A 57671-nucleotide genomic window follows, 5' to 3' on the forward strand; every position below is an offset into this window, starting at 1 on the left:
AAGAGTATTTCCGACAGATCGCGGGAAACCGTCGATGGCGGGGTGGGTCCGGTTGCGGGAGTGTCCGCGGCATGGATGCCGCGGCCAAGCCCCCATGGACGGGTTTACGGCGTCTCCCGCAACCGGACCCACCCCGCCATCCCTCAGGAAACCAGCTGTTGCTGTTGCTGTTGCTGTTGCTTCGGCCATAGCTGTTGCTTCGGCGGGTGCAGGACGCAGCCCTGCCAAACCCCTACCCCCTGGCCATTGCCTGCCACCACTGCGACAGCAGCTCCGGCCTGCGCAAGCGCTCGCGCCACCAACGCAGTGCGGCGCCGTCCTCGCCGGTGCGCCAGGCCAGCCAGAAGGTCTCTTCCGGCTTGTGCTCCTCCACCTCGCGGATCACCAGCTGGCCACGCGCCACCGCAGCGCGCGCGCACGGCTCGGGCAGGAAGCCGAAGCCCACGCCTTCGCACTGCAGCTTCAGCTTGCTGGCCATGTCCGGCACCGTCAGCATCTCCTGCCCCATCAACAGGCCGACCGTGCGCGGCAGAAGCCTGCGCGCGGAATCGGAGACCGCGATCGCGCAGTGTTCGACCAGCTGCTCGCGACCGAGCACGCCTGGCACTGCCGCCAACGGATGACCGGGCGCGACCGCGAACACGAACGCCACCGTACCCAGCGGCTCGACGACGTAGCCACCGCCGCTGGGGCCCTCGCCCGGCGCGCCGACCAGCAGGTCGGCACGGCGGTCCAGCAGGGCCTCCCAGGTGCCGGACAGGGCCTCGCCGATCAATCGCAGCCGGGTCGGTGCCTCGGCCTCTCGAAACGCGGCGATGTCCGGGCCGAGCAGCCAGGTCGGAAACACCGAGTCCACCGCCAGCGTCAGCTCGGTCTCCCAGCCCGACGCCACCCGGCGCACCCGCAGTTCCAGCTCGCGGGCTGCACGCAGCAGGTGCCGACCCTCGTCCAGCAGCGCGCGGCCAGCTGCGGTCAGCTCGGCGCGCGGGCCAACCCGGTCGAACAGCTGCACGCCCAGGTCCTCCTCCAGCTTGGCCACGGTGTAGGAGATGGTCGAGGGCACCTTGTGCAGCGCCTTGCCAGCGCCCGCAAACGAGCCGCGGCGGTCGATGGCATCCAGGATCTGCAGGGCATCGAGGCTGAGCTTGAGCATTCGAATTTTTCGATGATGGCTGTCAAAACTATCCGTTTTTAAAACCCCGGGCGCAAGCAGATACTTCTCTCCAACGGGGAAACACAGCGGCTACCGGTCCACCCCGCCCCATCGAAACCATCGAACAAGGAGATTCCATCATGCTGCAGATCCGCAAGAGCGCTACCCGTGGCCTGGCCGAGCATGGCTGGCTGTCCTCGCGCCATACCTTCTCCTTCGCCAACTACTACGACCCCCGCTACGTCAGCTTCGGCCCGCTGCGGGTGATCAACGAAGACAAGGTGATCGGCGGCCAGGGCTTCGGCACCCACGGCCACAGCAACATGGAAATCATCTCCTACGTGCTGGGCGGTGCGCTGGAACACAAGGACTCGATGGGCACCGGTTCGGTGCTGCGCTATGGCGACGTGCAGCGCATGAGCGCCGGCAGCGGCGTCACCCACAGCGAATTCAACCACTCGGCCGACGAGACCGTGCACTTCCTGCAGATCTGGATCTTCCCGGACACCGAGAACATCACGCCGTCCTACGAGGAGACCCACTTCGCGCCGGAGACCAAGCGCGGCCAGCTGCGCCTGATCGCCTCGCCGGACGGTGCCGACGGTTCGCTGCGCATCCACCAGGATGCCCGCATCTTCGCCACCATCCTCGATGGTGGCCAGAAGCTGCACCACGCGCTTGGCAACGGTCGTGGCGCCTATGTGCAGGTGGCGCGTGGCCAGCTGCAGGTCAACGGCATCACCCTGGAAGCCGGTGATGCGCTGCAGGTCAGTGACGAAGCCCAGCTGACCCTGGAGAACGGCAACGACGCCGAAGTGCTGGTGTTCGACCTGCCGCTGTAAACACGCCCTGTCCTGAAGACGTGGCCCGGTGATGCGGAAAGGCATCGCCGGGCCCGCTGCGCATGGGCCGCAATCGTATTCGGCCTTCGGTGACCCGAATGCCCCTTGCCCGACACGACCGGAAACGCTTTCATGGCAGCGTTTATCCGGACCCGCCCTCGCATGACGCCTTCATCCCCGCGTGCCCAGCAGCACGCCACCCGTGCCGCCTTCTTCATTCCTGGATTCGCCACCGCCGCGTGGGCGCCGATGGTGCCCTATGCCAAGGCCAAGGCCGGGCTGACCGATGCCAGCCTTGGTGCCGTGCTGCTGTGCCTCGGGCTCGGCTCGCTGCTGGCGATGCCGTTGGCGGGTGCGCTGACCGGGCGGCTGGGCTGCCGCCGGGTGATGGTGATCACCTGCGCGATGATGCTGTGCGCCCTGCCCTTGCTGGTGCTGGCGCCCTCGCCGGTGGCGCTGGGCGCGGCGCTGTTCGTGTTCGGCGCCGGCGTCGGTGCACTGGATTGTGCGATGAACATGCAGGCGGTCGCGGTAGAGCGCGACGCCGGGCGCGCAATGATGTCCGGCTTCCACGCCTTCTACAGCATCGGTGGCTTCGTCGGCGCCGGCTGCATGACCGGCCTGCTGATTCTGGGCACGCCGCTGTGGCTGGCCGCGCTGGCCTCAGTGGCAGCACTGCTGCTGGTTGCGGTTCTGTCGGCGCCGCATTGGCGCCCACAACGGATCCTGCATGAAGGACCGTTGCTGGCACTGCCGCACGGCGTGGTGCTGTTCATCGGCGTGCTGGCGTTCGTGGTGTTCCTCGCCGAGGGCTCGATGCTGGACTGGAGCGCGGTGTTCCTGGCCGAAGTGCGGCAGGTGCCGCGTGACCAGGCCGGCGCCGGCTTCGCGTTGTTCACCCTGGCGATGACCGCGATGCGCCTGTTCGGCGACGGCATCGTCGAGCGCCTCGGCCGCACCCGCACCCTGGTCTTCGGCGGCATCACCTCCGCAGCAGGCTTCACCCTGGCCACGCTGGTGCCCTCGTTCCCGGTGGCGCTGGCGGGCTATGTGCTGGTCGGGCTGGGCTGCGCCAACATCGTGCCGGCACTGTTCTCGATGGCCGGCCAGCAGCGGGTGATGCCGGAGAGCATCGCCATCACTGCAGTGACCACACTGGGTTACGCCGGCATCCTCGCCGGCCCGGCGGCGATCGGCGCAGTGGCGCATGCCACCAGCCTCGGCTTTGCCTTCCTGTGCGTAGCCGTACTGCTGCTGGGCGTAGCTGCCTCCGCCCGCTCACTGGCCCGACGCGTGGCCTGACAAAAAAGGGGACGGAGGGGATTAAGTCGCATCTGCCACGGGTGTGCTGCAAACGACTTAATCCCCTCCGTCCCCTTTTTCAGCCGTGTGCCAGCCATTCGGCCTGGGCCGGCAGCTGCGGCGCCGGGCATGCGCTCTGCGGGTGGTGCTCGTCGCGCGCCATCCAGTCGTCAACCACTCCGGCCAGCAGATCCAGCCGCAGCGGCAGGGTGATATGGTCTTCGCCGCGCATCTCGATGTAGTGCGCGCGCGGGTTGGCCTGGGCCAGTTCGCGGCCCTGGCTGACGGGTATGTGCTGATCGCCCTGCCCGTGCAGCAGCAGCACGCAGGCGCGGGTATCGGCCAGCGCACGCGCGACGTCGACGCGGTCCAGATCGACGTCGATGCGACGGCTGGCGTCGGCGATCACCTGGTTGATGTCCTGGCCGCCGTAGCGCCAGCGCGCGTACGACGCCATCGCCTGCGCCTTCAGGCCTTCCGGCTGCAGCCCCATCAGGTGCGGGATCATCGTGCGGATCGCTACACCGGCATTGGCGAACGATTCCATCGCCACCACGCCTTCCACCTGGTCGCCGAGCTTGTCGGCGGTGAATACCGCTGTGGCGGCGCCATAGGACACGCCGAACAGGTACAGCGGGCCGGTCACTTCACCACGTGCGCGCAGCTCGCCGATTACATCCACCACATCGTCGGATTCATAGGTGCCATAGCCCGACGGCCCAGTACCGGACTGTCCATGGTTGCGCAGGTCGAGCGTGACCACGCGGTAGCCGGATTCGGCCAGCTGCAACGACCACGGCAGCATCGAATCACCATTCATCATCCAGCCGTGCAGCAGCACCACGGTGCCGCGCGGTGCCTGCGCGCGGAACGGTCGCGGTACTGCCAGGCTCAAGCCGGTATCCAGCGGCAGGCCGTTCTCGTGGCGCTGCGGCAGGTAGTGATAACGCGCGCCGTAATCGCCAGGATCGAACACACGCCAGAAGATCGGCACGCCATCGCGGCCCGGCGCGAAGCCGTGGCGATTGGGCAGTTCGGCAATGGCCGCGGCAATGCGCGGACGATCGAGCAGGGTCGATACGCCACCCGGCGCGATCAGCCGATCGGCGAGCGAGGTGGACGAGGCATTGATCGAGGACGAGCATGCAGCCAGCCACAGGCCGGCGCACGCCAGCAACAACAGCAGCAGGCGCTTCATGGGCAATCGGGGAACAGGTGCGACAGCGTGGCAGGTTAGCGACGCGCGCGTGGGCCATCTATCGCGCGTGGATGACGGCTTGATGACAACGCAGGAACGATTCAGGTTGTCACAATGGCGCGATTGACCTCGGCATTGATCCGGATCAATGAATACGCCGGCACGATTGCCCACAGTGCCGCCATGCGCACCTCGTTCAAGCTCGCCATTGCCCTGGTCGCCACGCTGGCCGCCGCCTACGGCGTCGCCCGCACCACGCCCTACTGGTTCGCACCGCGACAGACCGCGCAGGTCGACATCCACGATCCGGCGCTGATCACGCAGGGACAGTACCTGTCGCGCGCGGCCGACTGCGCGGCCTGCCACACCGCGCCCGGCGGCAAGCCGTTCGCCGGTGGCCTTGGCATGCAGACGCCGATGGGCACGATCTACTCGACCAACATCACGCCCGATCCGGACACCGGCATTGGCGCCTACGACTACGCCGACTTCGAGCGCGCGGTGCGCCGTGGCATCCGCCACGATGGCCAGCCGTTGTATCCGGCCATGCCGTACGCCTCGTATGTAATCGCCAGCGATGCCGAGGTCAAGGCGTTGTACGCCTACTTCATGGGCTCGGTGCAACCGGTGAAACAGGACAACGCCGACAGCACCATCCCGTGGCCGGCCAACATGCGCTGGCCATTGGCCTGGTGGCAGCTGCTGTTCGCGCGCCCACGCAGCTTCAGCCCGGATCCGAAACTGGATGCCGGCCAGCAGCGCGGCGCTGAACTGGTGGAAGGCCTGGCCCATTGCGGTGCCTGCCATACGCCACGCGGCCTGGCGTTCCAGGAGAAGGCCATGGCCGATGATGGGGGCCGGCAGTTCCTTTCCGGCTCGGTGCTGGAAGGCTGGTATGCGAAGAACCTGCGCAATGAATCGACCGGCCTGGCCAGCTGGAGCGAGGGCGAGATCGTGGACTTCCTGCGCACCGGCCGCACCGATCGATCGGCGGCCTTCGGCGGCATGGCCGACGTGGTCGAGCACAGCACGCAGTACCTGTCCGACGCTGACCTGCTGGCGATGGCCCGCTACCTGAAGCAGCTGCCCGCCCGCGAAGGACGCAGCGCACAGTGGTCGCCCGGCAGCGACACGACCACCGCCGCACTGCGCAGCGGCGACTACCGTGTTGCCGGTTCGCTGGCCTATGCGGAGCACTGCCAGGCCTGCCACCGTGCCGACGGGCGCGGCATGCCCCGCGTCTATCCGGCCCTGGCCGGCAACTCGATCGTGTTCGCCGATGACCCCAGTTCGCTGGTGCAGGTGACCTTGATCGGCGGCCGCACGCCGCATACCCCGCATGACCGCATGGCCTTCACCATGCCGGGCTTCGAGCAGCTGCCGAACGCGCAGCTGGCACAGATCCTGACCTTCATCCGCAGCAGCTGGGGCAACCAGGCCAGCGCAGTGAGCGAGGTCGACGTGGCGCGCATGCGCCGGGTGGTGCGCGACAAGCCGGTGCACTACGTTCCGCAGGAGGCCGCACGATGAAGCGTTCGCGCACGCGTTCCCGCCTGCTGATCGGCAGTGCGATCAGCCTCGTGGTGCTGGCCGGTGCCGGTACCCTCGCCTATCGTCATCTGTACCCGGATCTGGATGCCGCCGTGGCCAGCACGATCGATATTCTCGATGCGCAGGGCAAGGTGGTCGGCCACTACCGTGCACCCAGCGCCGAAGAAATCGCCGGGCTCGGCAATGCCGAGTCGGTGATGCTCGGCCGCCGCCTCCTCAACGAGACCGCACGGCTGCTGCCGGACAACGTCGGCAACGATCTGAACTGCAACTCGTGCCACATGGCCGAAGGCAAGCGGCCGTTCGGCAATCACTACTTCAACACCGGCGGCGGCGCCTATCCGCGCTACATGCCGCGTCCGGGCAAGGTGATCGGGCTGACCGAGCGCATCAACGGCTGCCTGCAGCGTTCAATGAACGGCAAGCCGCTGCCGAAGGACTCGCCGCAGATGCGTGCGATGCTCGACTACATGGCGTGGCTGAGCAGCCCTGTGCCAGTGGGTGCAAGGGTGGCTGCCCCCAGTGAGGGGCCCATCGACAGCACGCTGGTCCCGGACCCGATCCGTGGCCAGGCGCTGTACGCCGTGCAGTGCGCTGCCTGCCATGGCGACAATGGCGAAGGCCGGCGCGACGCCAGCGGTGACATCGCTTTCCCGCCGCTGTGGGGCGACCACAGCTTCAACATCGGCGCCGGCATGGCGCGCCTGTACAAGGCCGCCGGTTTCGTCAAACACAACATGCCGCCGGCAGTGACCCGTGAACCGCCACTGGGCCAGCAGGTGATGCCCGACCAGGATGCGGTGGACATCGCCAGCTACTTCATCAACCAGCCACGCCCGGACTTCGCCAACAAGGCCAAGGACTGGCCGCGCGACCCGAAACCCAAGGACGCGCGGTACTGAGCAGAAGCCATTGGAACCGGCCGTCACACAACACGGTTCCTGCTTCGCCGCGTCATGCCGATGTCATGGGCGCTGCCGACACTCCGGGGCTTCCCTCCCCTGAAGGTCCGGTTTCAATGCGAACGTTTGCGCGTTTTCCCCGTGTCTCGCTGCTTGCCGTGCTGATCGCCCCCGCCCTGGACGCCCTCGCAGAAGCACCGCAGGGCGATACGGGCGAAGCGCACAGCAGCGATGCCCGTACCCTGGACCAGGTACAGGTGATCGGCCAGGCCACCAGCTACGCCAAGACGTCGGTGCGCGCAGAAACACTGAACCGGCAGACGGTGATGAGCAGCGTCAACGATGCGCTGAACGAAGTGCCGGGCGTGGTGGTCAGCGAGGCCGACGCTACCGGTTCGTCGGTGTGGGGCACGCAGATCAGCATGCGTGGCTTCGTCACCAACCGCGATACGCAGCAGATCGGCACCACCATCGACGGCCTGCCCAACGGCGGCTCCGGCTACGGCGGCGGCTCGCTGGCCAACCGCTACATCGACACCCTGGACCTGGAAACGGTGGAAGTCAGCCAGGGCACCGCTGATATCTCCTCGCGCTCGAACGAGGCCCTCGGCGGCACCCTGAACTTCCTCACCAGCGATCCGCTGCAGGACAGCCGTCTGCGCTTCGTGGTCGGCGCCGGTGACAACGAGGCGCGCAAGTACTACGTGCGCTACGACACCGGCCTGCTCGGCGGCCACACCCGTGCCTGGGTCAGCGCCTCGTCGGCGCGCGTGCATGACTGGATCGATGGCAGCGGCAAGACCAGCAACGACCACATCGCCGGCAAGTTCATCACCGAACTGGACCGCTGGACGCTGACCGGCTACCTGTCCTACAACGATGCCGACGAGCCGGAATACACCAGCGTCTCACCGAAGGGCTTCGCCACCAATCCGGATCGTGACAACCTGGTGGGGACCCTCACCGGCATTCCCTACCTGGACCAGAACTACCGCTCCGGCTCGCGTGCACTGCGCGAGAACACCTTCGGCTACCTGCGTGCGGCCTTCGACGGCGGCAACGGGTTCAAGGCCTCGGTGGCCGCCTACGGGCACCGCATGGAAGGTCGTGGCGACTGGCTGCCACCCTACCTGGCGCAGGTCAGCGATGAGGGTGCGGGCCGCCCCGAATCGGAATATCTCGGTGGCAAAACCGTGTACGGCGGCAGCAACCGTGGCCAGATCTTCTTCGTCAATACCGATGGCAGCGCCGCGCAGCGCCTGACCAGCTGCACCCCGCGCCTGGGCTTCACCGCCGAGTACGATCCGAACTGCTACGCGGGCAACGTGCTGGGCGCGCAGTCCTACCGCCACACCCACTACGACAACGACCGCATGGGCGTGACCGCCGACGTCGAATGGCGGCAGACCTTCGGTGCGATCGACAACACCATCCGTGGCGGCCTCTGGGTGGAGAAGCTGGACCGTTCGGCACGCCGTGACTGGCACCGCCTGCTCAACGTCGGCCAGGACATCGCCTTCGACCACCAGCCGTACTGGGTGCAGTTCGAGGACAAGTACAAGGTCGACGAGCAGATGTACTACGTCGAGGACGTGGCCCGCTTCGGTCCGTTCAGCGCGCGCCTGGGCGTGAAGCAGTTCTTCGTCGACCAGTCGCGCCGCCGCGTGATCGGTGCCAGCGAGCACGTCAAATCCGATTCCAGGTCCGATCCACTGTTGTCCACCGGCGTCACCTGGGCACCGGGTGTGGAAGGCATGGAGCTGTTCGCCGGCTTCTCGCAGAACTTCGCCGCCATCCCCTCCGGCGTGCTTGGCGAGACCGACCCGCAGCGCTTCCGCAACGTCGAGCCCGAAACCGCCGACAACATTGAAGTGGGCATGCGCATCAGCCGCTGGCCGCTGACCGCCTCGGTCACGCTTTACAACATCAAGTTCGACAACCGCATCGTCTATCTGCCGGCAGGTTTCGTCAGTGGCATCGACTACCTGGGCGAGACCGATGGTGTCTACGAGAACTTCGGCGGCGTGGAAAGCAACGGCCTGGAAGCCGCGTTCGGCTATGGGTGGAACAACGGCTGGCGGATCAACGCGGCCTACACCTACAACCGCTCCAAGTACCTGGGCAGCGGCAATGCCGCGCGTGATGCCCAGCTGGGCATCGTCGACGGCGCCAAGGTGATCGGCCAGCCGGAGAACACCCTGGTGCTGTCGGCCGACTGGCAGGGCGCCAACTGGAACTTCGGCCTGTCCGGCCGTTACCTGGGCACGCGCTACCTTGATGCCGCCAACGTCAACACGCTGCCCTCGGCCACCGTGTTCAACGCCAACATCGGCTTCGACCTGCAGGGGCTGTCGCCGCGCCTGAAGGGCATGGGTGCCAACCTGGTGGTGAGCAATCTCACCGACAAGCGGTATCTTGCAGGGGTGGACGGCCGCGACAACGCCTTCATCGGCGCTCCGCGCACCGTCGGCATCTCCTTCCGCGTAGACCTGTGAGTGAGCCCGTGACCGATATCGGCCGACGCCGGTTGTTGCAGGCCGGCGTTGCCGCCGGCCTTTCTCCGCTGCTGCCCAGCATCGCCCGGGCCGCAGCGATCGCCCCTGCCGCGCAGACGCGCAGCCTCGAAGACCTGCAGCACATCGTGGTGTTCATGCAGGAGAACCGTTCGTTCGACCACTACTTCGGCACGCTGCCGGGGGTACGTGGCTTCGGTGATCGGTTCGTCGCCCCGGCCGCCGCGCTGCAAGCAGGTGGCCGCACCCGCAGCCTGTGGCTGCAACCCGATGCCAGTGGCACGCGGGCGATCGCACCGTTCCCGCTGGATACCGCCGCGCACTTCGGCTACATGCGGGTGGAAGGCACGCCGCACACCTGGCCAGACGCCCAGCGTGCCTGGGACCACGGGCGCATGGGGCACTGGCCGAAGGCCAAGCAGAACCACTCGATGGGCTACTTCCAGCGCAGCGACCTGCCGTTCCAGTTCGCGCTGGCCGATGCCTTCACGATCTGCGATGCGTACCACTGCGCCATGCAGGCCGGCACCAACCCGAACCGGGTGTTCCTGTGGACCGGCCACAACGATGCACAGGCCCGTGCCGGTGGCCCGGTAATCGCCAACTCGCATGACAACTTCCCCGAACACGGCGGGCATCCGGCGTCCTACCGCTGGACCAGCTATGTCGAGCGCCTGCAGAACGCCGGCGTGTCCTGGCAGATCTACCAGGACATGGCCGACAACTTCACCGACAACCCGCTGGCGGGTTTCGAGGCCTTCCGCCAGGCCCACCGCGCGGCGCCAGGGCATGACCCGCAGCTGCGCGCGCGCGGGGTCAGCACGCGGGGCCTGACGCAGCTGCGTCAGGACGTCATTGACGGGCGCCTGCCGCAGGTCAGCTTCATCATCGCCGACGCGGCAGGCAGCGAACATCCTGGCCCGTCCAGCCCGGCACAGGGCGCGGCCTATACCGCACGCGTGCTGGATGCGCTGACCGCCGATCCGGACGTGTGGAGCCGCACCGCCCTGCTGCTGATGTTCGACGAGAACGATGGCTTCTTCGACCACATGCCGCCCCCTGCCCCGCCTTCGCCGGTGGACGGTGGCTGGGCGGGTGTGTCCTCGGTCAACACCGAAGGCGAGTACCACCGGCACCCGGCACCGGGTGACGAAAAGTACGATCTCGCCGAACTGCGCGGGCGCCCGTACGGTCTGGGACCGCGCGTGCCCCTGTACGTGATCTCGCCGTGGAGTCGCGGCGGCTGGGTCGATTCGCAGGTGTACGACCACACCTCGGTCATACGGCTGATCGAGCGCCGCTTTGGCGTGCCCGCACCGGACATCTCGCCGTGGCGCCGCGCGGTCTGCGGCGACCTCAGCAATGCGTTCGACTTTGCCCAGCGCGATACCCGCCCGTTCGTCCGCGGCCTGCCCGACGTGAGTGCGGTTGCCGCACGCGCCGCTGCCTTGCCGGGACGCACCGTGCCCACGCTGCAAGAGGGGCTGAAACCAGCGAAACAGGAAAGCGGTGTACGCCCGGCGCGTGCCCTGCCCTACCGGCCGCAGGCATCGATCGCTGCGGTCGACGCTGCGGGCGTGGACCTGACGTTGTCCTGCGAAGGCGCAGCGGCTGTGCTGCATGTCTACGACCGGCTGCGGCTGGATGCGGTGCCACGCCGCTACACGCTGCTGCCGGGCATGCCGCTGCGCGAGCGCTGGCCGCTCGATGCCCAAGGCCGCTATGACCTGTGGCTGCTGGGCCCGAACGGCTTCCACCGCCACTTCCAGGGGGCGGCCACGGGTCCTGCCGTGCATGCTTCAATCGATCGCGTCGATGACCAACTGCGGCTCCGCCTGCGCAATCTGGGTGACAGTGCACAGCAGGTGCGCGTGCACGGCGGCGCCTATGCAGGACACATGCCCGAACAGACATTGGCGCTGCCCGCACATGCGCAGACTTCATTGGCGTGGGATGCTACGCCTACCGCCGGCTGGTATGACCTGCGCGTCAGCGCGGGTGGGAGTGTGCTGCGTTTGGCCGGCCGCGCCGAGGATGGGCGCCCCGGCACCAGTGACCCGGCGATGGGCACCGAGCCGCTGCGGTTCGAGCACGATTGAAGAATCCCTGTAGAGCCGAGCACATGCTCGGCTGCTTTCGCCCTGGTCGCATTGCCCCGAAAAAAGCAGCCGAGCGTGGGCTCGGCTCTACAGCGCAGACCGGTAGATTCAGGCCTCCTGCAGCCCCGGCCGGCCGTGCTCCACCGCGTAGCGCTTCCAGCTCTGCATGGTACCGTTCGGTCGCATCACCGTATCCAGCGTCTTCATGTCGCCGATCCACGCATCGCGGGTGACATCGCACAGCACGTAGCCACGCTTGTCGGTGGTCGCCTTCAGATAGGGGCTGTGGGCAAGCTGGTTCCTGGCATACGCGTCCACACCCTGGCCATCGGCGCCGGAGGTGATCGACGTGGCGAGGAACTCGCTGGAGACCACGCCCGAGTCACGGTGGTCCTGCACCAGATCGCTGGCATAGTGGCGATGCGCGTCGCCGCAGGCGGTCACCACGTTGCCGAAGCCCACCTTCTGGATGTGATCGAGCAGGCGCCGGCGGCTGTCCAGATAGCCCGACCACTGGTCGTCGGACGACTGCACTACCCCGTCCTTCTCGCGCATGTAGTTGCCCAGCGCCACCTGGTGGGCGATGGTATGCCAGCGCGGCGCCGCATCGGCCAGGCCGTCGAACAGCCAGCGTTCCTGCTTCGCCCCCACAATGCTGCGCTCCGGCGATTCCACCTCCTCGCGCAGCGCCATGTTCACCTGCTTGCTGCGGTACTGGCGGGTGTCGAGCAGGTGCAGGTCCATCAGCGTGCCATAGCGTGCGCGCCGGTACATCTGCATGCGGCCGTCGCGCGGGAACGCCGAACGGCGCAGCGGCATGTTCTCGTAGTAGGCCTGGAACGCCTGCGCGCGGCGCAGCAGGAACACTTCGCTGGGCGTATCGTCCTGGTCTTCGGCGCCGGCCCAGTTGTTGTCCACTTCGTGGTCATCGAAGGTGACGAACCACGGTGCCGACGCATGGGCGGCCTGCAGGTCGGCATCGCTCTTGTACTGGGCGTATCGGCGGCGGTAATCATCCAGCGTATAGATCTGCGGGCCGACGTGGTTGCGCAGGTTGGTGAACGGCTGTCCGTTCATCTTCCGCAGGCCCGGCTGGCTTTCGCCTTCGTAGATGTAGTCACCGTAGTGGAAGACGAAATCGAGTGGTTCCTCGGCGATGCGTCGCCACGCGGTGTAGTGGCCTTCTTCGTAATGCTGGCAACCGGCCACCACGAAGCGAACGCGATCCACCGCTGCCGTGGCTGCCGGCAGCGTGCGCGTGCAACCCACTGCGCTGGCGTGGCCGCCTACGGTGAAGCGGTACCAGTAGGGCCGTCCGGGCGCCAGCCCGTCCAGCTCCACGTGCACCGCGTGGCCGAGTTCGGGATGCGCCATTGCCGAACCCTGGCGTACCACTCTGCGCATGCCTTCGTCTGCTGCCAGCTGCCACTCGACCACCATCGGCCGGGCCGGCATGCCACCGCCGAACACCAGCGGCTCGGTCGCCAGCCGTGTCCACAGCACCATGCCATCGGCCGAGGGATCACCCGAGGCCACGCCCAGGGTGAAGGGCGTGCTGGCAAAGCGCGGCTTGGCCAGCAGGTTGCGCGGGTTCAGCGCGGTGGCATCGGCCTGCGCGGCCAGCGCGTGTGCCGTGCCCATCCAGGCGCCGGCAGCAGACAGGCCGGCCAGGGCCAGGAATCGCCTGCGATTGATCGTATCCACGGCGCTGCCCTCAGTTGTAGATGATGTGGAAGTAGAAGAAGCGGCCGTAGTCGTCGATCTCGGTACGGAAGCGCCCATTCGGGCCGGTGCTGTAGGTCGGCTGGGTGTTGAACAGGTTCTTGGCTTCATACTTCAGCGTCACGTGCCTGCCGACTTTGTGGCTGAAGGCCATGTTGAACGTCATGTACGGGTCGTAGTACGAATCCAGCCATTCGGTGTCACCGAAGTCGACCAGCATCCGGCTGCGGTAGGTTCCGGAAAGGCGCAGCTGCGCGCTCCTCCACGGCATGCGCCAGATCACCGAACCATTGAGCGACCAGTCCGGCTGATACAGCAGCCGGTCCAGGCGGCGCGCGGTGCCATCACTGATGCGGTAGTCGGTCTGGCCTTCCAGCCGCGTGGCGTTGAAGTACATGTCGAAACGCTGGCTGCCCCACTGCAGGTTGCGGTTGGCCACCGCGAACTCGACACCGCGCAGCGTGGACTCATCGGTGTTCATCGGCTGAGTCACCCGGTAGCGGGTGTCACCCACGTTCTCGAAGGTGGTCAGGGTGTAGATGTCGTCCTTGATCACCTTGTCGAACAACGCCACCGAGACCAGGCCGTTGTTGCCGTTGAAGTACAGGTCCCATGCAAGGTCGATGTTGGTGGAACGGCGCGGCTGCAGATCGGCATTGCCCTGCTTGATGGTGCAGAAGCCCCTGCCCTCCTCGTCATCGCCACAGCTGGTGCTGGTGGCCTGGGCGATGTTGCTCGGCGTCGGCCGGCCCAGCGTGCGGCTGGCGGAGAAGCGCAGGCGCTGGTCCTCGGTGAGCTTGAAGGTTGCGTTCAACGAGGGCAGCAGGTTGTTGTAGCCACCGCTCGTGTTGCGGAACGCAGAGGTATAGGTAGCGCCGCCATCATCGCTGAACGGACTGTAGGCATCGAAGCGGGTGTGGTCGTAGCGCAGGCCGCCGATCAGCAGCAGCCGGTCCCAGGCGTAGTGCGCGGATACATAGGCATTGGTGATGTCCTCCACGTACTTGTAGTCGCTGGTGAAGTTGGCATTCGGATACGCCGCATTGTTGCTGCCCAGTTTCGGCAGCAGTTCCTCGGTCCACTTGCGGTTGTCGATCAGCGGGAAGCCGGGCACGCTGCCCAGCAGTGTCGAACCCGGATACAGGTAGTCGTTGAGCGTGGCGCTGCTCTTGAAGTAGTCGAAGTCGATGTCCTGCCAGATCTTCAGGTGGCGGTACTCGGCGCCGGTGGCCAGGCCGAAGCCACGCGCATCGGCGTCGATGTTGTAGCTGAAATCGGCGCGCAGGTTGTCGATGCTCTCCTTGGCATCGCGCGGGGAGACGTAGGCCTGCGCCGGATTGAGCTTGAATGCGGAACTGGTCAGCAGGCTGGAATCGGAAACCGCCACCGCGTTGGGGAACCCGTGGCTGTCGTTCTCGTAGTCGACGAACAGATTGCTGGGGTAGGCGCGTACACCCCAGTAGACCTGGCTGTTGTGGAAGGTCTCTTCGGTGTGGCCACCGCGCAGGGTCAGGCGCGAACGGTCGCCGATGTCCCAGTTGAAGCTGGCGATGGCGCCACGGTTGCTGCGGTCCCAGCGGTCGTGGCGGTTCTTGATGTAGATGCTGTTGATCTGGGTGGTACCGCTGTCCTCGGTCTGGTTGCGGACCGGAAACTTGGCGTTGCCGTACAGATCCGTCTTGTTCATCGTAGAGTTCTCGTAGAACCGGTACGAATACAGCAGCAACGATGCGTAGAACGGATCATCCAAGGGCTTCCACTCAAGCTTGGCGGAGCCACCGAAGTTGGTGATGAAGTTGGTATAGGTGCCAGTGCTGAAGTTGCCAGGCGCACGCAGCCCGTTCCAGCCCTTGGCCTCGTCCGGGCCCGTGGTACCGTCGGTGAGGTATTTGCCAGCGTCGTTGTAGTAGTAGTTCGACTCCACCCAGCGCTTGACGCTGTTGCGCGAACGCTGCTCGTAGCGTGCCACCGCAACGATGCCGAACTCCTGGTCGACACCAAACTGGTTGGAGAACACCATCTTGGCGCTCTTGCCGAAGTGACCCAGGGTCTCGTGGTTGCCGCCTGCGCTGCGCTCGACGTTGGTCTCGGCGGTGGAATAGATGCCTGCCACATCGGCAAACACGTACTTGCCTGACCGGTCGAAGGCACTGCGGCTGATGATGTCGATCACGCCGCCGATCGCATCCGGTGCCTGCTCCGCACTGAAGCTCTTGTAGATGTCGGTACGGGTGCCGATGTCGCTGGGAATCAGCTGCAGGTTGTTCATTCGCTCGCCGGAGCCACTGCCTCCCACGCTGGCAATCGCGATGCCATCGATGGTGGTGTAGTTGAGGTTGGCCTGTACGCCGCGCACGGTCACGTAACGTGGCTCGCCGGCATCCTCCACCGCACTCAGGCCTGGAGCGGCCATCAGGCTCTCGGCCAGGGTCTCGTCGCCGTAGCTGTCCATCTCGTCGTACACCACCGAATCCTTGATCACCGGTGAGCGCTTCTTCTGGTCGATGACCTCATGTGCAGCAATCACCTTCACCGTGTCCAGGGTCGGCGCCACCATTGCCTCGGCCTCGCGCGGCTTCGGCGCGGCCGGCTTCGGTTGGTTGCGTGCTGGCGCCGGATCGATGGCGATGACATTGCCATCCACCACGGTGTACCCCAGGCCGGTACCGGCCAGCAGCGCGTCCAGCGCCTGCCTGACGGTGGCACCTCGCGGCACCGCACCGGCCATGCGGGCATCACCGCCGGCCGAGTACAGGAACTGCACCCCGGAACCGCGCGACAACTGCTCCAGCGCACGCGCCAACGGCTGCGCCGCGATCGGCGTGGATACACGCGCCTCCAGGCCATCGGCACCGGCGGCGAAGGCCAGCGGCACGCTGCAGGGAGACAGGGCGAGGATGATCGACAGGTAGAGCGTGTTGCGCATCACGGGTCCTTGGAAGAGAGAGAAGGCAGCAGGCGCCGCTGCGTGGCTCGGCAGCGGCTTCTCCCAAGTAAGAGCCCGCATCCACCGAAGTGGAGAACGCGGATTCGATGAATTTTTTTTGACACTCCACGGCCATTTCGGCCTCAGCGACTGCCAACCCGCACGGTGTCGCCTTCGCGCCTCACCACGAAACGCGGGTCGCGTTCGAGGAAGGCCTGCAGTGCACCGATGCGATGCGCATCGAGACTGCCCGACAACCGTGCCGATGCCGCGCCTTCGTCCAGCACGCGCACCTGCACCTGGTTGTGCCGGTTGAAGGCAGCGGCCACCTCGTCCAGCCGCTCATCCAGGAAGGACACCTTGCGTTGCTGCCAATCCAGCAGCATCGACAATGGTAGGTCCAAGGACTCGACCGCATGGCTGCCCGCGTCGACCTGCACCACTCGGCCTTCGCCCAGCTGCGCAAGACGCCGGGCGTCCGCACCCTGGCTCCATACCTCCACCTCGCCGGAGACCACGCCGATGCGCGTGCTCTGCAGCCGTCGCGATACATCGAATACCGTGCCGATATCCCGGATCTCCAGGCCGTTCACCTGCACCTCGAACGGACGGCGGTCGCGGGCGATGTCGAACGTGGCCTCACCCTGCAGCAGCTCCACCTTGCGGCTGAACCAGCCCATGCGTACCCGCAGGCGGCTGTCCGCGTTGAGCCGCACCTGGGTCTGGTCGGGCAGCACCAGGTCGCGAAGTTCACCCTGTCCGGCACTGTAAAGCTGCTCGGTGGGCATCACCTGCGGAACCAGGCCCACGCCGAGCAGGGTGATACAGGCTGCGGCAGCTGCCACCCACCAGCGCGCACGACCACGCCGCGGCACAGCGCGCGGCGGCGCGTGCACGCCACCGAACAGCGGCACTACCTTGGCCGACGTCGCCTCCCGCAGCGGCGGCGCCTCGTCAGCCAACGACGATTGCAGCGCTTCGCCCACCTGCCGGTGCAACGAGAGGACGCGCAAGTAGGCGCGCACATGCTCCGGCGAGCGCTTCATCCAGTCCAGGAACGCGAGGCGCCCGGCCTCATCCAACGGCCCCTCGCGGTTGCCCAGGAACCAGTCCATGGCCTCGCAGGCGATCGTGTCGTCGGCCACGGGCGATGAGGTCCGGTTCATGTGAGCTCCCTGGCGCCCAGCACCTTCCTGCAGGCCTCCAGCCCCTTGCCGATGTGCTTGCGCACCATGTGCACCGACACCTGCAGCTGCTGGCTGATTGCCGGGCAGTCCAGCCCGTCGCGGTAGTGCAGCTCCATCACCCGCCGCGTGGTTGCCGGCAGTCGTGCGATGGTGCTGCGGATATCGTTCCAGCGCTGCGCACGCTCGAAATCACCTTCGATGTCTTCTTCGCTTTTCAGCACTTCGGCCAGCAGGTCGACGTCTTCCAGCGGCGGCAGCGACGACCGCGCGCGCGCATGCTCGCGCGCCAGGTTGGCCGCCACGGTGAACAGGTAGGCTTCCGGGTTCTCGACCGCATCGGCATCTTCGCCGGTGCTGCGCAGCAGGCGCAGGTAGACCTCCTGCGCCAGGTCTTCGGCATCCTCGCTGGCCGAACCGCGACGCAGGAAGAAGCCACGCAGTAGCCGGCGCCGCAGCGCGTAGCTTTTCTCCCAGATCCTCACGCTGTTCACGGCCGGCCAACCACCCCGAGGCTGGAAAGCCCCGCAGGGTGACCGCCATCGATGACAGTGGCGTTTCAACGACCGGCAGGCAGCCGCTAGAATGCGGCCCCTGCAATGTCCCGGCAGCCGGCACAAGGAGTGCCCCGCAATGAACGCCCGCACCGCGATCAACACCCTCAGCAGCCTGCTGTTCCTGCTGCTGGTCGCCCACACCACCGCCTACCAGCAGCAGATGTGGCCGCCCAGCCGGGTCATCCATGTGCATCCGGTGATCGTCGTCCTCGCCTATGCGCTAGGTGTGCTCACGCTGCTGTTGTGGATCGGCGGTCGTCGTGCACCGGAACCCGCCCAACGCCTGGCGCGCTGGTTGCCCGTCGTCGCCTGGTGCCTGCTGGGCGTCGGCGTGGCGATCATCCCGGTGTTCCTGCCGGGGCTGTCCCCGGCCTGATCAGCGGCCGCGCCCAGCGCATCGGCCCATGATACGGCGCGCGGCACCAACCCTTGCTTGCCAGAGACCCAAGCCCCGCCCGCCTATCGAGGCGTGGGGGGCAGGCATACGCTTGTCTTCTCGGTGGCCGCCACGGTCGCCCTTCGCGTCACGGCGCCCGCCATTGCGACCCCGCTCCAGTGCTGTGCGCCCTGCCGGTGTTGTCGCCCAGGCAGACCTCCGACCGGCGCCCTCTGGAGACAGCCATGAACCAAGCCCTCATTCCCTTCGATACCGATCCACTGGAAACCCAGGAGTGGCGTGAATCGCTGGAGGCGGTGATGCAGGCCGGCGGCCGGCCGCGCGCGCACTACCTGATCGACCAGCTGAGCGATCTGGACGCCCGGCAGCACGGCGACCTGCATACCCGTGCCTGGACCGCCTACGTCAACACCATCCCGCCCGAGCGCCAGCCGGCCTACCCGGGTGACCTGGCCATCGAGCGCCGCCTGAACGCGATGATCCGCTGGAACGCGATGGTGATGGTGCTGCGTGCCGGCAAGCATTCCAACGTCGGCGGCCACATCGCCACCTACCAGTCGGCGGCAGTGCTGTACGACGTGGGCTTCGATCATTTCTTTCGTGGCCGTACCGACACCTTCGACGGCGACATGATCTACATCCAGGGCCACTCCGCGCCAGGGATCTACGGCCGCGCGTACGTGGAAGGCCGCATCGATCCGGCACGGATGGACAACTTCCGCCGCGAAGCCGGCCGCGAAGGCCTGTCCTCATATCCGCACCCGCGCCTGATGCCGGAGTTCTGGCAGTTCCCCACCGTGTCGATGGGGCTGGGCCCGTTGACCGCTGCCTACCAGGCGCGCTACATGCGCTACCTGGAATACCGCGGCCTGAAAGAGCACCAGGGCCGCAAGGTCTGGGCCTTCCTCGGCGATGGCGAAATGGACCAGCCCGAATCGCTGGCGGCAATTTCCCTGGCCGGCCGCGAGCGGCTGGACAACATCGTGTTCGTGGTCAATTGCAATCTGCAGCGCCTGGACGGTCCGGTGCGCGGCAACGCCAAGGTCATCCAGGAACTGGAAGGCACCTTCCGCGCGGCCGGCTGGAACGTGATCAAGCTGATCTGGGGCAGCGGCTGGGACGACCTGCTGGCCCGCGACCACAGCGGCCTGCTGCGCCAGCGCATGATGGAATGCGTGGATGGTGACTACCAGACCTTCAAGTCGCAGAGCGGTGCCTATGTGCGCGAGCATTTCTTCGGCCGCTACCCTGAGCTGCTGGAACTGGTCGCGCACATGAGCGACGACGATATCTGGGCGCTGGCGCGTGGCGGCCATGATCCGCAGAAGGTCTTCGCTGCCTACCAGCAGGCGGTGAACACCCGCGGCCGGCCGACAGTGATCCTGGCCAAGACGGTCAAGGGTTTCGGCATGGGCGAAGCCGGCGAAGGCCAGAACATCAACCACCAGCTGAAGAAGATGAGCGCCGATGCGGTGCGTGCCTTCCGCGATCGCTTCAACCTGCCGGTCAGCGACGAGCAGCTGGAGGACATGCCGTATCTGCGACCGGAGCCGGGCAGCCCCGAGGCGGCCTACTTCGCCGAGCGCCGCCGCATCCAGGGCGGCCAGCTGCCGGCGCGGCTGGCGAAGGTCGATCCGCTGCCGCTGCCGCCGCTGTCGATCTTCAACACCCAGCTGCAGGGCAGCGGCGATCGCGGCCAATCCACCACCATGGGCTTCGTGCGCATCCTCACCAGCCTGCTGAAGGACCCGGAGCTGGGCAAGCTGGTCATTCCGATCGTGCCCGATGAATCGCGCACCTTCGGCATGGAAGGCCTGTTCCGCCAGATCGGCATCCACTCCTACCTTGGCCAGCTGTACACCCCGCAGGATGCCGGCCAGCTGAGCTACTACAAGGAAGCCAAGGACGGCCAGATCCTGCAGGAAGGCATCAACGAATCCGGTGCGATCTGCTCGTGGATCGCGGCCGGTACCGCCTACAGCAACCACGGCCTGGCGACGATCCCGTTCTACATCTTCTACTCGATGTTCGGCCTGCAGCGCGTCGGTGACCTGGCCTGGGCCGCCGCCGATGCGCGCACCCGTGGATTCCTGCTGGGTGCCACCTCCGGCCGCACCACGCTGATGGGCGAAGGCCTGCAGCACGATGACGGCCACAGCCACGTGCTGTCGTCGGTGATTCCCAGCTGCGTGTCCTACGACCCGACCTACAACTACGAGCTGGCGGTGATCATCCACGACGGTCTGCGCCGCATGTATGTCGAGCAGGAAGACATCTACTACTACATCACCGTGCTCAACGAGAACTACCCGCAGCCGGCACTGCCGGAGGGCGTGGAAGCGGGCATCCTGAAGGGCCTGTATCTGCTGCATCCGGCAGCGGCCGACAGCGCCTCGCAGCCACGCGTGCAGTTGATGGGCAGCGGTTCGATCCTGCGCGAGGTGGAAGCCGCGGCGAAACTGCTGCTGCAGGACTTCGGCATCGCCAGCGATGTCTGGAGCGCGACCAGCCTGACCGAACTGCGCCGCGATGGCCTGGCTGCCGAACGCTGGAACCTGCTGCACCCGGCTGAGGAACCGCGCGTACCCTACGTGCAGGAGTGCCTGCAGGGCCAGGATGGCCCGGTGGTGGTGGCCACCGACTACATGAAGATCGTAGGCGACCAGATACGTCCCTTCATCAACGACCGCCGCTTCATCGCACTCGGTACCGATGGCTTCGGCCGTTCCGACACGCGTGAGTCGCTGCGCACGTTCTTCGAAGTGGATCGCCACTTCATCGTGCTGGCCGCCCTGAAGTCGCTGGCCGACGAAGGCCGCATCGAACGCTCGCGGATGCAGGAGGCCATCGACAGGTACGGCATCGACGCCGGCAAGCGCGACCCGGCCGCGGTATAAGGCTGCTGCATTCACCACGCCCGCTGTGCGGGCGTGGTGCAGGCGGCGCCGCTACGGTATTCGCTTGAACAGATTGGTCTGCAGGATCGGCGTACCGTCGTGACCGTAGAACGCCTTGGTCTCGGTCATCGTCGTACGGTCGGCCGCCACGGTATAGATGCGGGTGGAGGCCGGCGTGTCGTGGTCCACCAGCTGCATCACCAGGGTGTTCGGCGCCGGCAGTTTCAGGTTGGCCTTGTCCGCGCCGTAGGTGCCGGACAAGGGCCCCGGCGTACCGTCGAGGGACAGCGTGCCATCGGACTTCATGGTCCTGCCGTCGTGCAGCACGATGTCGACGTGCGAACTCCAGCGTCCACCCCCGGCATCCTTGAATTCCAGCACCACCTGTTTCGGGCGCTGCGCCTCGGGCAGCGCCGAGGTGGCAATGTCCAGCGACCAGCGTCCCAGCAGCGGTGAGGGCGAAGCCTCCACGGCCAGCGCCGGAACGGCGGCCAGCGAAAGCGCAGACAAAAACACAGCGGACAGCAGCTTCATACGTTGCTCCGTTTCCGTGAAGAAGATGCTGCGTGAAGCGCTGTGGGGCGCAGCATCCGGATCGTGCACAGCATCGGCGCCCCGCACAAGGCAGAGCGCTGAACGGCCGGCAACCTCATTCGCGCGTCCCGTGCGTTCGGCCTCGCGACTAGAGCCAAAACGCCCTTGTTGCCCGCAATAGTTACGTTATAACATTTCACGTAATCTTCACGGAGCGTGTCATGCGTCGCCATCTGCTTGCTGCTGCCATTCTGTTCGCCGTCCACACCGCCCAGGCCGCAGACGAACCCACCCTCCCCACCCTCCAGGTCCAGGCCTCCCAGCCCTCGCGCATCGATACCCGGGTCACTGTCGACAACCCACATGCGCAGAACCGCACCCTCGGCGGCCTGCTCGAACACGTCTCCGGCGTGCAGAGCAGCGCCTTCGGGCCAAACGCGGGCGCTCCGGTCATCCGCAGCCTCAGCGGCAACCGCGTGCAGATCCTGCAGGACGGCCAGTCCATCCTCGGCATGAACGCGATCAGCGGCGACATCAACATTCCGTTCGATCCGCTGTTCGTACGCAGTGTGACCGTCAACAAGTCCTCCGACACCGTGCGCTACGGCGGCAATGCGATCGGAGGCAGCGTGGAGATCGATCCGGGCCTGATCCCGCGCAGCATGGAAGACAAGGACCAGTCGATGGAACTGGTCCTGCGCAAGGGCTTCAATGCCGCCGACGCGCAGGGCTTCCGCATGAACTTCAACAATCAGCGCGACCTCTCGACCAACCTGCAGGTCTCGCGCCAGCGCATCTCGCACTACGACATCCCCGGCAACAGCAAGGCCAGTGTCTGCAACACCCGACTGTTTCCGCCGACCGGCGGCGTCAACTCGGCGCTGGCCGACAGCTGCCAGAAGGAGGCGCGCGTCCAGCAGATCTACAACAAGGCCTCGCAACCTTACATCGACCAGTTCATGACCGAGAACCCGGACTGGGCCGACGGCGATTTCTCCTTCTACACCAACAATCCGACTTCGGTCTGGCAGCGCCGCACCTACATCAATCCGGTCAACCCGGCCTACGTACCCGGCACGCCTTCGTACGTGCAGAAGCAGATCAACAACGACGTGACGCCCGATTACCATCACCGGTTGGGCAACAGCTACGCGAGAAATTCGCAGGTGGCGTTCGGGTCGACCCTGTTCTTCGACCGTGGTTACGTGGGTGTCAGCATCGATGCCAAGGACAGCGAATACGGCGTGCCCGGGTTCTCGATGCAGAACCTGTCGTTCGGTTCCAACTACGCCAACGCATTGCCGGTGGGCGTAGTGATCGAGCAGGAACGCTACGCACTGGAAGCCCTGTTGCGTGATCCGCTGCCGTGGTTCGAGCGCGCCGAACTGCGTGTTTCGAAGCTGGACAACACTTCGGGCGAACGGCTGGGTGCCACCCGGGCCAACGACTACGATTTCGAGAGCACCCAGGCCGAACTGCTGTTGAGCCATCAGCGTGTCGGTCCGCTCAGCGGCCTGCTCGGTTACAGCCACCAGTCGCGTGATGTCACCGGCAGCGGCTCGCTGCGCTACCTGCCTGACGTCGACACCCGCAGCAACGCGATGTTCCTGAAGGAGACGCTGGACTTCGGCTGGGCCAGTTTCGACGCTGGCGTGCGCCACGAGCGCGTTGACCATGACCTGCAACCAAGCCGCTTCAAGACCGCGCGCAATGCCGCCAACACGAAACTGCAGGACCGCGACTACCGGCTCAACAGCTACAGCTTGGGATCGTATGTCGAGCTCGGTCCGTTGTTCGCCGCCAAGGTGCGCTACTCGTCCTCGCAGCGCGCACCGGAGATCAATGAGTTGTATGCGAGCAACGCGCACTACTCGGTGATGACCCAGGAAGAAGGCAACCAGAACCTCGAGCCCGAGCGCGCGAAAAACCTGGAGCTGACCGGCCTGTTCCATATCGGAGGGTTCGAACTGTCGGCCACCGCGTATCGGATGAAGTACGAGAACTATCTGTACCTGGGTTACTCGGGCGTGCAGACCGCCAACCGCCTGCCGCTGAAATACTGGAAGCAGACCGACACCACGGTGAAGGGCTTCGAGATCGACGCATCGCAGGCCCTGGACCTTGGCCGCTATGGCACGTTGAACATCTCCGCCTTCGCCGACCTGGTGAAGAACAAGGCCGATCACCCCGATTCGCTGCGTGCCCACAACGACGGCGAGTACCTGCCGAACATGCCGACCAACCGCTACGGCGCCAATCTGCAGTGGCAACGCGAGGGTTGGAAGGCGCAGCTGTCGAGCACCTACTACGACACGCAGAAGTACCTCGGCCGCAACGTCAGCGAGGAAGTGCCACTGGATGCCTTCAACCTGGTCGACCTGCAGGTCAGCCGTGAGCTGCCGGTACGCAACAGCTACATCGCCGGCATGGAGGTGTTCGTCAACGGCAGCAATCTGCTCAATGAAGAAGCACGCCCGCACAACTCGCCGTTGAAGTACATCGCGCCGTTGCCGGGGCGTGGTTTCCAGGTGGGGGTGACGGTTAGGCTCTGACGGTCAACCGATGGCGCCGCCCGCGGTTCGATGAACTGCGGGCTCGGCGTAGTGGCGGCAACGTTGCGCTTCAAACCCGGTCTGATCCACCATCAGCAGAAAATGGAGATGGGAATGAACTGGATGCGCCCCCTGTCACTTGGCCTGTTGCTGTGCCTGTCAGCCGGCGCCAACGCGGCCTCCGCCATCGTCTACGACGACGATGGCCGCTACGGCTACGCCATGAACCACAGCACGCTGTCGGCTGCGATGCAGCGCGCACTGCAGCACTGCGCCGTTCGGTCCCGCAACTGCGCGCAGACTGCCACGACTACCGCGATGGGATATTCGGCGATCGCTACCGGCACCGTCGCCATGGGCTTTGCACTTGGGGAAAAGACGGCGGACGCCGCACAACGCAAAGCAGAAAGAATGTGCAGGCAACGTGCCAATGACTGCACACTGGCAATTCTCTGGCGCGAAACGCCAAGCGGCATTGCGCCGCCCGCTCATCCGGGTCATGCGGTGCCGGAGCCCAGGCTCTATTCCTCGCCCGAAGTCGGGCAGGACGCGGCTGGCACCACCCACTAGGCCTGCACAACGCCCGTGCGGCGCGGCCGTGTGTTACCGCGTTGAACAAAGAAAAACGCCTGCAGATCGAGGATCTGCAGGCGCTTCTTTGTATCTGGCGGAGTGAGAGGGATTCGAACCCTCGATAGAGCTTTTGACCCTATACTCCCTTAGCAGGGGAGCCCCTTCGGCCACTCGGGCATCACTCCGGGGTTTTCTCCGCGTCTGGTGCGTTGCACCTCAGCGGGGCGTGAATCATAACGTTAATCGAGTGCGAAGGTAAAGCGTTATTCGGCAGAATTTTCGCTGCCGGTGCCACCGGCTTCATCACCACGCTGGATGCGCTGATAGATCTCTTCGCGATGCACAGCGACGTCCTTCGGCGCGGTGATGCCGATACGCACCTGGTTACCCTTGACGCCAAGCACGGTGACGCTCACCGAGTCACCGATCATCAGGGTTTCGCCGACGCGGCGAGTCAGGATCAACATTTTTGTAAGTCTCCATGGAACCGTGTGGAAGGGTATCCCCCACCGGCTTGACGCTCCGTCAAGAAGCGCTACCACGACAAAGGGAAAAGATTCGCAATGGTACCGTCAGCCGTCCCGCTCCTACAAGGAGGGGGACGGCCAGGTTCATCACAGGCGGGGGCTGACCCATTCGACGACTGCAGCCAGTGCAGTGGCAAGGGCGGGCCCGTCCTCGCCACCACCCTGGGCGAGGTCCGGGCGTCCGCCGCCCTTGCCCCCGATCTGACTAGCGATATGGGACAACAGTTCCCCGGCCTTGACCTTGCCCATTGCACTGCCGTTCACACCCGCAACCAGGGCAGCCTTGCCGTCCTGGGCGCCGGCCAGCACGATCACCGCGTCGCCCAGCTGCTGCTTGAGGCGGTCCATGGCGTCACGCAGGGCCTTGGCGTCGAAGCCCTCCAGGCGGGCGGCCAGCACCTTCACGCCGGCAACCTCGACGGCCTGGCCGGACAGGTCGGCCGTGGCGCCGGCGGCGACCTTGGCCTTCACGGCCTCCAGTTCGCGCTCCAGCTGCTTCTGGCGCTGGCCGAGGGCACGGATCTTCTCGACCACGTCGGCGGCGCTGCCGCCGAGCAGTTCAGCGGCTTCGGCCAGGCGGGCCTCCTCGGCGTCCACGTAATCCAGGGCGCCCTGGCCGGTGACCGCCTCGATACGGCGCACGCCGGCCGAGACACCGCCCTCGGAGGTGATCTTGAACAGGCCGATGTCGCCGGTACGGTTGACGTGGGTACCACCGCACAGCTCAGTGGAGTAGTCACCCATCTTCAGCACGCGCACGTGCTCGCCGTACTTCTCGCCGAACAGGGCCATCGCGCCGAAGTCCAGCGCTTCCTGCATGCCCATGTTGTGGACTTCGGCCGCGTTGTTTGCGCGTACCTGCTGGTTGACCTTGCGCTCGATCAGCGCCAGTTCTTCCGCGCTGATCGGCTGGAAGTGCGAGAAGTCGAAACGCAGGCGGTCCGGCGCGACCAGCGAGCCCTTCTGCTGCACGTGGGTGCCCAGCACTTCGCGCAGGGCGGCATGCAGCAGGTGCGTTGCCGAGTGGTTGAGGATGGTGGCGCCGCGGCGCTCGCCATCGACCTGGCCGGACAGCACATCGCCCACTTTCAGGCCGCCGTCGGACAGGGTGCCGACGTGGCCATGGAACTGGCCAGCGAACTTCTGGGTGTCTTCCACCACCAGGCGCACGCCGTTGCCGGCAAGCACGCCCGTGTCACCGACCTGGCCGCCGGATTCGGCGTAGAACGGGGTCTGGTTGGTGATCACGATGACCGAATCACCGGCATCGGCCGACTGCACCGGACGGCCGTCCTTGAGCAGGGCCAGCACGCTCAGGCCGTCGGCCTGCAGGCGGTCATAGCCCAGGAACAGGGTCGGGCTGAGCGTTGCCACCAGCTCGGCCGGCAGGGTCACGCCGCCGCCGAACTTGCCGGCTGCGCGTGCGGTCTCGCGCTGCTGCTCCATTGCGGCGTCGAAGCCGGCGATGTCGACGGTCAGGTCGCGCTCGCGGGCGATGTCCTGGGTCAGGTCGAGCGGGAAACCGTAGGTGTCGTAAAGGCGGAAGGCGTCAACGCCCGGGATCACGCCGTTGCTGGCCTTGCCCGCCACGTCCTCGAAGATCTTCATGCCGGCATCGAGGGTTTCGGCGAAACGCTCTTCTTCGGCCTGCAGCGCACGGGTGACGGTGTCCACCGCCGCCGGCAGTTCCGGATAGGCCTCGCCCATCTGCTCGACCAGGGTCGGCACCAGCTTGCTGAAGAACGGCTGCCGCACGCCCAGCATCCAGCCGTGGCGCAGGGCGCGGCGGATGATACGGCGCAGCACGTAGCCACGGCCTTCGTTGGACGGCAGCACGCCATCGACGATCAGGAACGAACAGGCGCGGATGTGATCGGCGATCACGCGCAGCGACTTGTTTTCCAGGTCGGCGGTGCCGGTCAGCTCGGCGGCCTTGCGGATCAGCGCCTGGAACAGGTCGATCTCGTAGTTGGTGTGAACGTGCTGCAGGATCGCCGCCAGTCGCTCCAGGCCCATGCCGGTATCCACGCACGGCGCCGGCAGCGGCACCAGGGTGCCGTCGGGCTGGCGGTCGAACTGCATGAACACCAGGTTCCAGATTTCGATGAAGCGGTCGCCGTCTTCATCCGGCGAACCCGGGGGGCCACCGGCGATGTGGTCGCCGTGGTCATAGAAGATCTCGGTGCACGGGCCGCACGGACCGGTGTCGGCCATCTGCCAGAAGTTGTCCGAGGCGAACGGTGCGCCCTTGTTGTCGCCGATGCGCACGATGCGCTCTTCCGGCACACCGACCATGTCACGCCACAGTTCGTAGGCTTCGTCGTCGGTCTGGTACACGGTAACCAGCAGGCGCTCGGCCGGCAGCTTCCAGACCTGGGTCAGCAGCTCCCAGGCCCAGGCGATCGCGTCCTTCTTGAAGTAATCGCCGAACGACCAGTTGCCCAGCATCTCGAAGAAGGTGTGGTGGCGTGCGGTGTAGCCAACCTGGTCGAGATCGTTGTGCTTGCCGCCCGCGCGCAGGCAGCGCTGGACATCGGCCGCGCGCACGTAGCTGCGCTTTTCCGCGCCGAGGAACACGTCCTTGAACTGCACCATGCCGGAGTTGGTGAACAGCAGGGTCGGATCGTTGCCCGGCACCAGCGGCGCCGACGGCACGATGGTGTGGCCTTTGCCCTTGAAGAATTCAAGGAAATCGCTGCGGATCTGGGAAGTCGTGAATTTGGCGGATGCGTTCATTGGGGGCTGGCAGTCTGCGGGCCGGCGGACCCGGACCACCGGCCGCGTTGGCCAGGGTCGCGAGGGACCGCCGAAAACCTAAAGGGTATCAGGCCCGGCGCCGCCAGTCTCAGTCATCCGGGTCGTAGCGGGTCGCGCGGCGGATGCTGTCGCCGTCGAAGCCCCGTCGGGCCAGCAGATCGGCGGCCTTCCGCCGCTGCGCCAGGTCCTGCGGGCCGGCCTCGCCAAAGCGCCTGCGGACCAGATCGCGAGCATTTTCCTGCCAGTCGCCTTCGTAGCTGTCCATCGCTGCGGCAATCGCGGCACTGTCCAGGCCGTGGGTGCCAAGCTCGGCGCGGACATGGATCGGCCCATAGCCGGTGTTGGCGCGCATCCGCACCAGGTTCTCAGCGAAGCGGGTGTCGTCCTGCCAGCCGGCCTCGGTCAGCTTGGCGACAGCGGCCTGCGCGGCTTCGTCTTCAATGCCACGGGCGGTCAGCTTGCGGGTGAGTTCCTTGCGCGAGTGTTCGCGGCGGACCAGAAGGCCCAGCGCCCGCTGCACGGGAGTCTGCTCACGCGGTCGGCGCTTGCGGCCGGTCGGAATGTCTTCGGCGTCGGACATGGGTACTCCAAGGGTGGCGCCATCCGTGGCACCCAGCCCATCCATGGGCGATTCGAACCTGCGGGACAGGGCGACGTCACTGACGGCGCCGCCCTGCCCCACAGCAAGCCTTACTCGTCGTCGCCTTCGTCGTCACCATCTTCGCGGGCCGCTTCGGCCGGCTGGAACTTCTCGCGCAGTTCTGCCTCGAGCTTTACAGCGACGGTCGGGTTGTCGCGCAGGTAGCCGCGGGCGTTGTCCTTGCCCTGGCCGATGCGTTCTTCACCGTAGCTGTACCAGGCGCCGGCCTTTTCGACCAGCTTGGCATCCACGCCCATGTCGATCAGTTCGCCCTCGCGGCTGATGCCTTCGCCGTACAGGATCTCAGTGATGACCTGCTTGAACGGAGGCGCCAGCTTGTTCTTGACCACCTTGATCTTGGTCTGGTTGCCGATGATCTCGTCACCCTTCTTGATCGCGCCGATACGGCGGATGTCCAGGCGGACCGAGGCATAGAACTTCAGCGCGTTGCCGCCCGTGGTGGTTTCCGGGCTCTGGCCCGGCATCATCACGCCGATCTTCATGCGCAGCTGGTTGATGAAGATCACCAGGGTGTTGGAGCGCTTGATGTTGCCGGTCAACTTGCGCAGCGCCTGGCTCATCAGGCGGGCCTGCAGACCCGGCAGCTGGTCACCCATCTCGCCTTCGATTTCGGCCTTCGGGGTCAGTGCGGCGACCGAGTCGACCACCAGGATGTCGACCGAGCCCGAACGGACCAGCATGTCGGCGATTTCCAGCGCCTGCTCACCGGTATCCGGCTGCGACAGCAGCAGGTCGTCCACGTTCACGCCCAGCTTGGCGGCATAGATCGGGTCCAGCGCGTGCTCGGCGTCGATGAAAGCTGCGGTACCGCCCATCTTCTGGCACTCGGCGATGGCCTGCAGGGTCAGGGTGGTCTTGCCCGAGGATTCCGGCCCGTAGATCTCAACGACACGGCCCTTCGGCAGACCGCCAATGCCCAGTGCGATGTCGAGCATCAGCGAACCGGTCGGGATGGCTTCGACGGGCTCGACCACGCGGTCACCCATGCGCATCACCGAGCCCTTGCCGAACTGCTTCTCGATCTGGCCCAGAGCAGCAGCCAAGGCGCGCTTCTTGTTCTCGTCCATCGTATTGGTCCTTGCAGAGGTCATGTCGTTGGGGGTGCTGTCTTTGGGGGTCTTCTTTGCCATGGGTTCACTTTAAGTCGGACGTATCGCACAGGCTGAGATTCTGCCCGGCGCTCTGAAAAGAATTATCGGACATCCGTACCAACCTCAGTGGAACCAGAGAATCGCCACAAAAGACCGCGGGGTAATGCGCTATGGAACGGGTCAACGGTTGGGCCGCAGCAGGCCGCAATAGAGGCCCTCGATCGCGAAATCCTGGTCCGGCAGCACCTCGATCGGCTTGTAATCGGGATTGCGCGGCAGCAGGCGGATGCGGTCCTTGGCGATCTTCAGCAGCTTGACCGTGATCTCGTCATCGATGCGCGCCACCACGATCTGCCCGGAATGGGCGTCGCGGGTGCGGTGCACACCGATCAGGTCACCGTCGAAGATGCCCTCGTCGATCATCGAATCGCCCTGCACCTTCAGCAGGTAGTCCGGCGCCGGCGAGAAGAACACCCGGTCCAGCACCACGAAATCGTCCGAGCCGATGTCGGCGCCGATCGGCAGGCCGGCCGCAACCCGGCCCAGCACCGGCAGTCGCAGCACACTGTCGGGCAGGCCCGGCTCGGCCAGCTTCTCGACCGGCGGCGCCTGCACCAGGCGGATGCCGCGGGCCTGGCCCGGGATGCGACGGATCGCACCGGCCTGCTCCAGGGCTTCCAGGTGGTACTGGGCCGCGCGCACGCCCTTGAAGCCGAACGCACGTGCGATTTCAGTCTGCGAGGGCGGTGCGCCTTCGCTCTCGATACGCTCGGCGATCAACTGCAGGATCGCCTGCTGGGTGTCGGTCAGGTCCATGGTTAGTAGTATTACTACTAACGCACACAACTGCAAGTGCCGGGTACGACAAACAGGTGATGGGGATCTGTAGTGCCGAGCCATGCTCGGCAGTTGGGCCAATGGCCGGGCGGCAAAGGCAAAAGCAAGAGCAGCCGACCAGCGGTCGGCCCTACAGGAATCGCGCAGCGATTCCACGGTTCCGATGGGGGAACCGCTGCGGCAAGCACACTATGTGTGCTTGCCGCTCCTCCATATGGAGAACAGGATCCACACACCACAGAAGCCGGCGCCGATGAAGCCGCACACGCCCAGCGCCAGCAGCCAGCGGCTGGAAACCCCGCCGACGCTGTGCATCACGATCGACGAGCCGATGATCAGGGCAGCCGTGATCACGCCTACCACCAGCCGGTTTGCCGCACGGTTCACCTGTTCGCCGAAGCCCTGCAGCGCGGTGGTTTCGACCTTCAGCTGCAGTCGTCCGCGGCGCGCCGCCTGCACCAGCTTGCGCAGGTCGCGCGGCAGCTCACCGGCGAAGTCGACCAGCCCCAGCAGGCTGCGGCGGCCACGCTTGAGCAGCGCCCTGGGCGCATAGCGCTGCAGCACTACCCGCTCCAGGAACGGGCGCGCGGCACTGGCCATGTCGAAATCCGGGTCGAGCTGGCGGCCCATGCCTTCCAGGGTCAGGAAGGCCTTGATCATCAGCGCCAGATCGGCCGGCAACGTCAGACTGTAGCTGCGCAGCAGCTGGGTGATATCGCCCAGCATCAGGCCGATACGCAGGTCCTTCAGCGGCACGCCGCGGTACTGGTCGACGAACTGGCTGATGTCGTGCTGCAGCCGGTTCTCGTCCACCTCCACGCCACCGGCCCAGTCCAGCAACACGTCGGCCACGCCCTGCGGGTCCTGCCCGACCAGCCCGTGCAGCAGCTGCGCGACCTGGAAGCGGCGCACCTCGGACAGCGCGCCGACCATGCCGAAATCGATCACGCCGATGCGGCCGTCGCGCAGGTAGATGATGTTGCCTGGGTGTGGATCCGCGTGGAAGCTGCCGTCCTCCAACACCATCTTCAACACGATGCCGGCGCCGCGCCGGGCCAGTTCGCGGCGGTCCAGCCCGGCCGCATCGACACCGGCAAGGTTACGGCCGGGAATGCCGTCGACGAAGTCCTGCACGTTCAGGCTTTCGCAGGTCCACTGCCAGTGCACGCTGGGAATCAGGATGTCGTCGCGGCCGCTGAAGTTGCGCGCGATGCGTTCGGCGTTACGGCATTCGGCGGCGAAATCCAGTTCGCGTCGCAGCGACACGGTGAACTGCTGCACGACCTCGGCCGGACGATAGCGGCGCAGGTCCGGCAGCCGCGCCTCGACAATCTCGGCCAGGCGGGCCAGCAGCCGCAGATCGGCCTCGACCACATCGCGGATGCCGGGCCGCCGGATTTTCAGCACCACCTCACGGCCATCGTGGAGCCGGGCGCGATGGGCCTGCGCCAGCGAGGCGGCGGCCATCGGGGTTTCATCGAGGAAGGCGAACACCTCCGTCGGCGAGGCGCCAAGGTCGGCTTCGAGCTGCTCGCGGATATCCGCGTACGGCAGCGCCGGCACCGCGTTCTGCAGTTCGGACAGTTCAGCGATCCATTCCGGCGGCAGCAGGTCAACGCGCGTCGCCAGCACCTGGCCGAGCTTGACGAAGGTCGGGCCGAGATCCTGCATCGCACTGCGCACGCGCACCGGTGCGGTCATCCGCAGCAGTTCCTGGCGGTCCTCGTTCCAGTGCAGCAGGCGCCCTGCCCGCTCCAGCGTGGTGGCCAAGCCGATGCGCCGCACCACGTCGCCGAAGCCATAGCGGATCAGGACGACGGCGATTTCCTGCAGTCGGCCCAGGTCACGGACAGTACCCAGCGTCTCCCACATCATGCGTGCTCCGGACGATTACCGGAGCAGCATGTCACAGCTGGGCGTCGATACCGCGCAATGCCGCCGCCACGGTTTGCCGGCGGATGGCTTCGCGGTCGCCATCGAACTGGAACAGCTCGGCGCGGGCATAGCCGCCACGGCGCTTCCAGCCAATCCAGACACTGCCGACCGGCTTGTCCGGGCTCCCGCCACCGGGGCCGGCAATGCCGGTCACCGCCACGGCGATGCCGGCACCGGAATTGACCAGCGCGCCGGAGACCATTTCCAGCACGGTTTCGCGGCTGACCGCACCGAACTGCTCCAGGGTCTGCGCGCGCACGCCGAGCAGGCGCTGCTTGGCTTCGTAGCTGTAGACCACCATGCCGCAGTCGAAGAACGCCGACGAGCCGGCAATGTCGGTCATGCACTTGGCGATCCAGCCACCACTGCAGCTTTCGGCGGTCACCAGCTGCAGCGAGGCCTGCTGCAGGCGCTGCCCGAGCGCGGCGGACTGGGCATTGAGATCGGCGTCGGTGGGGATGGACATCGGCATGACGGTGGGGTGAAGAACCACGTTGTACCGCAGATGACAGGCGGATGTCGCGCCCCTCCGGCACGGTTGCGTTGCCGGCCAGCGGCCGGCACTACCGGGCACCGGTCGCTACCTCACCACTCCGGCAGTTTTTCCGGCAGCAGCGCGCGGATCGGGGCGCCATCGGCACTGGCGGCCAGCTTTTCGGCTTCGGCGATCGGCAGGTCGACCTGCAGCAGCCAACCATCCTCATCGGCCTGCTCGCTGCGGATCACCTCCAGCTGGTGCAGGCGCGCGCGCAGGCGGCCTGCATCCGGGGGAAGACGCAGTTCGCCGGTGACATGCTGCAGGCCCAGGCGCTTGCCCAGCACCGCCTGCAACAGCTCCAAGCCCTGACCGTCACGCGCGGAAATCCACACCCGCTCGCGACGCGATTCGTCCGGGATACCGTCCTGGCCGTCGTGGCGCACGTCGGCGCCGTCAATGCGGTCGATCTTGTTGAACACCAGCAGCTGCGGCAGATCGCCGGCACCGACTGCGGTCAGCACTTCGTCCACCTGGGCGATGCGCTCCTCGCGGTGCGGGTCGGCAGCATCGACCACGTGCAGCAGGAAATCGGCCTCGCGCGCCTCGGACAGGGTCGAGCGGAACGCAGCGACCAAGTCATGCGGCAGGTCGCGGACGAAGCCAACGGTGTCGGCCAGCACCACGTTGCCGCCCGGCACCGCGATGCGGCGCACGGTCGGATCCAGCGTGGCGAACAGCTGGTCGGCGGCATAGGCCTCGGCGCCGGTCATGGCGTTGAACAGGGTCGACTTGCCGGCGTTGGTGTAGCCCACCAGTGCCACACGGGGCAGCTCGCTGCGCACACGCGCACGACGCATCTGGGTGCGCTGCACTTCCACCTTTTCCAGGCGCTTCTGCAACTGCTCGACCCGCTTCTGCAGCAGGCGGCGGTCGGTTTCCAGCTGGGTTTCACCCGGGCCGCGCAGGCCAATTGAACCACCGCGCTGGCGCTCCAGGTGGGTCCAGCCGCGCACCAGCCGCGTGGCCAGATGCCGCAGCTGCGCCAGCTCGACCTGCAGCTTGCCCTCGTGGCTGTGCGCACGCTGGGCGAAGATATCCAGGATCAGGCCGGTACGGTCGATCACCCGGCGCTCCAGGAACCGTTCCAGGTTGCGCTCCTGGCCCGGGCTCAACGCATGATTGACCAGGATCAGGTCGGCACCGCTGGCGTCGGCCGCAGCCTTGATCTCGTCCAGCTTGCCGCTGCCGATCAGGGTCGACGGATTCGGTCGGTCCAGGCGCGCAGTGATCGTCGCGGCGATGCTGGCCCCAGCCGAGCGGGCCAGATCACCGAATTCTTCCAGCACATCGTCTTCCAGCTTGCCGAAATGGGGCTGGATCAACAGGGCGTGTTCGCCCTTTTTCGAGCGGTCAAACATTCACCGCTCCGGTCTTACTCGTCTGCTTCATCACCTGCCTGACCACCTTCACCGGACTGCACGTAACCACCGCCCGGACCGACCTTCACGTTACGTGCCGGAACGACCGTGGAAATGGCGTGCTTGTAGACCATCTGACTGACCGTGTTGCGCAGCAGGACCACGAACTGGTCGAACGACTCGATCGTGCCCTGCAGCTTGATGCCGTTGACCAGGTACACCGAAACCGGCACGCGCTCGCGCCGAAGTGCGTTCAAGAAAGGATCCTGCAGCGATTGCCCCTTGGACATTGCACACTCCTGATTATTGTTCTTATTGGTTTGCCGACGGTTGCCACGGCCCCCGAGCCGCCCGCCGACCGATGATGTTACACGGCTGGCGGGGGTTCAGCGTGCGACGAAGGTCGACACCGCGCCGGCCAGGCGCTCCCCATCGACATGGGGGTCGAACCAGCGCGCATCAAGCTCGCCGCGCAGCCAGGTCAGCTGGCGCTTGGCCAGCTGCCGGGTGGCGAAGATGGCCTTGTCCCGGAAACGGGCAGCATCGCCCTCCCCGTCCAGGTATTCCCAGGCCTGGCGATAGCCAACCGCGCGCACCGCGGGCAGGTCCAGCGGCGACGCCACGGCGGTCATTTCCGGCATTGCACGCAATGCCCGCACCTCGTCCAGGAAGCCCTGCGCCAGCATGGCGTCGAAGCGCGCCTCGATGCGCTGGTGCAGTACCGCGCGGTCACGCGGGGCGAGGATCAGCTTGAGGGTGCGCACCGGCAACGGCGCGACGCCCGGCCGGCGCTGCCATTCACTGATCGGCGTGCCGGTGAGGCGATAGACCTCCAGCGCCCGCTGGATGCGTTGTGGGTCGGTGGCATGGATACGTGCGGCGGCGGCCGGGTCGACCTTGGCCAGCTCGGCGTGCAGTGCCGCCCAGCCCCGCTCGGCCGCCTCGGTGCTGAGTGCTTCGCGCATCACCGGGTCGGCCTCCGGCATCGGCGACAGGCCCTGCAGCAGGGCCCGGAAGTACAGCCCCGTGCCACCTGCCAGGATCGGCGTTTTGCCGCGTGCCACGATGTCGGCCACGACGCGGCCGGCATCGGCGGCGAACTCGGCCGCCGAATAGGTCTGCCACGGATCGCGCAGGTCCAGCAGATGGTGCGGCGCCTGCGCCCGCTCGGCCGCATTCGGCTTGGCCGAGCCGATATCCAGATGCCGATAGACCAGCGCCGAATCGACGCTGACGATCTCGCCATCCAGCTGCTTCGCAAGGGCGATCGCGGTGGCGGTCTTGCCACTGGCGGTCGGCCCCATCACGGCGATCGCCAGTGGCCGCCGGTCGATGTCCATCAGTCTTCGTCCGGCCAGCGGATCGTCGGCGTGGCGTCGGCGCGCGGCGTTGGCACGACCTCGACGGCCTGCCAGATCTTCAGCGCATCGACGGTGGCGGCCACGTCATGCACGCGCACGATGCGTGCGCCACGCTGCACCGCGATCAGGTGCGCAGCCAACGAGGCGGCCACGCGCTCGGACGGCGTGTCGCGACCGGTCAGTTCGCCCAGGCTGCGCTTGCGCGACAGGCCAGCCAGCATCGGCACGCCCAGCTCCAGGAACCGCTCGGAGCGTGCCAGCAGGGTCATGTTGTGGGCAGTGGTCTTGCCGAAACCGAAACCGAGATCGATCAGCAGGTTCTTCTTCGCAATGCCCGCCATCTCGGCAGCGAACAGGCGCTGGACCAGGAAGCCGTGCACCTCGGCGACCACATCGTCGTAATGTGGATCGGCCTGCATGTGGCCCGGCTCGCCCTGCATGTGCATCAGCACCACCGGCACGCCGGTTGCAGCGGCGGCGTCCAGCGCCCCTTCCTGACGCAGGCCGTAGATGTCATTGATCATGCAGGCGCCAGCCGCCACCGCCGCGCGCATCACTTCCGGCTTGAAGGTGTCGATGCTGATCGGCACCCGGGTGCGTGCGGCCAGCTGCTCGATCACCGGAATCACCCGGCGCAGCTCTTGTTCAATCGAGACCGGCGCGGCGCCCGGGCGGGTCGATTCGCCGCCGATGTCCAGCAGGTCCGCGCCCTCCTCGACCAGCTTGAGGCCATGTGCGACCGCGGCCTCGGTGGTGTCGTGCGCGCCGCCATCGGAGAACGAGTCCGGGGTGACGTTGACGATGCCCATGACCCGGGCACGGTCGAGGCGCAGGATGCGGCCGGCGCAATCGAGCTGGGGCGAGGTATCGAACATGGGCAATCCTGCTGGGACGACGGCAGGTAGTTTAGTTCGGCAGGGCGGCGCCCTGCACCCGCAGAGGCAACGGCCACAGCAAAAGCCCAAGCAACAGCAGAGGCTGGTTTCCTGAGGGTAGGCGGGGTGGGTCCGGTTGCGGGGGCCGCTGCAAGTACGTCCATGTAAGCTCGGTCGCCGCATCCATGCGGCTCACGCCCCCGCAACCGGACCCACCCCGCCTTCGACAGATTTCCACGATCTGTCGGGCCTTGTTTTCTGTAGAGCCGAGCCATGCTCGGCTCAGATCTCCCGGATATCGAGATGTTCGATTTAGATGGAGATTCATCCACGCATGGCGTGCATCTACGTGTCGACCAAGGTCGACACCTACCAACAGCAGCAGGAATCTGTCAGAGGTGGGGCGGTGTCGGAGGGCGGGGTGTCAGCCGCATGGATGCGGCTGCCAAGCTTGCAGGGACGTACTTGCAGCGTCCCCGCACTCCGACACCGCCCCGCCATCCTACGGAAAGCCCGCTGTTGCTGTTGAGGTTGCCGGCCAGCGGCCGGCACTACCACGGGTGCAGGGCGCAGCCCTGCCGCCCCTCCTCAGTGGCGGCGGCGCTTGCGGTCCACGTACAGGGTCCTGGCAATGCTCAGCACAATGCCGACACCGATACCCACCACGCAGCCCAGCAGCAGGTTGTCGGCCCCAAGGCCCACACCCACGCCGACCACGGTGGCGATGACCATTTCAGCGGTGTGGGAAATAGGTTCGGGCTTCGGGGCGGACATGCGGGCTCCAGCGTCAGATCGGATCTTCGGGATGGGCCAGTGGCCCGGAAACGACGAAGCCGGGTTGCCCCGGCCTCGTCTGGTGCACCTGCAGCGGGCCGTCAGTGCGATTCGGCCGGGCCCGCGATCGGCGGCAGCGGACGGGCGTCGCCGCCCTTGTCGTTGCCACCGTCCTTGTTCGACTTGCTCCAGCCCGCCGGTGGCGGCGGATCACGGCCTTCCATGATCGCGTCTATCTGCGGCGCGTCGATGGTCTCGTACTGCAGCAGCAGCTGGGACATCGCGTGCAGCTTGTCGATGTTCTCGGTCAGCAGCTGGGTAGTACGGGCGTAGGCCTTGTCGAGGATATTGCGCACTTCCTCGTCGATACGGCGCGCCGTGTCGTTGGACACGCTCTTGTGCTGGGTAACCGACCGGCCCAGGAACACCTCATCGTCCTCTTCGCCATACGCGATCGGACCCAGCTGCTCGGACAGGCCCCACTTGGTAACCATGTTGCGGGCCATCTTGGTGGCACGCTCGATGTCGTTGGAGGCACCGGTGGTGACCTTGTCCTCGCCGAAAATCAGCTCTTCGGCGACGCGGCCGCCGTACAGCGAGCACAGCTGCGACTGGATCGCGACGCGGTTCATCGAGTACTTGTCGCCTTCCGGCAGGTACATGGTCACACCCAGCGCACGGCCACGCGGAATGATCGTGACCTTGTAGACCGGATCATGCTCGGGTACCAGACGGCCGACAATGGCGTGACCGGCTTCGTGGTAGGCGGTGAGGGTCTTCTCCTCTTCGCTCATGGCCATCGAGCGGCGCTCGGCGCCCATCAGGATCTTGTCGCGGGCACGGTCGAAGTGGTCCATGCGGACTTCCTTCTCGTTGCCACGCGCAGCGAACAAGGCGGCCTCGTTGCAGAGGTTGGCCAGGTCGGCGCCGGAGAAGCCCGGGGTACCGCGCGCGATCACCATCGGCTCGACGTCGTCGGCCAGCGGCAGCTTGCGCATGTGGACCTTCAGGATGTGCTCGCGGCCCTTCACGTCCGGCAGGCCGACCACGACCTGGCGGTCGAAACGGCCCGGGCGCAGCAGCGCCGGGTCCAGCACGTCCGGACGGTTGGTCGCGGCGATCACGATCACGCCTTCGCCGCCTTCAAAACCGTCCATCTCGACCAGCAGCTGGTTCAGGGTCTGCTCGCGCTCGTCGTGGCCGCCGCCCAGGCCGGCGCCACGGTGGCGGCCGACAGCGTCGATTTCATCGATGAAGATGATGCACGGGGCATGCTTCTTGGCCTGCTCGAACATGTCGCGCACGCGGCTGGCGCCGACGCCGACGAACATTTCCACGAAGTCCGAACCGGAGATCGAGAAGAACGGCACCTTGGCTTCGCCGGCAATGGCCTTGGCCAGCAGCGTCTTGCCGGTACCCGGCGGGCCCACCATCAGCACGCCGCGCGGAATCTTGCCGCCCAGCTTGGTGAACTTGGACGGGTCGCGCAGGAAGTCGACCAGCTCGCCCACTTCTTCCTTGGCCTCGTCGCAGCCGGCGACGTCGGCGAAGGTGACCTTGATCTGGTCCTCGCCCTGCAGCTTGGCGCGCGACTTGCCGAAGGACATCGCGCCCTTGGCACCGCCACCGCCGCCCTGCATCTGGCGCATGATGAACAACCAGAAGCCGATGATCAGGATGACCGGCAGGAAATTCATCAGGATCGCGCCGAGGGAAATGCCGCTGGACGGCTCCTCCTGCACGATCTCCACGTTCTTGGTGCGCAGCACGTTGATCAGGTCGCGATCGAACGGTGCGGTGATGGTGGATGTCTGCCCGCCGCGGGTGGTGTAGGTCAGCTGGCTGGTGCCGCCGCGCATGTCGCCGCCGAAGGCGACCTTCTGCACGTTGCCGCTGTCCACCTGGTCCAGGAACTGCGAGTACGACGCGCCCTGCGCGCCGGCTCCGGAGGACTTCGGCGAGAAGCTCTGGAAGACCACCATCAGCACGACGGCGACGACCACCCATAGCAGGAGGTTCTTGGTCAAGTCGTTCATCCTCATTGGCTCCGGTGTTCCTCTCAGTGCTGGCGTTGCGTGGGGGTCGAACTTGCGTACATTGCGAGCTTACTTCATGTGGGCGCGTTTTCCCTGACCCAAGGCATACACCTCGGGAGAGCGCTTGCGCGAGGCTTCCGGCTTGCGGATGGAGACCTTGTCGTACCGGCGGCGCATGTCGCGCACGTAGTCGTCGAAGCCTTCACCCTGGAACAGCTTGATCAGGAACGCCCCACCGGTCTTGAGGTGGTTGTCGGCAAAATCCAGGGCCAGCTCCGCCAGGTGCATCATCCGCGGCTGGTCGACCGCACCCACACCACTCTTATTGGGGGCCATGTCCGACAGCACAAGGTCTACCGGCTGATCCCCGAGCATGGCTTCAAACTGCGATAGGACGGCTTCTTCCCTGAAGTCACCATGAAGGAACTCCACGCCGGCCAGCGGCGGCATGTCCAGGATATCCAGGGCCAGCACCCGGCCGGTATCGCCGATCTGTCTCCGCACCTGTTGAGACCAGCCGCCCGGGGCCGCGCCGAGGTCGACCACCACCATGTGCGGCTTCAGCAACCGGTCACGTTCCAGCAGCTCTTCGAGCTTGTAGGCGGCACGCGAGCGCATGCCTTCGGCCTGGGCCTTCTTCACGAAGGGGTCGGAGAAGTGTTCCTTGAGCCAGCGCTGGCTGCTTTTGCTGCGGGTAGCCATTGAAAATAGGGGCTGATGGGGTCCTCATGATACCCTGATCGCCCCATTCAACCGTCTTTTCCTGCATGTCCATCGCCCTGACCGCTTCCCAGACCCGTTTCCTGCGCGGCCAAGCCCACGACCTGAAGGCCCTGCTGCAGACCGGCGGCAAGGGTGTGACCCCGGCCTTCATCGCTGAGCTGAACGAAGTGCTGGAGCGCCACGAGCTGGTCAAGGTGAAGGTCGCTGCCGAGGATCGCGACGCCCGTGACGTGATGATCGGCGAGATCGTCGAAGCCACCGAGAGCGCTCTGGTGCAGCGCATCGGCCACGTCGCCGTGCTGTACCGCCCGAGCAGGGAACAGCGCCAGATCGTGCTGCCGCGCGGCTGATCGCCCTACCGTCATGCAGCTGAACCACGAACCGCCCGACTACGCCTACAGCCTGCGCGCCGCCGATGGCCGCTCGGCCAAGGTCAATGACCAGGTGCTGGGCAGCAGTTTCTTCCTGACCCCGGACCAGCTGGTCACGCAATGGCCGGCGGTGAGCGCCACTGCGCTGCAGCTGGCTGACCTGGAGCCGATCCTGGCGCTGAACCCGGCGCTGATCGTGCTCGGCACGGGTGACCGTCAGGTGTTCCCGCCGGCGGCGGTGATGGCCGCCTGCCTGTCACGCGGCATCGGCCTGGAAGTGATGAACAATCCAGCCGCCGCGCGTACGTTCAACATCCTGGCCGGCGAAGGCCGCAAGGTCGCCGCCGCCTTCATTCTCGAAGGCTGACGTGGTGCCGCCGGACATGGCCCGGCGCTACCCTGGATCACACTTGACTCTGTAGCGCCCGAGCCCGTGCTCGGGCGGCGCCGCATCGCGGCGCGGAAAGCCGCCGGGCACGGCCCGGCGCTACCCGTCTCTGCCTGCGTCAGCGCGCCGGCAGATACTGCTGCGGATCGACCGGCTTGCCGTTGTAGCGAATCTCGAAGTGGACCATGTCGCGGTTCGCACCGGTGCGGCCCATTTCGGCGATCTGCTCGCCAGCCTTCACGCTCTGCCCTTCATTGACCAGGCGCTTGCGGTTGTGACCATAGGCCGACAGCCACTGGTCGCTGTGCTTGATGATGATCAGTTCGCCGTAGCCGACCAGGCCGGCACCGGAATACACCACCACGCCATTGGCGGCGGCCTTTACCGGCTGGCCGCTGGTACCGGCGATGTCCACGCCCTGCTTGGTCGCGTCACCGGCCACGTAGCGGCCGACAATCGCGCCGTCGGCCGGCCAACGCCAGGCAATGTTGCTCTTCACCGGCCCCACCGGCGCCGTCGTCGGTGCGGTGCTGCCAGCACTGCCGCCACCCTGGCGCGGCGCAGTGACCACCGTGGTCGGCGCACGGCCGCTGGTGGCCCCCTGCGGATACAGGCGGATCACCTGGCCGGGGTAGATGGTGGACGGATTGTCCAGGCGGTTCCAGGCGATCAGGTCGGCCGGGGTGATGTCATGGATGCGAGCCAGCGCATAGATGGTGTCGCCCTTGCGCACCACCACGGTCTGCCCGGGCTTGGGCACCGAGGTCTTCGGCGTGCTCACGCCGCCACCGGCGCTGCCGCCTCCCGGGCGGACCACGGTGGCGGTACCGCAGGCGGCCAGGGTGGAAACCAGCAACGCCAGCGCGCAGATGCGCACTCCCTTGCTCAGACGATCAGGACTCATGCGAACTTCGACCTCCATACAAGCCAGGCGATCAGCACCACCACCAGCGCAGTGGCGATCCAGCCCAGCGGTTCAATCCAGCGACGCAGTGCGGCTTCGGCACGCGCACCACCGATACGGATGACCGCGGCCAGCACGAACACGCGCTTGCCGCGACCGATCAGCATGCTCAGCAGGTACTGCGGCATGGGTACGCCGACGATACCCGATGCCCACGTGAAGACCTTCATCGGGATGGGCATGAATCCGCCCAGCACCAGGAAGGTGAACACCGCCCAGGGCGACTCGGCCATCTTCGCCTGCACGGTGGTGATGCCCTGCTCGATCGCCGGCAGCATGCCCAGCGCTTCGAACAGCGGCTTGATCGCCTCGAAGGCGTAGTGACCCAGTGCATAGCCAACCAGCGCGCCGAGCATCGAGCCGGCCAGGCTGAGGGTGGCGAACCACCAGCCGCGCTTGGGCTGGGCCACGCACATCGGCGCCAGCATCACCTCCGGCATCACCGGGAAAATGATCGCTTCGAAGAAACTCAACACCGTCAGGTAGGTCGGCGCGCGTTCGTGCGCCGCCCACTTCATCGCCCGCTCGTACAGCGGCCCGAAAATCTTCATGCAACCCTGCTCCGTGGATTAGTCGAGCATGCCAGACAGCAGCGGCACGAAGGTGACCGGCGCCAGCACGTGTTGTTCGATGCTGCCGTCGGCCTTGCGGTCCAGCTGCACCAGCGACTGCGCCCCGGGACCACCGACCGGCGCCAACAGCCGGCCGCCCTCGGCCAGCTGCTCGATCAGCGCGTCGACCAGTGCCGGCGCCGCCGCAGTGACCACGATGGCATCGAAGGGACCGTGCTCGGCCCAGCCGACGCGACCGTCGTCATGCTTGGTGCGGATGTTCATGCCCAGCGCACGGAAGCGCTTGCGCGCCTGGCGCAGCAGGTCGCCGATGCGCTCCACGGTGTAGACCTCCAGGCCCAGCGCACCGAGGATGGCGGCCTGGTACCCGGAACCGGTGCCCACTTCCAGCACGCGCTTGGGCGCGACCTGGAGGACCGCTTCGGTCATCCGCGCTACCACCCAGGGTTGAGAGATGGTCTGGCCGTGGCCGATGGGCAGCGCGGTATCCTCGTAGGCACGCGAGGCCAGCGCTTCGTCGATGAACAGATGGCGCGGCACCACCCGGATCGCGTTCAAGGTCGGCTCGTCGACGATGCCGGCTTCGCGCAGGCGGTCGACCAGACGGTCACGCACGCGCTGCGAGGTCATGCCGATACCCACAGCTTCCGGTTGCAGGCGCAGGCGTGGGCTCATGCCGGCTGGTCCAGGGCTGCGCTGAGGCCGCCGACCCAGCTGGCCACCTTCTCCAGCGCCTGGTAGCGGGTGAGGTCGACCTGGATCGGCGTGATCGAGATGTGGCCGGTGCGCACGGCGTGGAAATCGGTACCCGGGCCGGAGTCCTGCTCGCGGCCGGCCGGGCCGATCCAGTACACCTCGTTGCCGCGTGGATCCTTCTGCGCGATGCAGCCTTCGGCACGATGGCGGTTGCCGAGGCGCGTGACCTCGAAGCCCTTGACCTCGCTCCACGGCAGGTCCGGCACGTTGACGTTGAGGATGGTGTCGGCCGGCAGCGGGTCGGCCTTGAGCCGTGCAACGATCTCGACCGCGGCGCGCGCAGCGGTTTCGTAGTGCTTCGGATCGTGGTTGCGGCTGACCAGCGACACCGCCACGGCGGGCAGGCCCAGGAAGCGACCTTCCATCGCCGCCGAAACAGTGCCGGAATAGATCACGTCATCACCGAGGTTGGCGACGTTGTTGATGCCGGACACGACAATGTCGGGTTCGAATTCAAGCAGGCCGGTCAGCGCCAGGTGCACGCAGTCGGTCGGGGTGCCGGCCACCGAGACGGTGTAATGGTCGATGCGCTTGAGCCGTATCGGCAGATCCAGCGTCAGCGAGTTGCTGGCGCCGGAGCGATCGCGGTCGGGTGCGACCACCGTAACCTCGTGCCCAGCCTCGCGCAGGACCGAGGCAAGCATCCGGATGCCTGCAGCGTCGACACCATCGTCATTGCTGACCAGGATTCGCATCTTCGATTTAACCGCTTGATTTTCCAAGAATTCGATTCCGTCACCGTGCAGTGTGGGCGGGACCGCCGCGCTCCCCTGCGGAAGCCGTCGACCCTGCAAGCGCATCGTCTATTGTGCCGCATGCGAGCCGCCGGTCCTACCCTGCCGGCGGTCACGGCCGACATCGAACCGTCATAGGCAGACCTGCGCCGGCGGTTTACCCTGTGCGCATGTCGCACCCTGAAGACGAAGATCCCGCCGCGCTGTTCCGTGCGGCGATCGGCGAAGTGACGCCGCTGCGCAAGGATGCCGAGCCGGCACCTGCCGCGCCGCGACCGAAGCCGCGTGCGCGGATGGCCGAACGTGACGAGGCCGACGCCGCCGGCGAGTTCGCCCGGCTGCTGCGCGACAGCACCCCGCTGGAAGCCGGCGATGTGGCCAGCTATCGACGCGACAACCTGCCACCACGCCTGTTCCAGCGCCTCAAGCGTGGCCAGTACTCGGTGCAGGACGAGCTGGACCTGCACGGCGCCACCGCCGCGCAGGCGGAGACGCTGCTGCGCCAGTTCCTGCTGGAAGCGCATGCACACGAATATGGCTGCGTGCGCATCATCCACGGCAAGGGCCTGCAAGCCGATGGCGGTGCGCCGGTGCTGAAGAACCTGGTTGATCGCCTGCTGCGGCTGCGCAACGACGTGCTGGCGTTCCATTCAGCGCCGACCGGGCAAGGCGGGACCGGCGCGGTACTGGTGCTGCTGGCGCGGCGCTGAAAAAAGGGGACGCCATGAGTCCAGGTAGAGTCGACTGTCAGTCGACTGCTCTTCCAGCGGCAAGCGAATACCCCGCGCTGCGCGCGCAAGTCGACTGACAGTCGACTCTACCGTGCGCCCTGCTCAGGCCTGCGAGGCGTCTTCGACCGGGCCCAGCTCGTGCAGTACAGCGGTGGCGTAGCAGCCCGGCGGCAGCGCGAACGAGAGTTCCAGCACGTCATCGGCCAGCCACTGATGCTGCAGCAGCGCCGGGCGCAGGCGCAACGCGCGGCGCTCCTGTTTCAACCGTGCGTCTTCCAGGCCAGCGCGCAGCGCCTTCGATTCCTCGTCGTCCAGCGCGGCCAGCTCCAGCTCACGTGCAGCGTCGGCGCTGCGCAGTTCGCCTTCGCCCCACAACGGTGCGCTGGGATGGATGTCGAACCGCGCGAGGCGCTCGGCCAGCACGTCGGTGTACGGCTCGGGGCCGAACACGCTGCGACTGCCGTCCAGCATCCACACTTCGCCCTCCAGTGGCTGATCCCAGCTGCCCTGCTCCACGCGCGCGGCCAGCACGCGGTTGAACAGCGCCGAACGGGCGGCAGACAACAGCAGCGAACGCTGGTCCTTGCGCATGCGGCGGCCCCCGAACATCGCCAATGCGGCCGGCACGTTGCCGCCGTCGCGGCCGAAGCGCTGCTCACCGAACCAGTTCGGCAGGCCCCGGCTGGCAATCTGCTGCAAACGCTCACTGATAGCTGCAGCATCGCCCCGCACCTCGCGCAGCACCAGCTTGAAGCGGTTGCCGGCCAAGGCGCCGCGCTGCAGCTTGCGGTTGTGCCAGGTGGCTTCGAGCACTTCGATCTCATTACTGGCCAGCTCGGCCAGATCCGGTGCAATGCGCTTGGGCAGGTGCACGCTGAAGCGCTGGGTGGTGACCGCATGGCGGTCCTTCATGCCGGCGTAGCTCACCGCCATTTCCGGCAGGCCGGCCCACTTGGCCAGCAGCTTGGCCACATGCACGGTGTTGGCACCGCGCTTGCGGATGTGCAGCAGCAGGTGCTCGCCCTCGCCAGTGGCCTCGAACGCCGGCAACTCGTCGACCTGGAAATCTTCCGGCGTGGTGCGGATGCGCGCCGACAGCAACGGCGCACCAAACGCAAGCGGCAGCGGGATCATGCCGCCACCAGCAGCACCACCGCCTGTGCGGCGATGCCTTCTCCACGGCCGGTAAAGCCCAGCTTCTCCGAGGTGGTGGCCTTGACGCTGACCGCATCCAGCGGCAGCTGCAGCAGCGCACCGATGCGCTCACGCATGGCCAGCGCATGCGGCCCGACCTTCGGACGCTCGCAGATCACGGTGATGTCCGTGTTGCCGACGCGCCAGCCACGCTCGCGCAGCAGGCTGTCGCAATGGCGGACGAAATCGCTGCTGTCAGCGCCCTTCCAGCGGTCGTCACTCGGCGGGAAGTGCTGGCCGATGTCACCCAGCGCCAGCGCACCGAGCATCGCGTCGCACAGGGCATGCAGGATCACGTCGCCGTCGCTGTGCGCGAGCACGCCGCAGCTGTGCGGCACGTTCACCCCACCGAGCATGATGTGATCGCCCTCACCGAAGGCATGGACGTCGTAGCCCTGGCCGATGCGGACGGGCGGGAACGGTGCGGTGCTCATGGATGCAACCCTTGCAGCAGGGCCGCGCGGGGCAATCAGCCGGCGCGGCGGGAAAGTACGAATTCGAACCGGTCGAGATCGGCCGGAGTGGTTACCTTGAAGTTGTCCTCGCTGCCTTCCACCAGCAGCGGGCGCTGGCCCTGGCGCTCCATGGCCATGGCCTCGTCGGTGACTTCGACACCGGCGGCAGCGGCTTCGGACAGCGCGCGGCTGAGCTGGTGGCGGCGGAACAGCTGCGGCGTCAATGCACGCCACAGGCGCTCGCGCGGCTCGGTGCCATCGATGCCACCGTCATCGCCCGCGCGCTTGAGGGTGTCGCGCACCGGTGCGGCCAGGATCGCCCCGACCGGGTCGGCACGACCGACTTCAAGCAGGCGGCCAAGGTCGGCCAGCGACAGGTTGGGCCGGGCCGCATCATGGACCAGCACGAACTCATCGGCACGCACCGAGTCCGGCAGGGCCTGCAGCCCGGCCAGCACCGAGGCGGCACGGGTCGCGCCGCCGATGCAGGTCAGCACCGGCTTGCCGGCCCATTCACTCCAGCCAGGCCAGTCACCGTCGTCCTGTCCGATCACCACCATTGCGCCGGCCACGGCCGGGTGCGCCAGCAGCGCGTCCAGGGTATGGGCGAGCAGGATCTGCCCGCCGGCCTGCAGGTACTGTTTGGGCAGCGGTGCGCCGAAGCGGGCGCCACGGCCGGCGGCCGGAACCACCACCCAGATCGCCCCACTCATGGCACGTCCGCCGGATGATCGCCGACCTGGGCGCTGACACCTGGCGCAGGTTGCGCCGGTTGGACCGGCGCATCCTCGACCACACGGTAGAACTTCTCGCCAGGCTTGATCATGCCCAGCTCGCTGCGCGCGCGCTCCTCGATGGCGGACTGGCCTTCCTTGAGGTCCTTCACTTCGGCGGCCAGCGCGTCGTTGCGCTGCTGCAGGCCCTCGTTGTCCCGCTCCTGGTTGGCGACCTGGGCTTCGAGCATCATCACTTCACCCGAATTGCCCGGACCGAACCAGAAGCGGTACTGCAGCCAGCCCAGCAACAGGGCCAGCACCAGCAGCATCCAGCGCCAGTCGCGCATCGGCTCAGCGCTTCAGCGAAACGAACGCGTCACGACCGGCGTAACGCGCGCCGGCGCCGAGGGCTTCCTCGATGCGCAGCAGCTGGTTGTACTTGGCCACGCGATCGCTGCGGCACAGCGAGCCGGTCTTGATCTGGGTGGCGGTGGTAGCCACGGCGATGTCAGCGATGGTGGTGTCTTCGGTTTCACCCGAGCGGTGCGAAACCACGGCGGCGTAGCCGGCGCGATCAGCCATGGCGATCGCTTCCAGGGTTTCGCTGAGCGTGCCGATCTGGTTGACCTTGATCAGGATCGCGTTGGCGGTGCCCGAGTCGATGCCTTCCTGGAAGATCTTCGGGTTGGTCACGAACAGGTCGTCGCCGACCAGCTGCACCTTCTTGCCGATGCGGTCGGTCAGCAGCTTCCAGCCAGCCCAATCGTTCTCGGCCAGGCCATCCTCAATCGTGATGATCGGGTACTGCGCGGCCCAGTCAGCGAGGAAGTCGACGAACTGCTCGGAAGTCAGGCGCTTGTTCTCGCCGACCAGGTTGTACTTGCCGTTCTCGAAGAATTCGCTTGACGCCACGTCCAGGCCCAGCAGCACGTCTTCACCGGCGGTGTAGCCGGCCTTGCCGATCGCTTCGAGGATGGTGTCCAGCGCTTCGACGTTGCTGCGGAAGTCCGGCGCGAAACCGCCTTCGTCGCCCACCGCCGTGCTCAGGCCGTGGCCCTTCAGCACCGACTTCAGCGAATGGAAGATTTCGGTGCCGGCGCGCAGCGCTTCGGAGAACGAGGTGAAGCCGACCGGCAGCACCATGAACTCCTGGAAGTCCACGTTGTTGTCGGCATGCGCACCGCCGTTGATGATGTTCATCATCGGCACCGGCAGCGACGGGGTAACGCCGGTCTTGGCGGCCAGGTACTGCCACAGCGCCTGCTTGTTCGATGCAGCGGCGGCGTGCGCGGCGGCCATCGAAACACCCAGCAGCGCGTTGGCGCCCAGGCGGCCCTTGTTCTCGGTGCCATCAAGATCGATCAGGCGACGGTCGAGGCCGGCCTGGTCGGCGGCTTCAAAACCCTTCAGCGCGTTGGCGATGGTGGTGTTGACGTTGTCGACGGCCTTGCGCACGCCCTTGCCCAGGTAACGGGTCTTGTCGCCATCACGCAGCTCGACCGCTTCCTTGGTGCCGGTCGAGGCGCCGGAGGGAACCGCGGCACGACCGAACGAACCGTCCTCCAGGATGACTTCGGCTTCCAGCGTGGGGTTGCCACGGCTGTCGAGGATTTCACGGGCGTGGATGCTGCGGATCGTACTCATGGTCGGGCCGGTTACCTGTCTGGAGAGGGGGCGACAAAACGAATGCCGCGTGATTATCCCCGGCTGCCCGCCACTTGCCAAATGGCGTGGGCGCCGTCAGGCCAGAGTGGCCCCGATCACCATCAGGATCAACGACACCATCACCACCAGCAGGCCACCAGCAATGGCCGCCACTACGCCGCCGCGGCGGCAACGCCAGGCCATCACCATCGCCACCAGGCTGCCAACGAAGGACAGCACGAGCATGGCCAGTGCAGCCCAGATCCAGTACTGCATGGCCTGCATGCCATGGCTGCCATCCCCGGGCGAACCGAAACTGGCGGCGAAGGCGAATACAGCTGCCACCAGGCCGGCCCAGGCAAGAACAGCCAGCGCCAGCGCGATCAGGCCCCAGGGCCGATCACGGGTTACCAGGGTCGCATTCATCAAAACAGCCCGTAGAACAGGGCGCCAAGCCACAGCGACAGCAGGATGATCGCCAGCCCGGCGGCCACCTTGCCACGGTTCAGGCGCCAGGCCAGTACGGCGGCAGCGACGCATCCCACGGCGCCGACCAGCTCTGCAACCAGCAGCGCAATGAAGTACACGCTCAGATTGAGCGCGCTGCCGCCATCACCTGGTGGGCGCACTGACGCGGCGCCGATCAGCACCAGACCGAACATGCCCACGGTGAACAGCACGGCCAGGCCCAGTGCGATCAGGCCCCAGGGCCACTGTTTCCAGTGCCGGCGGCGGCGCTGGTTCTCCAGCGCCAGCCACGGGTCACGACTCACGCGAAGCGCGAGAAGCCGTGCTTCTTGGTCACCGCGTCCAGTTCCATCAGGGTCTCGAGCAGGGCTTCCATCTGGTCCAGCGGCCATGCATTGGGGCCATCGGACAGGGCCTTGGACGGGTCCGGATGGGTCTCGGCGAACAGGCCGGAGATGCCCACCGCCACGGCGGCACGGGCCAGCACCGGCACGTGCTCACGCTGGCCACCGGAACTGGTGCCCTGCCCGCCCGGCAGCTGCACCGAATGGGTAGCGTCGAACACCACCGGGCAACCGGTCTCGCGCATCACCGCCAGCGAACGCATGTCGCTGACCAGATTGTTGTAGCCGAAGCTGGCACCACGCTCGCAGACCATGATCTGCTCGTTGCCGGTGGCCTTGGCCTTCTCCACGACCGGCTTCATGTCCCAAGGCGCCAGGAACTGGCCCTTCTTGATGTTGACCGGCTTGCCGGCCGAGCACACCTTGCGGATGAAGTCGGTCTGGCGGACCAGGAACGCCGGGGTCTGCAGCACGTCCACCACCGAAGCCACTTCGTCCATCGGGGTGTACTCATGGACGTCGGTGAGCACCGGCACGCCGATCTGCTTCCTGACCTCGGCCAGGACCTTCAGGCCCTCCTCCATGCCCGGGCCGCGGAAGGCGGTGCCCGAGGTGCGGTTGGCCTTGTCGAAGCTGGACTTGAAGATGAAGTTGACGCCGAGCTTGCCGGTGATCTCCTTCAGCTTGCCGGCGGTATCGAGCTGCAGCTGCATCGACTCGATCACGCAGGGGCCGGCGATCAGGAACAGGGGCTGGTCCAGCCCGACCTCGAATCCACACAGTTTCATGGCGTTTCCTTGTTGTCCGCAGCACCGGCCGGGCCGGTGCGCTGGGGGTTGAAGCATGCAGGATGGGGGCCCACGCCCCCATTCACAAGTCAGGCGCGCGCTTCGGAAAGCAGCTTGCCGCCCGCCTTGCGCTCGCGCGCGGCACGGATGAAGCCGATGAACAGCGGGTGGCCGTCGCGCGGCGTGGACAGGAATTCCGGGTGCGCCTGGCAGGCCAGGAACCACGGGTGGGCATCGCGCGGCAGTTCGACCACTTCCACCAGGGTGTCGTCCATCGACTTGCCCGCGATCACCAGGCCCGCATCTTCCAGCTGGGTGCGGTAGCGGTTGTTGAACTCGTAGCGGTGGCGATGGCGCTCGGCGACCACGTCCTTGCCGTACAGCTCGCGGGCCAGCGTGCCCGGCTTCAGGCGTTGTTCCTGCAGGCCCAGGCGCATGGTGCCGCCGAGGTCGCTCTTGTCGTCACGCTTCTCGACATCGCCGCTGGCGGTGCGCCATTCGGTGATCAGGCCGATCACCGGGTTCGGCGACTGGCGATCGTTCTCGGTGCTGTTGGCACCTTCCAGGCCGACCACGTTGCGCGCGTAATCGACCACCGCCGCCTGCATGCCGTAGCAGATGCCGAAGTACGGCACCTGCTGCTCGCGGGCGAACTTCGAGGTCAGCACCTTGCCTTCAAAGCCGCGGTCACCGAAGCCACCCGGTACCAAGATGCCGTCGACATCGGCCAGTGCAGCCATGTCGGTGCCTTCCAGGTCCTGTGCTTCCAGCCACTTCAGGTTGACCTTGGTGCGCTGGCGCAGGCCACCGTGCTTCAGTGCCTCGCCGACCGACTTGTAGGCATCCTGGTGATCGACGTACTTGCCGACCACGGCGATGGTCACTTCGTCCAGCGGGTGCAGGGTCGCATCGACCGCGTCTTCCCACATCGACAGGTCGACCGGACCGGCCTTGTCGGCCAGCTTCAGCTGGTTCACCACGATTTCGTCCAGGCCCTGTGCATGCAGGCCAGACGGGATGCGGTACAGCACGTCCACGTCCGGCACGCTGATCACTGCACGCTCGGAGACGTTGGTGAACTGGGCGATCTTGCGACGCTCCGAATCCGGCACCGCCTGTTCTGAACGGCACAGCAGCACGTCCGGCTGGATGCCGATCGAGCGCAGCTCCTTCACCGAGTGCTGGGTCGGCTTGGTCTTCAGCTCACCGGCGGCGCCGATGTACGGCACCAGGGTGAGGTGCATGAACAGCGCCTTCTCCGGGCCACGTTCGGTGCGCACCTGGCGGATCGCCTCCAGGAACGGCAGCGACTCGATGTCGCCCACGGTGCCGCCGATCTCGACCAGTGCCACGTCGTAGCCTTCGGTGGCTTCGTCGATGCAGCGACGGATCTCGTCGGTGATGTGCGGAATGACCTGCACGGTCGCGCCCAGGTAGTCGCCGCGGCGCTCCTTGCGGATCACGTTCTCGTAGATGCGCCCGGTGGTGACCGAGTTCTTGCGGCTCAGGCGGGTGCGCACGAAGCGCTCGTAGTGGCCCAGGTCGAGGTCGGTCTCCGCGCCGTCGTCGGTGACGTAGACCTCACCGTGCTGGAACGGGCTCATGGTGCCCGGGTCGACGTTGATGTACGGGTCGAGCTTCATCATCGTGACCTTCAGGCCACGGGCTTCAAGAATGGCGGCCAGCGACGCGGCGGCAATGCCTTTGCCGAGCGAGGACACCACGCCGCCGGTTACGAAAATCAAGGGAGTCATGGCTGCAAGCATCCTGTCTGGAAATGGAAAACGGCAGCACCACGCGCACCCGGAGGGCGGGCATGGTGCTCAGAGGGGGTTTTCCGGTTCGCTGAGGCAGCGAGGGAGGTGCGGATCCGTGCGGCGGCAGGCGCCGGACCGGAACCATCGTGCGAGGTCGGGGCGGCCGTGCCGGCCAAATCGACCGTCACCTGCGACCCGCCATGCTGGAAGCCACGCTTGGCCGCTCCAGCCCATTCGCAAATGGTGGACACGCACTTACTCCCGGAAAGCCATAGTTTACAGATTGATGGCCGCCAACCCAAGGGGCAGACGCCACGTTCCCAAAAAGAAACGCCCCGCTGAGCGGGGCGTTCCGGAGCGCAACCCTTGTCGCAAGGGCGCCTGGCAGGCTGCGGGATCAGCGCTTCTTGCGCGCTTCCTCTTCCTCTTCCTGCTGCGGGGCCGGCTGGCCCTGCGCCTTCATCTGGGCATTGGCCTGGGCCCGGCGCTTGGCCTTTGCATCGGCCTCGGCCTGGGCCTTGTCGGCCTGATCACCCTGTTGCGGGGCCGACTGGCCGGCGTTCTGCGCCACCACCAGCGGCACTGCAACGGCGGCAGCGGCCAGGATCGCAATGGTCAGCAACTTCTTCATGGAGTCCTCCTCGCGGTATGGCTTGGACGTTCTGATCCAACGGAGCGCCGGCGTTCAGATTCCAGCGGCTGCCATTTTACCCCCTCTGCGTCGCCGAGACTGAACCGCAGGCGTGCAAAATCCCGTGCCAGACCCCACACTTGCCCGTCGCTCCAAGCTTTCGAAGACAGATGAACGCCCGTTATAACGCCGCCGATATTGAAGTCCTGTCCGGCCTTGACCCGGTCAAGCGCCGTCCCGGCATGTATACCGACACCGCGCGCCCGAACCACCTGGCGCAGGAAGTGATCGACAACTCGGTGGACGAGGCCCTCGCCGGCCACGCCCGCTCGATCGAGATCACCCTGTACAAGGACGGCAGCGTGGAGGTCAGCGATGACGGCCGCGGCATGCCGGTGGACATCCATCCCGAAGAGAAGATCCCGGGCGTCGAGCTGATCCTCACCCGCCTGCATGCCGGCGGCAAGTTCAGCAACAACAACTACACCTTCTCCGGTGGTCTGCACGGCGTCGGCGTCAGCGTGGTCAACGCGCTGTCGACCCTGGTGGAAGTGCACATCAAGCGCGACGGTGCCGAACACCGCATCACCTTCCGCAATGGCGACCGCGCCACACCGCTGGAAGTAGTTGGCAGCGTCGGCAAGAAGAACACCGGTACCCGCGTGCGCTTCTGGCCGGACCCGAAGTACTTCGATACGCCGAAGTTCGCGGTGCGCGCGCTCAAGCACCTGCTGCGCGCCAAGGCCGTGCTGTGCCCGGGCCTGACCGTGAAGCTGACCGATGAAGCCACCGGTGAAGTCGATACCTGGTACTACGAAGACGGCCTGCGCGATTACCTGAAGCTGGAGCTGGGTGATCGCGAGATGCTGCCGGCCGAGCTGTTCGTCGGCAGCCTGAAGAAGGACACCGAGGTCGTGGACTGGGCAGTGGCCTGGCTGCCGGAAGGCGAGCTGGTGCAGGAAAGCTACGTCAACCTGATCCCCACCGCCCAGCACGGCACCCATGTCAACGGCCTGCGTACCGGCCTGACCGAGGCGCTGCGCGAGTTCTGCGACTTCCGCAACCTGCTGCCGCGTGGCGTCAAGCTGGCCCCGGAAGACGTGTGGGACCGCGTGTCGTTCGTGCTGTCGCTGAAGATGACCGACCCGCAGTTCAGCGGCCAGACCAAGGAACGCCTGTCCTCACGCCAGGCGGCCGGCTTCATCGAAGGTGCCGCCCATGATGCCTTCAGCCTGCTGCTCAACCAGAACGTGGAGCTGGGCGAGAAGATCGCGCAGATCGCCATCGAGCGCGCCAGCGCCCGCCTGAAGACCGAAAAGCTGGTCGTCCGCAAGAAGGTCACCCAGGGCCCGGCCCTGCCCGGCAAGCTGGCCGACTGCATCAGCCAGGACCTGTCGCGCACCGAGCTGTTCCTGGTGGAAGGTGATTCGGCAGGCGGCAGCGCCAAGCAGGCCCGCGACAAGGATTTCCAGGCCATCATGCCGTTGCGCGGCAAGATCCTGAACACCTGGGAGGTTTCCTCCAACAGCGTGCTGGCCTCGGAAGAAGTGCACAACCTGGCGATCGCGATCGGCTGCGACCCGGGCAAGGACGACATCAGCGGCCTGCGCTACGGCAAGGTCATCATCCTGGCCGACGCGGACTCCGACGGCCTGCACATCGCAACACTGCTTACCGCGCTGTTCCTCAGGCACTTCCCTGCGCTGGTCGATGCCGGCCACGTGTTCGTGGCCATGCCGCCACTGTTCCGCATCGACGTGGGCAAGCAGGTGTTCTATGCCCTGGACGAGGAAGAAAAGCGCTCGATGCTGGACAAGATCGAACGCGAGAAGATCAAGGGCGCCATCAACGTGACCCGCTTCAAGGGCCTGGGCGAGATGAACCCGCCTCAGCTGCGTGAATCGACCATCCACCCCGATACGCGCCGGCTGGTGCAGCTGACCGTGGACGATCGCGAGCAGACAAGTTCGCTGATGGACATGCTGCTGGCCAAGAAGCGCGCCTCCGACCGCAAGGGCTGGCTGGAGTCGAAGGGCGACCTGGCTTCGCTGGAAGTCTGACTCCCGCAGCCCTCCTGTAGAGCCGAGCCCACGCTCGGCTGCATTCCGCGCCGTGCCGGGCAGCCGAGCATCGGCTCGGCTCTACAGAGATTCCACCCCCATCGGCAAACCCGGCGGCGCCATAATGCGCGTCCATCCGTGTGGACCAACGTATTGGCCAGCCACTCCCTGCTGTTTCCCGGCCTGCCGCTGCACAGCGCGCGCCTCGTCCTGAGCCCGATCCGCCGCGACGATGCGGCCGCCCTGTTCGCAATCCAGTCCGATCCGGACGTGATGCGGTTCTGGAACCATCCTGCATGGACACGACCGTCCGAGGCACGCGCGCAGATCGACGATGACCTGGCGGCACAGGCCACCGGCACCCAGCTCAAGCTGGCCGTGCGCGAAACGCTGGACGGCCCGTTGCTGGGCATCTGCGTGGTGTTTGCGTTGGACCGCGATGCGGCACGCGCCGAGATCGGCTACCTGCTGGCACCGGATCGCCAGGGCCAGGGCTACATGCACGAGGCCTTGCAGCAGGTACTGGCCTACCTGTTCGGCACCCTCCACCTGCATCGCGTGGAAGCCGAGATCGACCCGCGCAACGCACCCTCCGCGCACGTGCTCGAACGCCTGGGCTTCCGCCGCGAGGGAGTGCTGCGCCAGCGCTGGCGCATCCAGGGGGAACTGGCCGACTCGGCCGTCTACGGCCTGCTTGCCGATGACAAAGCGGCAGCCGCCCTGCCCGCTTGACCCAAGCTGGCCAATCGCGGCCGCAACGCCGGGGCCATGCCTTTGGACACATACGACGTGGGCCGCCACCGGCCTAGCATCGGAATCCCCTTCCGCTGCCCACCCGGTGCCATGAAGTCCCTGCTGCACACTGCCGCGCTCTGCGTCGGCCTGCTCATCGCCCCAGCCAGCGTGCTGGCCGCGCCTGATGCCGACGCCAAGCCCGATCCGAAAGACGACAAGACCGAGGCACCTGCGTTGCCCGCAGACGCCTCAGCCCGCCAGAGCATGCGCCTGGCCGGACGCACCCTGGACTACACCGCCACCGTCGGCACCCTGCCGGTACGCGATGCCAAGGGCAAGGTGATCGCCGATGTGGTGTTCACCGCCTATACGATGCCGGGCAAGGACCGGCCGGTGACCTTCGCGCTCAATGGCGGTCCCGGCGCGTCGTCGGTGTACCTCAACATGGGCGCGATCGGGCCCAAGGTGGTGACCTTCGGCTCCGAGGGTGACAGCGCGTCGGCGCCGGCCACCCTGCACGACAACCCCGGCACCTGGCTGGACTTCACCGACCTGGTGTTCATCGATCCGGTCGGCACCGGCTTCAGCCGCGCGCGGATCGGCGACGATGAAGCGAAGAAGGCACTGTACAACCCCAGCGCCGACATCGAATACCTGTCACGCTCGATCTACGACTGGCTGCTGCGCAACCAGCGCATGGCGTCGCGCAAGTACCTGACTGGCGAGAGCTACGGCGGCTATCGCGGCCCGCGCATCACCCACTACCTGCAGACCCGGCTGGGCGTGGCGATGAACGGCCTTGTACTGGTCTCGCCGTACCTGAGCCCGACCCTGGAAGACAACGCCGATGTCTCGCCGATGGCGTGGATGCAGACCCTGCCGTCGATCGCCGCCGCGCACCTGGAGCGCCAGGGCAAACTGACCGATGCAGCGATGCGCGAAGTAGTGGAATACACCCGTGGCGACTACGCCACCGCCCTGATGAAAGGCCGTAGCGATCCGCAGGCAACCGAGGCGATGCTGCGCCGGGTGACCGAACTGACCGGCCTGGAGCCGCAGTTCGTGCGCCGTGCCGGTGGCCGCCTGGAAACACAGGCCTACCTGCGCGAAGTATTCCGCGACAAGGGCACGCTGGGCAGCCGTTACGACTCCAACGTGACCGCGTTCGATCCATTCCCGAACGATCCGGAGCAGCGCGCCAACGATCCGCTGCTGGACAGCATCATCGCGCCGACCACCACGGCGATGGTCGACTTCGTGACGCGCGTGGTCGGCTGGAAGGTGGACGCGCGGTACCAGGCGCTGAACTACGACGTGAACCGGCTGTGGGACCGCAATGGCGAGCTGCGCGATGGCGCGGTGACCCAGCTGCGCCAGGCCGTGGCGATCGACCCGCACCTGCAGGTGCTGATCGTGCATGGCTGGAACGACCTGTCGTGCCCGTTCATGGGTTCGATCCTGACCGTGGACCAGATGCCGACGATGGGCAGCAATCCGGACCGGGTGCAGGTGCGCAGTTATCCGGGCGGGCACATGTTCTACAGCCGGGCCGACAGTCAGGCGGCGTTCCGGAATGATGTGAAGGCGCTGTTCCAGCGCAATTGATGGGTGGTGGCGGCCGGGCCTGCGGCCCGGCACCCGCTGGATCAACTGCAACTGCAACTGCAGCTGCGACTGCAAAGGCCTGGATTCCGTGGGATGGCGGGGTGGGATGGGCAGGCGGGGGACGGCAAAAACTGCTCCTGCGTGCCTCGTAGAGCGCCATCCATGGCGCTCTGCGCCCCCGCCTGCCCACCCCACCCCGCCTTCGACAGTTTCCGGGCGCTGTTGGTAGGTGCCGACCGTTGGTCGGCACGGGGGTGGATCCCGTTGTTTGGCAACGGGCTCTGACCCTGGTTCTGCTCTGGTAGGTGTCGACCTTGGTCGACACGTTGTGTGCGGAAAAATTCTTTGCCCATGAAAAAGCCCGCCGGTGGTCGGCGGGCTTT

General features: G+C 66.4%; 51 protein-coding genes and 1 tRNA gene. 16 read left to right on the top strand and 36 right to left on the bottom strand.

Annotated features, from left to right (window positions below; genetic code table 11):
• Positions 1–232: 232 nt before the first annotated feature.
• Positions 233–1153: a LysR family transcriptional regulator gene (locus VG543_RS18810; protein ID WP_423178934.1), complete on the bottom strand. Its 921-nt coding sequence runs from the start codon at positions 1151–1153 to the stop codon at positions 233–235.
• A gap of 140 nt (positions 1154–1293) precedes the next feature.
• Here VG543_RS18810 and VG543_RS18815 point away from each other — a divergent pair, with 140 nt between their 5' ends.
• Together VG543_RS18815 and VG543_RS18820 are read left to right on the top strand one after the other, a co-directional pair.
• Positions 1294–1995: a pirin family protein gene (locus VG543_RS18815; protein WP_005409043.1), complete on the top strand. Its 702-nt coding sequence runs from the start codon at positions 1294–1296 to the stop codon at positions 1993–1995.
• 162 nt (positions 1996–2157) lie between these two features.
• Positions 2158–3297 (top strand): MFS transporter, encoded by a 1140-nt coding sequence (locus tag VG543_RS18820; RefSeq protein ID WP_155029283.1) that lies wholly within the window; start codon positions 2158–2160, stop codon positions 3295–3297.
• A gap of 79 nt (positions 3298–3376) precedes the next feature.
• Here VG543_RS18820 and VG543_RS18825 read toward each other — a convergent pair whose 3' ends face one another.
• Positions 3377–4495, bottom strand: coding sequence for an alpha/beta hydrolase (locus VG543_RS18825; protein WP_111103855.1), 1119 nt, complete (start codon positions 4493–4495; stop codon positions 3377–3379).
• Positions 4496–4678: 183 nt separating this feature from the next.
• Between VG543_RS18825 and VG543_RS18830 the strand changes: the two genes are divergently transcribed.
• From VG543_RS18830 to VG543_RS18845, 4 genes are all read left to right on the top strand, one after another.
• A complete protein-coding gene (locus VG543_RS18830) occupies positions 4679–6025 on the top strand; it encodes a c-type cytochrome (protein ID WP_423178945.1) in 1347 nt (448 codons plus the stop codon).
• Positions 6022–6948 (top strand): c-type cytochrome, encoded by a 927-nt coding sequence (locus VG543_RS18835; RefSeq protein WP_423178933.1) that lies wholly within the window; start codon positions 6022–6024, stop codon positions 6946–6948. Before VG543_RS18830 ends, VG543_RS18835 begins: the two co-directional genes overlap by 4 nt.
• A 116-nt stretch (positions 6949–7064) precedes the next feature.
• Positions 7065–9443 (top strand): TonB-dependent receptor, encoded by a 2379-nt coding sequence (locus tag VG543_RS18840; RefSeq protein ID WP_423178932.1) that lies wholly within the window; start codon positions 7065–7067, stop codon positions 9441–9443.
• A gap of 8 nt (positions 9444–9451) precedes the next feature.
• The gene (locus VG543_RS18845) at positions 9452–11560 is read left to right on the top strand and encodes a phosphocholine-specific phospholipase C (RefSeq protein ID WP_423178931.1); all 2109 of its coding nucleotides are present in this window, start codon (positions 9452–9454) and stop codon (positions 11558–11560) included.
• Between the two features lie 108 nt (positions 11561–11668).
• On the opposite strand, the gene VG543_RS18850 is transcribed toward VG543_RS18845, so the two are convergent.
• The 4 genes from VG543_RS18850 to VG543_RS18865 form a co-directional block, all read right to left on the bottom strand.
• Positions 11669–13264 (bottom strand): alkaline phosphatase D family protein, encoded by a 1596-nt coding sequence (locus VG543_RS18850; protein WP_423178930.1) that lies wholly within the window; start codon positions 13262–13264, stop codon positions 11669–11671.
• Between the two features lie 10 nt (positions 13265–13274).
• On the bottom strand, positions 13275–16208 hold the full coding sequence (locus tag VG543_RS18855; RefSeq protein ID WP_423178929.1) for a TonB-dependent receptor: 2934 nt from the start codon (positions 16206–16208) through the stop codon (positions 13275–13277).
• A gap of 143 nt (positions 16209–16351) precedes the next feature.
• Entirely contained in the window at positions 16352–17374 is a 1023-nt protein-coding gene (locus VG543_RS18860) for a FecR family protein (RefSeq protein ID WP_346484264.1), read from the bottom strand.
• Positions 17371–17886, bottom strand: a complete 516-nt coding sequence (locus tag VG543_RS18865; protein WP_019658857.1) for an RNA polymerase sigma factor — start codon at positions 17884–17886, stop codon at positions 17371–17373. The genes VG543_RS18860 and VG543_RS18865 overlap by 4 nt, the downstream gene beginning before the upstream one ends.
• Before the next feature lie 139 nt (positions 17887–18025).
• On the opposite strand from VG543_RS18865, the gene VG543_RS18870 reads away from it, so the two are divergent.
• A complete protein-coding gene (locus VG543_RS18870) occupies positions 18026–18325 on the top strand; it encodes a hypothetical protein (protein ID WP_019658858.1) in 300 nt (99 codons plus the stop codon).
• Between the two features lie 245 nt (positions 18326–18570).
• On the top strand, positions 18571–21243 hold the full coding sequence (gene aceE / locus VG543_RS18875) for a pyruvate dehydrogenase (acetyl-transferring), homodimeric type (protein ID WP_423178928.1): 2673 nt from the start codon (positions 18571–18573) through the stop codon (positions 21241–21243).
• A 51-nt stretch (positions 21244–21294) separates the two neighbouring features.
• Here the strand turns inward: aceE and VG543_RS18880 are convergent, their stop codons facing one another.
• Entirely contained in the window at positions 21295–21777 is a 483-nt protein-coding gene (locus VG543_RS18880; RefSeq protein WP_423178927.1) for a LuxR family transcriptional regulator, read from the bottom strand.
• Positions 21778–21998: 221 nt separating this feature from the next.
• On the opposite strand from VG543_RS18880, the gene VG543_RS18885 reads away from it, so the two are divergent.
• Positions 21999–24329 carry a TonB-dependent receptor gene (locus VG543_RS18885; RefSeq protein ID WP_423178925.1) on the top strand — a complete coding sequence of 777 codons (2331 nt, stop codon included), beginning with the start codon at positions 21999–22001 and terminating at the stop codon, positions 24327–24329.
• 114 nt (positions 24330–24443) lie between these two features.
• Positions 24444–24899: a DUF4189 domain-containing protein gene (locus tag VG543_RS18890; RefSeq protein WP_423178924.1), complete on the top strand. Its 456-nt coding sequence runs from the start codon at positions 24444–24446 to the stop codon at positions 24897–24899.
• A 95-nt stretch (positions 24900–24994) separates the two neighbouring features.
• Here the strand turns inward: VG543_RS18890 and VG543_RS18895 are convergent.
• From VG543_RS18895 to rlmE, 15 genes are all read right to left on the bottom strand, one after another.
• Positions 24995–25087: transfer RNA gene (locus VG543_RS18895), tRNA-Ser, on the bottom strand.
• 78 nt (positions 25088–25165) lie between these two features.
• The gene (gene csrA, locus VG543_RS18900; protein WP_004152909.1) at positions 25166–25369 is read right to left on the bottom strand and encodes a carbon storage regulator CsrA; all 204 of its coding nucleotides are present in this window, start codon (positions 25367–25369) and stop codon (positions 25166–25168) included.
• 147 nt (positions 25370–25516) lie between these two features.
• The gene (gene alaS / locus VG543_RS18905; protein WP_111104585.1) at positions 25517–28165 is read right to left on the bottom strand and encodes an alanine--tRNA ligase; all 2649 of its coding nucleotides are present in this window, start codon (positions 28163–28165) and stop codon (positions 25517–25519) included.
• A 109-nt stretch (positions 28166–28274) separates the two neighbouring features.
• Complete coding sequence (recX, locus tag VG543_RS18910) at positions 28275–28766, bottom strand: recombination regulator RecX (protein ID WP_021202260.1); 492 nt, start codon at positions 28764–28766, stop codon at positions 28275–28277.
• A 110-nt stretch (positions 28767–28876) separates the two neighbouring features.
• Positions 28877–29914 carry a recombinase RecA gene (gene recA, locus VG543_RS18915; protein ID WP_423178944.1) on the bottom strand — a complete coding sequence of 346 codons (1038 nt, stop codon included), beginning with the start codon at positions 29912–29914 and terminating at the stop codon, positions 28877–28879.
• Positions 29915–30118: 204 nt separating this feature from the next.
• Positions 30119–30754, bottom strand: a complete 636-nt coding sequence (lexA, locus tag VG543_RS18920) for a transcriptional repressor LexA (RefSeq protein ID WP_005412936.1) — start codon at positions 30752–30754, stop codon at positions 30119–30121.
• Between the two features lie 210 nt (positions 30755–30964).
• Entirely contained in the window at positions 30965–32647 is a 1683-nt protein-coding gene (ubiB, locus tag VG543_RS18925; RefSeq protein WP_423178943.1) for a 2-polyprenylphenol 6-hydroxylase, read from the bottom strand.
• 34 nt (positions 32648–32681) lie between these two features.
• The gene (locus VG543_RS18930; protein WP_005409020.1) at positions 32682–33176 is read right to left on the bottom strand and encodes a CinA family protein; all 495 of its coding nucleotides are present in this window, start codon (positions 33174–33176) and stop codon (positions 32682–32684) included.
• A 119-nt stretch (positions 33177–33295) separates the two neighbouring features.
• Positions 33296–34606, bottom strand: coding sequence for a ribosome rescue GTPase HflX (hflX, locus tag VG543_RS18935; RefSeq protein ID WP_005412934.1), 1311 nt, complete (start codon positions 34604–34606; stop codon positions 33296–33298).
• 14 nt (positions 34607–34620) lie between these two features.
• Positions 34621–34896 carry an RNA chaperone Hfq gene (gene hfq, locus VG543_RS18940; RefSeq protein ID WP_004152891.1) on the bottom strand — a complete coding sequence of 92 codons (276 nt, stop codon included), beginning with the start codon at positions 34894–34896 and terminating at the stop codon, positions 34621–34623.
• Positions 34897–34992: 96 nt separating this feature from the next.
• Positions 34993–35946: a tRNA (adenosine(37)-N6)-dimethylallyltransferase MiaA gene (miaA, locus tag VG543_RS18945; protein ID WP_423178923.1), complete on the bottom strand. Its 954-nt coding sequence runs from the start codon at positions 35944–35946 to the stop codon at positions 34993–34995.
• Entirely contained in the window at positions 35946–36842 is an 897-nt protein-coding gene (gene folP / locus VG543_RS18950) for a dihydropteroate synthase (protein ID WP_423178922.1), read from the bottom strand. The genes miaA and folP overlap by 1 nt, the downstream gene beginning before the upstream one ends.
• 588 nt (positions 36843–37430) lie before the next feature.
• A complete protein-coding gene (locus tag VG543_RS18955; RefSeq protein WP_019658870.1) occupies positions 37431–37616 on the bottom strand; it encodes a hypothetical protein in 186 nt (61 codons plus the stop codon).
• A gap of 101 nt (positions 37617–37717) precedes the next feature.
• Positions 37718–39652, bottom strand: coding sequence for an ATP-dependent zinc metalloprotease FtsH (gene ftsH / locus VG543_RS18960; protein WP_058980127.1), 1935 nt, complete (start codon positions 39650–39652; stop codon positions 37718–37720).
• Between the two features lie 69 nt (positions 39653–39721).
• The gene (gene rlmE, locus VG543_RS18965) at positions 39722–40354 is read right to left on the bottom strand and encodes a 23S rRNA (uridine(2552)-2'-O)-methyltransferase RlmE (protein ID WP_005409014.1); all 633 of its coding nucleotides are present in this window, start codon (positions 40352–40354) and stop codon (positions 39722–39724) included.
• 65 nt (positions 40355–40419) lie between these two features.
• Between rlmE and yhbY the strand changes: the two genes are divergently transcribed.
• Positions 40420–40725 carry a ribosome assembly RNA-binding protein YhbY gene (gene yhbY, locus VG543_RS18970; protein ID WP_005416037.1) on the top strand — a complete coding sequence of 102 codons (306 nt, stop codon included), beginning with the start codon at positions 40420–40422 and terminating at the stop codon, positions 40723–40725.
• 13 nt (positions 40726–40738) lie between these two features.
• Entirely contained in the window at positions 40739–41113 is a 375-nt protein-coding gene (locus VG543_RS18975; RefSeq protein WP_058980129.1) for an Mth938-like domain-containing protein, read from the top strand.
• Positions 41114–41252: 139 nt separating this feature from the next.
• Here the strand turns inward: VG543_RS18975 and VG543_RS18980 are convergent, their stop codons facing one another.
• The 4 genes from VG543_RS18980 to surE are packed head-to-tail and all read right to left on the bottom strand — an operon-like array spanning position 41253 to position 44121.
• A complete protein-coding gene (locus tag VG543_RS18980) occupies positions 41253–42038 on the bottom strand; it encodes a peptidoglycan DD-metalloendopeptidase family protein (RefSeq protein WP_171952214.1) in 786 nt (261 codons plus the stop codon).
• Positions 42035–42649: a YqaA family protein gene (locus VG543_RS18985; RefSeq protein ID WP_021204087.1), complete on the bottom strand. Its 615-nt coding sequence runs from the start codon at positions 42647–42649 to the stop codon at positions 42035–42037. Before VG543_RS18985 ends, VG543_RS18980 begins: the two co-directional genes overlap by 4 nt.
• Before the next feature lie 18 nt (positions 42650–42667).
• Positions 42668–43345, bottom strand: a complete 678-nt coding sequence (locus VG543_RS18990; protein WP_423177378.1) for a protein-L-isoaspartate(D-aspartate) O-methyltransferase — start codon at positions 43343–43345, stop codon at positions 42668–42670.
• Complete coding sequence (gene surE, locus VG543_RS18995; protein ID WP_019658877.1) at positions 43342–44121, bottom strand: 5'/3'-nucleotidase SurE; 780 nt, start codon at positions 44119–44121, stop codon at positions 43342–43344. The genes VG543_RS18990 and surE overlap by 4 nt, the downstream gene beginning before the upstream one ends.
• Positions 44122–44330: 209 nt before the next feature.
• Here surE and VG543_RS19000 point away from each other — a divergent pair, with 209 nt between their 5' ends.
• Complete coding sequence (locus tag VG543_RS19000; RefSeq protein ID WP_111103041.1) at positions 44331–44870, top strand: Smr/MutS family protein; 540 nt, start codon at positions 44331–44333, stop codon at positions 44868–44870.
• A gap of 123 nt (positions 44871–44993) precedes the next feature.
• Here VG543_RS19000 and truD read toward each other — a convergent pair whose 3' ends face one another.
• The 10 genes from truD to VG543_RS19050 all read right to left on the bottom strand — a co-directional run bounded on the left by truD (position 44994) and on the right by VG543_RS19050 (position 52888).
• Positions 44994–46025, bottom strand: a complete 1032-nt coding sequence (gene truD / locus VG543_RS19005; protein WP_423177379.1) for a tRNA pseudouridine(13) synthase TruD — start codon at positions 46023–46025, stop codon at positions 44994–44996.
• Positions 46022–46519 (bottom strand): 2-C-methyl-D-erythritol 2,4-cyclodiphosphate synthase, encoded by a 498-nt coding sequence (gene ispF, locus VG543_RS19010; protein ID WP_021204089.1) that lies wholly within the window; start codon positions 46517–46519, stop codon positions 46022–46024. The genes truD and ispF overlap by 4 nt, the downstream gene beginning before the upstream one ends.
• A 35-nt stretch (positions 46520–46554) precedes the next feature.
• Positions 46555–47253: a 2-C-methyl-D-erythritol 4-phosphate cytidylyltransferase gene (ispD, locus tag VG543_RS19015; RefSeq protein ID WP_019658880.1), complete on the bottom strand. Its 699-nt coding sequence runs from the start codon at positions 47251–47253 to the stop codon at positions 46555–46557.
• Positions 47250–47603 (bottom strand): cell division protein FtsB, encoded by a 354-nt coding sequence (ftsB, locus tag VG543_RS19020; RefSeq protein WP_021204090.1) that lies wholly within the window; start codon positions 47601–47603, stop codon positions 47250–47252. The genes ispD and ftsB overlap by 4 nt, the downstream gene beginning before the upstream one ends.
• A gap of 4 nt (positions 47604–47607) precedes the next feature.
• The gene (eno, locus tag VG543_RS19025) at positions 47608–48900 is read right to left on the bottom strand and encodes a phosphopyruvate hydratase (protein ID WP_134735898.1); all 1293 of its coding nucleotides are present in this window, start codon (positions 48898–48900) and stop codon (positions 47608–47610) included.
• A 96-nt stretch (positions 48901–48996) separates the two neighbouring features.
• Positions 48997–49326, bottom strand: coding sequence for a hypothetical protein (locus VG543_RS19030; protein ID WP_188250410.1), 330 nt, complete (start codon positions 49324–49326; stop codon positions 48997–48999).
• Positions 49326–49673, bottom strand: a complete 348-nt coding sequence (locus VG543_RS19035; RefSeq protein ID WP_188250411.1) for a hypothetical protein — start codon at positions 49671–49673, stop codon at positions 49326–49328. The genes VG543_RS19030 and VG543_RS19035 overlap by 1 nt, the downstream gene beginning before the upstream one ends.
• Positions 49670–50500 (bottom strand): 3-deoxy-8-phosphooctulonate synthase, encoded by an 831-nt coding sequence (gene kdsA / locus VG543_RS19040; RefSeq protein WP_019658884.1) that lies wholly within the window; start codon positions 50498–50500, stop codon positions 49670–49672. Before kdsA ends, VG543_RS19035 begins: the two co-directional genes overlap by 4 nt.
• Positions 50501–50589: 89 nt before the next feature.
• A complete protein-coding gene (locus VG543_RS19045) occupies positions 50590–52254 on the bottom strand; it encodes a CTP synthase (RefSeq protein WP_005416023.1) in 1665 nt (554 codons plus the stop codon).
• A 400-nt stretch (positions 52255–52654) separates the two neighbouring features.
• On the bottom strand, positions 52655–52888 hold the full coding sequence (locus VG543_RS19050; RefSeq protein ID WP_019658885.1) for a hypothetical protein: 234 nt from the start codon (positions 52886–52888) through the stop codon (positions 52655–52657).
• Between the two features lie 170 nt (positions 52889–53058).
• On the opposite strand from VG543_RS19050, the gene parE reads away from it, so the two are divergent.
• From parE to VG543_RS19065, 3 genes are all read left to right on the top strand, one after another.
• On the top strand, positions 53059–54948 hold the full coding sequence (parE, locus tag VG543_RS19055; protein WP_019658886.1) for a DNA topoisomerase IV subunit B: 1890 nt from the start codon (positions 53059–53061) through the stop codon (positions 54946–54948).
• Positions 54949–55101: 153 nt separating this feature from the next.
• Positions 55102–55680 carry a GNAT family N-acetyltransferase gene (locus VG543_RS19060; protein WP_423177381.1) on the top strand — a complete coding sequence of 193 codons (579 nt, stop codon included), beginning with the start codon at positions 55102–55104 and terminating at the stop codon, positions 55678–55680.
• 111 nt (positions 55681–55791) lie between these two features.
• Positions 55792–57288, top strand: a complete 1497-nt coding sequence (locus VG543_RS19065) for a S10 family peptidase (RefSeq protein WP_021204094.1) — start codon at positions 55792–55794, stop codon at positions 57286–57288.
• Positions 57289–57671 lie beyond the last annotated feature (383 nt).

The sequence above is a fragment of the Stenotrophomonas sp. CASM101 genome (assembly GCF_049384845.1).
Taxonomy (GTDB): Bacteria; Pseudomonadota; Gammaproteobacteria; order Xanthomonadales; family Xanthomonadaceae; genus Stenotrophomonas; species Stenotrophomonas hibiscicola.

Coding starts and splice junctions, on each gene's coding strand:
- eno (WP_134735898.1), bottom strand. CDS start 48,900: ATGAGTACGATCCGCAGCATCCACGCCCGTGAAATCCTCGACAGCCGT.
- VG543_RS18975 (WP_058980129.1), top strand. CDS start 40,739: ATGCAGCTGAACCACGAACCGCCCGACTACGCCTACAGCCTGCGCGCC.
- csrA (WP_004152909.1), bottom strand. CDS start 25,369: ATGTTGATCCTGACTCGCCGCGTCGGCGAAACCCTGATGATCGGTGAC.
- ispF (WP_021204089.1), bottom strand. CDS start 46,519: ATGAGCACCGCACCGTTCCCGCCCGTCCGCATCGGCCAGGGCTACGAC.
- ftsB (WP_021204090.1), bottom strand. CDS start 47,603: ATGCGCGACTGGCGCTGGATGCTGCTGGTGCTGGCCCTGTTGCTGGGC.
- VG543_RS18840 (WP_423178932.1), top strand. CDS start 7,065: ATGCGAACGTTTGCGCGTTTTCCCCGTGTCTCGCTGCTTGCCGTGCTG.
- VG543_RS18985 (WP_021204087.1), bottom strand. CDS start 42,649: ATGAAGATTTTCGGGCCGCTGTACGAGCGGGCGATGAAGTGGGCGGCG.
- rlmE (WP_005409014.1), bottom strand. CDS start 40,354: ATGGCTACCCGCAGCAAAAGCAGCCAGCGCTGGCTCAAGGAACACTTC.
- kdsA (WP_019658884.1), bottom strand. CDS start 50,500: ATGAAACTGTGTGGATTCGAGGTCGGGCTGGACCAGCCCCTGTTCCTG.
- aceE (WP_423178928.1), top strand. CDS start 18,571: ATGAACCAAGCCCTCATTCCCTTCGATACCGATCCACTGGAAACCCAG.
- parE (WP_019658886.1), top strand. CDS start 53,059: ATGAACGCCCGTTATAACGCCGCCGATATTGAAGTCCTGTCCGGCCTT.
- VG543_RS18930 (WP_005409020.1), bottom strand. CDS start 33,176: ATGTCCATCCCCACCGACGCCGATCTCAATGCCCAGTCCGCCGCGCTC.
- VG543_RS19065 (WP_021204094.1), top strand. CDS start 55,792: ATGAAGTCCCTGCTGCACACTGCCGCGCTCTGCGTCGGCCTGCTCATC.
- recA (WP_423178944.1), bottom strand. CDS start 29,914: ATGGACGAGAACAAGAAGCGCGCCTTGGCTGCTGCTCTGGGCCAGATC.
- VG543_RS18810 (WP_423178934.1), bottom strand. CDS start 1,153: ATGCTCAAGCTCAGCCTCGATGCCCTGCAGATCCTGGATGCCATCGAC.
- VG543_RS18990 (WP_423177378.1), bottom strand. CDS start 43,345: ATGAGCCCACGCCTGCGCCTGCAACCGGAAGCTGTGGGTATCGGCATG.
- VG543_RS19045 (WP_005416023.1), bottom strand. CDS start 52,254: ATGACTCCCTTGATTTTCGTAACCGGCGGCGTGGTGTCCTCGCTCGGC.
- surE (WP_019658877.1), bottom strand. CDS start 44,121: ATGCGAATCCTGGTCAGCAATGACGATGGTGTCGACGCTGCAGGCATC.
- VG543_RS18880 (WP_423178927.1), bottom strand. CDS start 21,777: ATGAAGCTGCTGTCCGCTGTGTTTTTGTCTGCGCTTTCGCTGGCCGCC.
- VG543_RS18835 (WP_423178933.1), top strand. CDS start 6,022: ATGAAGCGTTCGCGCACGCGTTCCCGCCTGCTGATCGGCAGTGCGATC.
- ispD (WP_019658880.1), bottom strand. CDS start 47,253: ATGAGTGGGGCGATCTGGGTGGTGGTTCCGGCCGCCGGCCGTGGCGCC.
- lexA (WP_005412936.1), bottom strand. CDS start 30,754: ATGGACCTGACCGACACCCAGCAGGCGATCCTGCAGTTGATCGCCGAG.
- truD (WP_423177379.1), bottom strand. CDS start 46,025: ATGATCCCGCTGCCGCTTGCGTTTGGTGCGCCGTTGCTGTCGGCGCGC.
- folP (WP_423178922.1), bottom strand. CDS start 36,842: ATGTTCGATACCTCGCCCCAGCTCGATTGCGCCGGCCGCATCCTGCGC.
- miaA (WP_423178923.1), bottom strand. CDS start 35,946: ATGGACATCGACCGGCGGCCACTGGCGATCGCCGTGATGGGGCCGACC.
- ubiB (WP_423178943.1), bottom strand. CDS start 32,647: ATGTGGGAGACGCTGGGTACTGTCCGTGACCTGGGCCGACTGCAGGAA.
- VG543_RS18980 (WP_171952214.1), bottom strand. CDS start 42,038: ATGAGTCCTGATCGTCTGAGCAAGGGAGTGCGCATCTGCGCGCTGGCG.
- VG543_RS18885 (WP_423178925.1), top strand. CDS start 21,999: ATGCGTCGCCATCTGCTTGCTGCTGCCATTCTGTTCGCCGTCCACACC.
- VG543_RS18955 (WP_019658870.1), bottom strand. CDS start 37,616: ATGTCCGCCCCGAAGCCCGAACCTATTTCCCACACCGCTGAAATGGTC.
- VG543_RS18815 (WP_005409043.1), top strand. CDS start 1,294: ATGCTGCAGATCCGCAAGAGCGCTACCCGTGGCCTGGCCGAGCATGGC.
- hflX (WP_005412934.1), bottom strand. CDS start 34,606: ATGTTTGACCGCTCGAAAAAGGGCGAACACGCCCTGTTGATCCAGCCC.
- VG543_RS18890 (WP_423178924.1), top strand. CDS start 24,444: ATGAACTGGATGCGCCCCCTGTCACTTGGCCTGTTGCTGTGCCTGTCA.
- VG543_RS19050 (WP_019658885.1), bottom strand. CDS start 52,888: ATGAAGAAGTTGCTGACCATTGCGATCCTGGCCGCTGCCGCCGTTGCA.
- VG543_RS18830 (WP_423178945.1), top strand. CDS start 4,679: ATGCGCACCTCGTTCAAGCTCGCCATTGCCCTGGTCGCCACGCTGGCC.
- VG543_RS18825 (WP_111103855.1), bottom strand. CDS start 4,495: ATGAAGCGCCTGCTGCTGTTGTTGCTGGCGTGCGCCGGCCTGTGGCTG.
- ftsH (WP_058980127.1), bottom strand. CDS start 39,652: ATGAACGACTTGACCAAGAACCTCCTGCTATGGGTGGTCGTCGCCGTC.
- yhbY (WP_005416037.1), top strand. CDS start 40,420: ATGTCCATCGCCCTGACCGCTTCCCAGACCCGTTTCCTGCGCGGCCAA.
- hfq (WP_004152891.1), bottom strand. CDS start 34,896: ATGTCCAAGGGGCAATCGCTGCAGGATCCTTTCTTGAACGCACTTCGG.
- VG543_RS19030 (WP_188250410.1), bottom strand. CDS start 49,326: ATGAATGCGACCCTGGTAACCCGTGATCGGCCCTGGGGCCTGATCGCG.
- recX (WP_021202260.1), bottom strand. CDS start 28,766: ATGTCCGACGCCGAAGACATTCCGACCGGCCGCAAGCGCCGACCGCGT.
- VG543_RS18860 (WP_346484264.1), bottom strand. CDS start 17,374: ATGAACCGGACCTCATCGCCCGTGGCCGACGACACGATCGCCTGCGAG.
- alaS (WP_111104585.1), bottom strand. CDS start 28,165: ATGAACGCATCCGCCAAATTCACGACTTCCCAGATCCGCAGCGATTTC.
- VG543_RS18870 (WP_019658858.1), top strand. CDS start 18,026: ATGAACGCCCGCACCGCGATCAACACCCTCAGCAGCCTGCTGTTCCTG.
- VG543_RS18855 (WP_423178929.1), bottom strand. CDS start 16,208: ATGCGCAACACGCTCTACCTGTCGATCATCCTCGCCCTGTCTCCCTGC.
- VG543_RS19000 (WP_111103041.1), top strand. CDS start 44,331: ATGTCGCACCCTGAAGACGAAGATCCCGCCGCGCTGTTCCGTGCGGCG.
- VG543_RS18820 (WP_155029283.1), top strand. CDS start 2,158: ATGACGCCTTCATCCCCGCGTGCCCAGCAGCACGCCACCCGTGCCGCC.